General features: G+C 72.3%; 54 protein-coding genes and 1 pseudogene (2 of these 55 running past the window's edge). 27 read left to right on the top strand and 28 right to left on the bottom strand.

Annotated elements, in window-relative coordinates; translation table 11 throughout:
• A protein-coding gene (locus tag AB0G50_RS13120) for a prolyl oligopeptidase family serine peptidase (RefSeq protein WP_360106449.1) crosses the window boundary here: on the top strand, positions 1–930 show its final stretch. It extends 1119 nt beyond the left edge of the window; only the last 930 of its 2049 coding nucleotides appear in the window; the start codon falls outside the window, past its left edge; the stop codon is at positions 928–930.
• A complete protein-coding gene (locus AB0G50_RS13115; RefSeq protein WP_360106446.1) occupies positions 930–1511 on the top strand; it encodes a TetR family transcriptional regulator in 582 nt (193 codons plus the stop codon). The genes AB0G50_RS13120 and AB0G50_RS13115 overlap by 1 nt, the downstream gene beginning before the upstream one ends.
• An 8-nt stretch (positions 1512–1519) precedes the next feature.
• On the opposite strand, the gene AB0G50_RS13110 is transcribed toward AB0G50_RS13115, so the two are convergent.
• The 4 genes from AB0G50_RS13110 to AB0G50_RS13095 all read right to left on the bottom strand — a co-directional run bounded on the left by AB0G50_RS13110 (position 1520) and on the right by AB0G50_RS13095 (position 8450).
• On the bottom strand, positions 1520–2644 hold the full coding sequence (locus AB0G50_RS13110; RefSeq protein ID WP_360106443.1) for an MFS transporter: 1125 nt from the start codon (positions 2642–2644) through the stop codon (positions 1520–1522).
• Positions 2645–4556: 1912 nt separating this feature from the next.
• On the bottom strand, positions 4557–5537 hold the full coding sequence (locus AB0G50_RS13105) for a DUF4192 domain-containing protein (RefSeq protein WP_360106440.1): 981 nt from the start codon (positions 5535–5537) through the stop codon (positions 4557–4559).
• A 230-nt stretch (positions 5538–5767) separates the two neighbouring features.
• On the bottom strand, positions 5768–6520 hold the full coding sequence (locus AB0G50_RS13100) for a peptidoglycan DD-metalloendopeptidase family protein (RefSeq protein WP_360106437.1): 753 nt from the start codon (positions 6518–6520) through the stop codon (positions 5768–5770).
• A 94-nt stretch (positions 6521–6614) separates the two neighbouring features.
• Complete coding sequence (locus AB0G50_RS13095) at positions 6615–8450, bottom strand: Xaa-Pro dipeptidyl-peptidase (protein WP_360106434.1); 1836 nt, start codon at positions 8448–8450, stop codon at positions 6615–6617.
• 303 nt (positions 8451–8753) lie between these two features.
• On the opposite strand from AB0G50_RS13095, the gene AB0G50_RS13090 reads away from it, so the two are divergent.
• Together AB0G50_RS13090 and AB0G50_RS13085 are read left to right on the top strand one after the other, a co-directional pair.
• Complete coding sequence (locus AB0G50_RS13090) at positions 8754–9620, top strand: LysR family transcriptional regulator (RefSeq protein ID WP_360106431.1); 867 nt, start codon at positions 8754–8756, stop codon at positions 9618–9620.
• On the top strand, positions 9617–10846 hold the full coding sequence (locus AB0G50_RS13085; protein ID WP_360106428.1) for a 6-phospho-beta-glucosidase: 1230 nt from the start codon (positions 9617–9619) through the stop codon (positions 10844–10846). The genes AB0G50_RS13090 and AB0G50_RS13085 overlap by 4 nt, the downstream gene beginning before the upstream one ends.
• Here AB0G50_RS13085 and AB0G50_RS13080 read toward each other — a convergent pair.
• Positions 10834–11499 (bottom strand): endonuclease V, encoded by a 666-nt coding sequence (locus AB0G50_RS13080; protein WP_360106425.1) that lies wholly within the window; start codon positions 11497–11499, stop codon positions 10834–10836. The two genes, AB0G50_RS13085 and AB0G50_RS13080, sit on opposite strands and share 13 nt — an antisense overlap.
• Before the next feature lie 110 nt (positions 11500–11609).
• On the opposite strand from AB0G50_RS13080, the gene AB0G50_RS13075 reads away from it, so the two are divergent.
• A complete protein-coding gene (locus AB0G50_RS13075; RefSeq protein ID WP_360106422.1) occupies positions 11610–12380 on the top strand; it encodes an arylamine N-acetyltransferase in 771 nt (256 codons plus the stop codon).
• Here the strand turns inward: AB0G50_RS13075 and AB0G50_RS13070 are convergent.
• Complete coding sequence (locus tag AB0G50_RS13070; RefSeq protein WP_360106419.1) at positions 12364–13017, bottom strand: maleylpyruvate isomerase family mycothiol-dependent enzyme; 654 nt, start codon at positions 13015–13017, stop codon at positions 12364–12366. The genes AB0G50_RS13075 and AB0G50_RS13070 overlap by 17 nt on opposite strands.
• An 86-nt stretch (positions 13018–13103) precedes the next feature.
• On the opposite strand from AB0G50_RS13070, the gene AB0G50_RS13065 reads away from it, so the two are divergent.
• On the top strand, positions 13104–13637 hold the full coding sequence (locus AB0G50_RS13065; protein WP_360106416.1) for an ABATE domain-containing protein: 534 nt from the start codon (positions 13104–13106) through the stop codon (positions 13635–13637).
• A 4-nt stretch (positions 13638–13641) separates the two neighbouring features.
• Here AB0G50_RS13065 and AB0G50_RS13060 read toward each other — a convergent pair whose 3' ends face one another.
• The 11 genes from AB0G50_RS13060 to AB0G50_RS13010 form a co-directional block, all read right to left on the bottom strand.
• Positions 13642–14070, bottom strand: coding sequence for a CBS domain-containing protein (locus AB0G50_RS13060; protein ID WP_360106413.1), 429 nt, complete (start codon positions 14068–14070; stop codon positions 13642–13644).
• A gap of 46 nt (positions 14071–14116) precedes the next feature.
• Positions 14117–15316 carry an MFS transporter gene (locus AB0G50_RS13055; protein ID WP_360106410.1) on the bottom strand — a complete coding sequence of 400 codons (1200 nt, stop codon included), beginning with the start codon at positions 15314–15316 and terminating at the stop codon, positions 14117–14119.
• The gene (locus AB0G50_RS13050) at positions 15313–15849 is read right to left on the bottom strand and encodes an NAD(P)H-dependent oxidoreductase (RefSeq protein ID WP_360106407.1); all 537 of its coding nucleotides are present in this window, start codon (positions 15847–15849) and stop codon (positions 15313–15315) included. Before AB0G50_RS13050 ends, AB0G50_RS13055 begins: the two co-directional genes overlap by 4 nt.
• Positions 15850–15918: 69 nt before the next feature.
• Positions 15919–18564 carry an AAA family ATPase gene (locus AB0G50_RS13045; RefSeq protein WP_360106404.1) on the bottom strand — a complete coding sequence of 882 codons (2646 nt, stop codon included), beginning with the start codon at positions 18562–18564 and terminating at the stop codon, positions 15919–15921.
• Between the two features lie 24 nt (positions 18565–18588).
• Positions 18589–18780 (bottom strand): hypothetical protein, encoded by a 192-nt coding sequence (locus AB0G50_RS13040; RefSeq protein WP_360106401.1) that lies wholly within the window; start codon positions 18778–18780, stop codon positions 18589–18591.
• Between the two features lie 401 nt (positions 18781–19181).
• Positions 19182–19889 (bottom strand): EcsC family protein, encoded by a 708-nt coding sequence (locus AB0G50_RS13035; RefSeq protein WP_360106398.1) that lies wholly within the window; start codon positions 19887–19889, stop codon positions 19182–19184.
• A gap of 29 nt (positions 19890–19918) precedes the next feature.
• Positions 19919–20353, bottom strand: a complete 435-nt coding sequence (locus tag AB0G50_RS13030) for an NUDIX hydrolase (RefSeq protein ID WP_360106395.1) — start codon at positions 20351–20353, stop codon at positions 19919–19921.
• The gene (locus tag AB0G50_RS13025) at positions 20346–21212 is read right to left on the bottom strand and encodes an amino acid ABC transporter permease (RefSeq protein ID WP_360106392.1); all 867 of its coding nucleotides are present in this window, start codon (positions 21210–21212) and stop codon (positions 20346–20348) included. The genes AB0G50_RS13030 and AB0G50_RS13025 overlap by 8 nt, the downstream gene beginning before the upstream one ends.
• Positions 21209–21856 (bottom strand): amino acid ABC transporter permease, encoded by a 648-nt coding sequence (locus tag AB0G50_RS13020; RefSeq protein ID WP_360106389.1) that lies wholly within the window; start codon positions 21854–21856, stop codon positions 21209–21211. Before AB0G50_RS13020 ends, AB0G50_RS13025 begins: the two co-directional genes overlap by 4 nt.
• 81 nt (positions 21857–21937) lie before the next feature.
• A complete protein-coding gene (locus AB0G50_RS13015) occupies positions 21938–22825 on the bottom strand; it encodes a glutamate ABC transporter substrate-binding protein (protein ID WP_360106386.1) in 888 nt (295 codons plus the stop codon).
• 62 nt (positions 22826–22887) lie between these two features.
• Positions 22888–23616, bottom strand: a complete 729-nt coding sequence (locus AB0G50_RS13010; protein WP_360106592.1) for an amino acid ABC transporter ATP-binding protein — start codon at positions 23614–23616, stop codon at positions 22888–22890.
• A 159-nt stretch (positions 23617–23775) separates the two neighbouring features.
• On the opposite strand from AB0G50_RS13010, the gene AB0G50_RS13005 reads away from it, so the two are divergent.
• Positions 23776–24441 carry a response regulator transcription factor gene (locus AB0G50_RS13005; protein WP_360106383.1) on the top strand — a complete coding sequence of 222 codons (666 nt, stop codon included), beginning with the start codon at positions 23776–23778 and terminating at the stop codon, positions 24439–24441.
• Positions 24442–24445: 4 nt separating this feature from the next.
• A complete protein-coding gene (locus tag AB0G50_RS13000) occupies positions 24446–25822 on the top strand; it encodes a HAMP domain-containing sensor histidine kinase (RefSeq protein WP_360106380.1) in 1377 nt (458 codons plus the stop codon).
• 4 nt (positions 25823–25826) lie between these two features.
• Here AB0G50_RS13000 and AB0G50_RS12995 read toward each other — a convergent pair whose 3' ends face one another.
• Positions 25827–26780 carry a TAXI family TRAP transporter solute-binding subunit gene (locus tag AB0G50_RS12995; protein WP_360106377.1) on the bottom strand — a complete coding sequence of 318 codons (954 nt, stop codon included), beginning with the start codon at positions 26778–26780 and terminating at the stop codon, positions 25827–25829.
• Positions 26781–26837: 57 nt separating this feature from the next.
• Between AB0G50_RS12995 and miaB the strand changes: the two genes are divergently transcribed.
• The gene (gene miaB / locus AB0G50_RS12990; protein WP_360106374.1) at positions 26838–28307 is read left to right on the top strand and encodes a tRNA (N6-isopentenyl adenosine(37)-C2)-methylthiotransferase MiaB; all 1470 of its coding nucleotides are present in this window, start codon (positions 26838–26840) and stop codon (positions 28305–28307) included.
• A complete protein-coding gene (locus tag AB0G50_RS12985) occupies positions 28304–28768 on the top strand; it encodes a hypothetical protein (protein ID WP_360106371.1) in 465 nt (154 codons plus the stop codon). The genes miaB and AB0G50_RS12985 overlap by 4 nt, the downstream gene beginning before the upstream one ends.
• 1183 nt (positions 28769–29951) lie before the next feature.
• Here the strand turns inward: AB0G50_RS12985 and AB0G50_RS12980 are convergent.
• Positions 29952–31286: a DUF349 domain-containing protein gene (locus AB0G50_RS12980; protein ID WP_360106368.1), complete on the bottom strand. Its 1335-nt coding sequence runs from the start codon at positions 31284–31286 to the stop codon at positions 29952–29954.
• A 397-nt stretch (positions 31287–31683) separates the two neighbouring features.
• Here AB0G50_RS12980 and AB0G50_RS12975 point away from each other — a divergent pair, with 397 nt between their 5' ends.
• Genes AB0G50_RS12975 through dapF form a run of 3 tightly spaced genes read left to right on the top strand, consistent with a single transcriptional unit; the run spans position 31684 to position 33925 of the window.
• Positions 31684–32154 (top strand): hypothetical protein, encoded by a 471-nt coding sequence (locus tag AB0G50_RS12975; protein WP_360106365.1) that lies wholly within the window; start codon positions 31684–31686, stop codon positions 32152–32154.
• A 4-nt stretch (positions 32155–32158) separates the two neighbouring features.
• Positions 32159–33067 carry a tRNA (adenosine(37)-N6)-dimethylallyltransferase MiaA gene (gene miaA, locus AB0G50_RS12970; RefSeq protein WP_360106362.1) on the top strand — a complete coding sequence of 303 codons (909 nt, stop codon included), beginning with the start codon at positions 32159–32161 and terminating at the stop codon, positions 33065–33067.
• A 42-nt stretch (positions 33068–33109) separates the two neighbouring features.
• Positions 33110–33925: a diaminopimelate epimerase gene (gene dapF / locus AB0G50_RS12965; RefSeq protein WP_360106589.1), complete on the top strand. Its 816-nt coding sequence runs from the start codon at positions 33110–33112 to the stop codon at positions 33923–33925.
• On the opposite strand, the gene AB0G50_RS12960 is transcribed toward dapF, so the two are convergent.
• A complete protein-coding gene (locus AB0G50_RS12960) occupies positions 33922–34770 on the bottom strand; it encodes an SMP-30/gluconolactonase/LRE family protein (RefSeq protein ID WP_360106359.1) in 849 nt (282 codons plus the stop codon). The two genes, dapF and AB0G50_RS12960, sit on opposite strands and share 4 nt — an antisense overlap.
• Before the next feature lie 53 nt (positions 34771–34823).
• Positions 34824–36050, bottom strand: a complete 1227-nt coding sequence (locus AB0G50_RS12955; RefSeq protein ID WP_360106586.1) for an MFS transporter — start codon at positions 36048–36050, stop codon at positions 34824–34826.
• A 59-nt stretch (positions 36051–36109) separates the two neighbouring features.
• On the opposite strand from AB0G50_RS12955, the gene AB0G50_RS12950 reads away from it, so the two are divergent.
• The 3 genes from AB0G50_RS12950 to AB0G50_RS12940 are packed head-to-tail and all read left to right on the top strand — an operon-like array spanning position 36110 to position 39095.
• On the top strand, positions 36110–36598 hold the full coding sequence (locus tag AB0G50_RS12950) for a winged helix-turn-helix domain-containing protein (protein WP_360106356.1): 489 nt from the start codon (positions 36110–36112) through the stop codon (positions 36596–36598).
• A 42-nt stretch (positions 36599–36640) separates the two neighbouring features.
• Positions 36641–38086, top strand: a complete 1446-nt coding sequence (gene hflX / locus AB0G50_RS12945; RefSeq protein WP_360106353.1) for a GTPase HflX — start codon at positions 36641–36643, stop codon at positions 38084–38086.
• Between the two features lie 13 nt (positions 38087–38099).
• Positions 38100–39095 (top strand): hypothetical protein, encoded by a 996-nt coding sequence (locus AB0G50_RS12940; RefSeq protein WP_360106583.1) that lies wholly within the window; start codon positions 38100–38102, stop codon positions 39093–39095.
• Here the strand turns inward: AB0G50_RS12940 and lexA are convergent.
• Positions 39092–39724, bottom strand: coding sequence for a transcriptional repressor LexA (gene lexA / locus AB0G50_RS12935; protein WP_360106580.1), 633 nt, complete (start codon positions 39722–39724; stop codon positions 39092–39094). The genes AB0G50_RS12940 and lexA overlap by 4 nt on opposite strands.
• A gap of 281 nt (positions 39725–40005) precedes the next feature.
• Here lexA and AB0G50_RS12930 point away from each other — a divergent pair, with 281 nt between their 5' ends.
• The 5 genes from AB0G50_RS12930 (at position 40006) to AB0G50_RS12910 (ending at position 45631) form a co-directional block, all read left to right on the top strand.
• Positions 40006–40488 (top strand): LysM peptidoglycan-binding domain-containing protein, encoded by a 483-nt coding sequence (locus AB0G50_RS12930; protein ID WP_360106350.1) that lies wholly within the window; start codon positions 40006–40008, stop codon positions 40486–40488.
• Positions 40489–40821: 333 nt separating this feature from the next.
• On the top strand, positions 40822–41274 hold the full coding sequence (gene nrdR / locus AB0G50_RS12925; protein WP_360106347.1) for a transcriptional regulator NrdR: 453 nt from the start codon (positions 40822–40824) through the stop codon (positions 41272–41274).
• Positions 41275–41323: 49 nt separating this feature from the next.
• Positions 41324–44176 (top strand): vitamin B12-dependent ribonucleotide reductase, encoded by a 2853-nt coding sequence (locus AB0G50_RS12920; protein WP_360106344.1) that lies wholly within the window; start codon positions 41324–41326, stop codon positions 44174–44176.
• A 376-nt stretch (positions 44177–44552) separates the two neighbouring features.
• The gene (locus tag AB0G50_RS12915) at positions 44553–45269 is read left to right on the top strand and encodes an SDR family oxidoreductase (protein ID WP_360106341.1); all 717 of its coding nucleotides are present in this window, start codon (positions 44553–44555) and stop codon (positions 45267–45269) included.
• The gene (locus AB0G50_RS12910; protein ID WP_360106338.1) at positions 45266–45631 is read left to right on the top strand and encodes a MerR family transcriptional regulator; all 366 of its coding nucleotides are present in this window, start codon (positions 45266–45268) and stop codon (positions 45629–45631) included. The genes AB0G50_RS12915 and AB0G50_RS12910 overlap by 4 nt, the downstream gene beginning before the upstream one ends.
• Positions 45632–45683: 52 nt before the next feature.
• Here AB0G50_RS12910 and AB0G50_RS12905 read toward each other — a convergent pair whose 3' ends face one another.
• The 4 genes from AB0G50_RS12905 to AB0G50_RS12890 all read right to left on the bottom strand — a co-directional run bounded on the left by AB0G50_RS12905 (position 45684) and on the right by AB0G50_RS12890 (position 49471).
• Positions 45684–46433 (bottom strand): succinate dehydrogenase/fumarate reductase iron-sulfur subunit, encoded by a 750-nt coding sequence (locus AB0G50_RS12905; protein WP_360106335.1) that lies wholly within the window; start codon positions 46431–46433, stop codon positions 45684–45686.
• Between the two features lies 1 nt (position 46434).
• Positions 46435–48309 carry a fumarate reductase/succinate dehydrogenase flavoprotein subunit gene (locus AB0G50_RS12900; protein WP_360106332.1) on the bottom strand — a complete coding sequence of 625 codons (1875 nt, stop codon included), beginning with the start codon at positions 48307–48309 and terminating at the stop codon, positions 46435–46437.
• A gap of 9 nt (positions 48310–48318) precedes the next feature.
• Positions 48319–49080, bottom strand: a complete 762-nt coding sequence (locus AB0G50_RS12895) for a hypothetical protein (RefSeq protein ID WP_360106329.1) — start codon at positions 49078–49080, stop codon at positions 48319–48321.
• Positions 49081–49180: 100 nt separating this feature from the next.
• Entirely contained in the window at positions 49181–49471 is a 291-nt protein-coding gene (locus AB0G50_RS12890) for a hypothetical protein (RefSeq protein WP_360106326.1), read from the bottom strand.
• A gap of 227 nt (positions 49472–49698) precedes the next feature.
• Between AB0G50_RS12890 and edd the strand changes: the two genes are divergently transcribed.
• Together edd and eda are read left to right on the top strand one after the other, a co-directional pair.
• On the top strand, positions 49699–51564 hold the full coding sequence (gene edd, locus AB0G50_RS12885) for a phosphogluconate dehydratase (protein WP_360106323.1): 1866 nt from the start codon (positions 49699–49701) through the stop codon (positions 51562–51564).
• Positions 51561–52202, top strand: coding sequence for a bifunctional 4-hydroxy-2-oxoglutarate aldolase/2-dehydro-3-deoxy-phosphogluconate aldolase (eda, locus tag AB0G50_RS12880; RefSeq protein ID WP_360106320.1), 642 nt, complete (start codon positions 51561–51563; stop codon positions 52200–52202). The genes edd and eda overlap by 4 nt, the downstream gene beginning before the upstream one ends.
• A 20-nt stretch (positions 52203–52222) precedes the next feature.
• On the opposite strand, the pseudogene AB0G50_RS12875 reads toward eda, so the two are convergent.
• Positions 52223–52801: pseudogene (locus AB0G50_RS12875) on the bottom strand (HAD hydrolase-like protein); the annotation flags it as partial.
• Positions 52802–52925: 124 nt separating this feature from the next.
• On the opposite strand from AB0G50_RS12875, the gene AB0G50_RS12870 reads away from it, so the two are divergent.
• From AB0G50_RS12870 to AB0G50_RS12855, 4 genes are all read left to right on the top strand, one after another.
• Positions 52926–53603 (top strand): hypothetical protein, encoded by a 678-nt coding sequence (locus tag AB0G50_RS12870; protein ID WP_360106317.1) that lies wholly within the window; start codon positions 52926–52928, stop codon positions 53601–53603.
• An 11-nt stretch (positions 53604–53614) separates the two neighbouring features.
• Positions 53615–53809 carry a DUF3046 domain-containing protein gene (locus AB0G50_RS12865; protein ID WP_360106314.1) on the top strand — a complete coding sequence of 65 codons (195 nt, stop codon included), beginning with the start codon at positions 53615–53617 and terminating at the stop codon, positions 53807–53809.
• A gap of 168 nt (positions 53810–53977) precedes the next feature.
• On the top strand, positions 53978–55021 hold the full coding sequence (gene recA, locus AB0G50_RS12860) for a recombinase RecA (protein WP_360106311.1): 1044 nt from the start codon (positions 53978–53980) through the stop codon (positions 55019–55021).
• 133 nt (positions 55022–55154) lie between these two features.
• On the top strand, positions 55155–55619 hold the full coding sequence (locus AB0G50_RS12855) for a regulatory protein RecX (RefSeq protein WP_360106577.1): 465 nt from the start codon (positions 55155–55157) through the stop codon (positions 55617–55619).
• 289 nt (positions 55620–55908) lie between these two features.
• Here AB0G50_RS12855 and AB0G50_RS12850 read toward each other — a convergent pair whose 3' ends face one another.
• Positions 55909–56364 carry the 3' portion of a cupin domain-containing protein gene (locus AB0G50_RS12850; RefSeq protein ID WP_360106308.1) on the bottom strand. It continues 69 nt past the right edge of the window, so only the last 456 of its 525 coding nucleotides appear in the window; the start codon falls outside the window, past its right edge; the stop codon is at positions 55909–55911.

Raw genomic sequence — 56364 nt, 5'->3', positions numbered from 1 at the left:
CCGGACGGTCGCGCGGTGTACGCGGTGCGCGGTGCGTTCGACTCGCCGCCGCGGCCGGTGCGGCTCGACGCCTCGGCGGTCGAGCAGGAGGCCGTCGTGCTGCCGGCGCCCGGCGCGGTGTCGTCGTTGCCGGGCACGCTGACCGAGGTCGACACGGTGGTCGAGGATGGTCGGACGGTGCGGGCGTGGCTCGTGCTGCCCGAGGGCGCCTCGGCGGACCGCCCCGCTCCGCTGCTGCTGTGGGTGCACGGCGGTCCGGTGATGAGCTGGAGCAGTTGGAGCTGGCGCTGGAACCCGTGGCTGATGGCGGCGCGCGGGTACGCGGTGCTGCTGCCGGACCCGGCGCTGTCGACCGGGTACGGGCGCGACTTCGTGCGCGCCGGGTGGGCGTCGTGGGGCGCCAAGCCGTACACCGACCTGATGGCGATCACCGACGTGGCGGCGCGGCGCGCGGACGTGGACGAGTCGCGGACGGCGGCGATGGGCGGGTCGTTCGGCGGGTACATGTCGAACTGGATCGCGACCCGGACCGACCGGTTCTCGGCGATCGTGACGCACGCGTCGTTGTGGCACCTGGACGCGTTCACCGGCACCACGGACGACTCGTACTACTGGATCCGCGAGATGGGCGACCCGCTGAAGCAGTACGAGCGGGTGCGGGCGAACTCGCCGCACCTGCGGGTGGCCGACATCAAGACGCCGATGCTGGTGATCCACGGCGACAAGGACTACCGGGTGCCGGTGACCGAGGGTCAGCGGCTGTACTTCGACCTGGTGCGGCACGGGGTTCCGGCGAAGTTCCTGTACTTCCCGAACGAGAACCACTGGATCCTGACGCCGGGCAACGCGAAGGTCTGGTACGAGACGGTGCTGGCGTTCCTGACGGAGCACGTGCTCGGCGAGCCGTGGCGGCGTCCCGAGTCGCTGTGATGGCGTGGAACACGGAGGAGACCCGCCGGCGCCTGAAGGAGGCCGCGGTCGCGGAGTTCGCCGAGCACGGCTTGGCGGGCACCCGGATGGACCGCGTGGCGGCGCGGGCGGGGATCAACAAGGAGCGGCTGTACAACTACTTCGGCGACAAGGAGCGGTTGTTCACGACCGTGCTCGCCGACGAGTTGGCGAAGATCGCGGCGGCGGTGCCGGTGGGGTCGCTGGAGGACGTGGGCGACTACGCGGGCCGGTGCTTCGACTACCACCGCGAGAACCCGCACCTGGCCCGGCTGCTCCAGTGGGAGGCCCTGGCCCACCGCGACCGCGAGGTCCCGGACCGCGAGCGGCGCGCCGCGCACTACCGCGAGAAGGTGGCGGCGTTCGCGGCGGCGCAGTCGGCGGGTCGGGTGACGACGTCGGTGCCGGCGGCCGACCTGGTGTTCCTGGTGATGTCGCTGAGCGCCTGGTGGTGGTCCGTGCCGCAGGTCGCGGACATGGTGACCGGCGCGGCGGGTCCGGCCGAGGACGACCGCCGCCGGGCCGCGGTCGTGGAGGCCGCCCGGCGGCTCGCCGCGCCCTGAACCCGGTGTCAGACCTTGACCCTGGGCCCGGTGGCCACCACCAGGCCGGCGACGGCGGTCACCGCGGCCAGGGTCAGGCAGACGGGCGCGAACCCGGTGATCGTGGTGACCACGACCGGCCCCGCGCCACCGCCCAGGCCCACCAGGAAGCCGTAGCCGGCCAGGGCGGTGCCCCGGTGGTCGCCGCCCGCCTGGCCGACGATCGCGATGAGGGCGGGGATGGTGACCGCCAGCCCGGCCACGTACACCGCCGAGCCGAGCAGCAGGAGCCACAGCGAGGTCGCGGTGGCCTCCGCGGCCAGTCCGGCGGTGGCGGCGGCGAACGCCAGGCCGGCGACCCGGTGCGCGCCGAACCGGGTGATCATCGGCCCCGCGAACGCGCCCAGCAGGATGCCGGGCAGGCCGGGCAGCCGGAGCAGCAGCAGGTCGGCGGCCTCGGTGATGCCGTAGCGGTGCGCGACCTCGGCGTTGAAGGCGGTGTACATGCCGACGAACGTCAGCAGCAACGTCACCGCCCCCGCGTACCCGACCAGCAATTCGCGCCGCCCGAGCAACTCCCGGAACGCCCCGACCACCGACCCACCGCTCACCGCCCGCCCGGTGGCGGGCAACCGCGACACCGCGAAGGCCACGACCAGCAGCACGGGCGCCATCAACCAGAACACCCAGTGCCACCCGAGCCCGTGGTCGACCAGCAGGGCGAACCCCTGCCCGACCAGCCCGGCCACGAGGAAGCAGCTGGACACCGCCGTCACCGCCACCGCCCGCCGCCTCACCGGCACGGCCTCGGCGACGTGGGCGAGCGCGACGGAGGGGAAGGCGGCCGCCGCGAACCCCTGCACCACCCGCACCACCAACAGCACCTCGAACGAGGGCGCGGCCCCGGCCACCACACACGCGACCGCCCCGGCCACCACCCCACCCACCATCACGTGCCGCCGGTCGAACCGGTCGGAAGCGGTGCCGAACACCAGACTCCCCACCGCGAACGCCAACCCGAACCCCCCACCGACCCAGGAGGCCGCGGCGAGCGACACCCCGTAGCGGTCGGCGACGCCGGGCAGCAGGGGCACGGTGAGGTAGAGCTGCGCCACCACGACCACGGCGCCGAGCATGAGGACGACGACGGGCACCAGCCAACGCTGGGATGCGTGCATCGACTATCTCCAACCTAGTAGTTGGATTTCACCCTAGGCCCGCCTTCACCTCGCCTTCCAACGTTACGGATGGAATGTGACCCGCGTCCCATGCTGAGAGCGGCACTCTCGGCGTGGCCGACGACCCGGGACGGCTTTCCGAAGCCAGCGCCGAACCCTGGGGGCTCGGGGATCGAGCTCGCCGAACGCAGTGGCCGAACCGGCCCAGCGGCGACTCGCGGCTGTCGGCTCGCTCCGCGAGGTCGCGCACCTCACCACGGACGTGGCCATGGCGAAGCGACCGCCGCCCCAGGGGGGAGGCCCAGCGCTGGGGATTGCGGAGAGCAGTGGCCATGGCGCAGCCCGCCGCCCGCAAGCGCGGCGCTTCGGTGCACGGCTCGCTCCGCGAGTCCCGCGCCACACCGACGGACGTGGCCGTGCCGAAGCGAGCCCGGAAGGCCGCCACGACGCCAGTCGGCTTGGCGCTTTTGGCTCCACCACGGCAATCCGAGCCGCAGACCCCACGCCCGTCCAGGACCGCCGCCCCGGGCAACGCCCCAGGACTCGGGATTGCGGAGCGGTGGCCACGGCGGCCACGGCGGAGCTTGAGCCGCCCGCGCCCGCGCCCGCCGCCCGCAAGCTTGCCGGTGTGGCGCACGGCCCGCTCCGCGCGGTCGCGCGCCACACCGATAGGCATGGCCGTGCCGAAGCGAGCCCGGAAGGCCGCCATGACGCGAGTCGGCTTGGCGCTTTTGGCTTCACCACAGCGATCCAAGCCACCCACGCCTCAAGCCCGCCCAGGATGGCCGCCCTGAGGGTGAGACCCCAGGACTCGAGATTGCGGGCAGTGGCCAGGCGGAGCTTGAGCAGCCCGCAGCCCGCAAGCTTGCCGGTTCGGCGCATGGCACGCGCCGCGAGGTCGCGCGCAACACCGACGGGCATGGCTGTGCCGAACCGAGCCACAAGGGCAGCCACGACGCGAGTCGGCTTGACGCTTTTGGCTCCACTACGGCAATCCGAGCCGCAGACCCCACGCCCGTCCGGGACGGCCGGCCCCGGGCGAGGCCCAGGACTCGGGATTGCGGAGCGGTGGCCATGGCGGAGCTTGAGCCGCCCGCCGCTCACAAGCTTGCCGACCGCTGCCCGCAAGCTTGCCGGTTTGGCGCAGGGCTCGCTCCGCGCGGGTGCGCGCCACACCGGCGGGCATGGCCGTGGCGGAGCGAGCTCGGAAGGCTGCCACGACGTGGGCCGGCTTGGGCTTTTGGCTTCACCACGGGGATTCGAGCCGCCCACGCCTCAAGCTCGCCCAGGATGGCCGCCCTGAGCGCGGCCCCAGCGCCTGGGATTGCGGAGCAGAGGCCATGGCGGAGCTTGAGCAGCCCGCGTCCGCTGTCCGGAGGGTGGCGCCCGGCACCCACAAGTTTGCCGCCTGCTGCTCGCAAGCTTGCTGGTTTGGTGCACGGCTCGCTCCGCGCGGGCGCGCGCCACGCCGGCGGGCATGGCCGGGGCGGGGCGAGCCCGGAGGGTGGCGGCGGCGCGAGTCGGCTTGGGCTTTTGGCTTCACCACCGGGATCCGGGCGCGGACGCCACGCCCTTCCGGGACGGGCGCGCTGGGGGAAGCACCAGGCTTGGGGCGCGGAGGGCCGTGGCGGAGGTCGCCACGGGGATGGCTGTGGCGGACTCCGCACGAAGGGCAGCCAGGGTGGGGCCGGCTTGACGCGGTCGGTTCCGGAACGGCGATCCTGGCTCTCGCGGGAGGTGCGCTCGGCGTCGGGAGGGTCGGTGCGGAGGAGGGCTGGTGCTCGGGATTGTCGCGGGTGGCCGGGGGTTGGAGTGCTGCCGGTTGGGCGGAGTGCGATCGGGGTGGTGTGGCTGGCGGTAGAGGTGCGGGTGGGTGAGGGGGTGGGGGTCATGGTGGGGGCCAGGCGGCTTGGGCGGCTTTCAGGGCCAGGTCCCTTACTTTTTCCGGGGGTAGGGCCATGTCCAGGGCTGCTTTCAGGAGGGTCGTCAGGGTGTGGCCCGGGTGGGCTTTTTCGGCTTCCTCCAAGGCGACTCGGGCCAGGGCGCCCTCGCCGCGCAGGTACGCGGTGATCGCCAGGAGGGTGGCCGGTTCCGCTCGTTCCGGGGCCGGGGTGGATCTGGTCAGTTCGGTCCACAGGCGTTCGGCGCCCACGTGGTGCTCGCCCACCGCGTAGGCCAGGCACGAGTCGCGGACCCAGAGGTCGGAGAGGGCGTGGGCGAGGGCGGCCACCTCCTCGTCGGTCAGCGGGCGCTTGCGGGTGGCGGCGCGCAGGACCTCCGCGTGCACCAGGGCTCGGCCGCGTGCCGGGTCGGCCGGGGTGACGACGGCGCGGTCGAGCAGCGCGGCCCGGCGGGACAGGGCCTCCGGGTCCGACGGGGACAGGTGTGAGCGCAGCTCCTCCCGGCTGCGGAACGTCACGTGGCCCGCCATCGCGGACGCGGCGGCGACCGGGGACGTCGCCGGGTTCGCCACGCGGCCCCACTCCCGGACGTCGTGGTAGCTGAACCACCGGGCGTCGTGCGCGGTTTCCGACGTCCACACCGAGAACAGGACCGGCACGCCCTCGACGGCCAGCGCGACCTCCAGGGCCGCCGCCAGCTCCGCCTCCGGCAGCACCTCGGGAGGGTCGCCGCCACCGCCGCCGACCACGACGACCAACACCGCGTCCGCCCGGTCCAGCACCGGCGGGAGCAGCAGCCCGGTCGAGAGCGGCGTGCCGCGCGGCGGTGGCAGGTCGGTGCGCAGGGTCAGGGTGATCGCGCGGCCCTCGAGCACCAGCAGCACGAGCGAGTCGGAGGGGTGGAAGCCGAGCAGGTGGGGCACGGCGGCGAGGAGGTCGGCGGGGGTGGTGACGTGGGTTCGGGGCATGGGTCGAGGGTGGCGCGGGAGGGTGGGGTGGTGCCACGGGGTTCGGTCGAACTGTGGACAGGTCGGGGGGCTGTGGACAAGTCCGGCCCCACGAGGGCCGACGAGGCGGGAGGGCCGTCCGGAAACCCGCGAGTTCGAGGACTCGGCGGCCAGCAAGGCGAGTGGCGGGAAGACGACGCCGGCGGCGGCGAGCGGCGACGGCGGGCCGGAGGTGGTCGGAGCGGAAGGGCTCAGCAGTCCGGCGCCACGCGGCCGTCCGAGCCCGTGTACACGTAGGCGTCGGAGACGTAGCCCGGTCCGATCCGGTCCCACAGGTCGGTCGTGCCGTACTTGCCGGTGACCGTGGACCCCTTGGCCTGGCAGGAGATCGTCACCGTCGCGCCGTCCGCCACCGACCCCACCGCGGCGTACGACGTGCCCGGCCCCGACCGCACCGTCACGGACGCGCCGCTGTCGGTCCCGATCGTCCCCGCGACCCCCGAGCACGAGTTCCGCGACGTGTAGCTGCGGGTGCCCCAGTACAGCGCCTGCGCCCCGTTGAACACCGCCTTCACGTCGACCCCGTTCAGCCGCTCCTCGAAGTGCAGGTGCGGCCCGGTCGACCCGCCGGTGGACCCGACGTTCCCGATCTGCTGCCCCTGCCGCACCGACTGCCCCACCGTCACCCGCTGCGCGGACAGGTGCGCGTACCGGGTCCGGTAACCACCGCCGTGGTCGAGTTCCACCCACCGCCCGTAACTGGTGGCACCCTCGTTCGCCACCCGCGTCACGGTCCCGCCGGCCGCCGCCACGACCGGGTCACCGTCGTCACCCGAACGGTTGAAATCGACCGAGTTGGCCGGGCTGTGCCCGGTCCGGGTCTGCCCCTCCCACACCTGACCGCACGGGAACGGCAGTTGGAAGGCGGGCGCCGCGGTGGCCTCCCCCTGCACGAGGACGAGGCCCACCAACGGCGCCACCAATGCCACCAGCACACGCTTCATCCGCCACCTCCGCGAGACGCACGACCTGGCCCAGGATCGGACCACGACCGGCCGCGGAGGTGGAAGAGTCACCGGGTGATCACTCGGTGAACAACTATCCAACCGCCTTGCGCAACGCCGAGGGACCGCCCACCACGGGCAGCTCGACCGTCGTCGACGCCAGGTCCAGCGACACGCCCGCACCGGGCTTCGGCCGCAGCGTGTAGTCGTAGTCGCTGGACAGCAGCACGAACTCCACCGCGTGCCCGGCCTTGACGACGTAGTCCTTCGGCTCCAGCTCCACGTCGACCTTGTACTGCTTGCCCGGCTTGACCGGCAGCGTCACCGACGGCGACACCCGGTTCTGCGGATCGGTCCACCCGCGGGTGATCACCCGGCTGGTGCCGTCCGGCGCGCGGTCCACGAGCAGCGCGGTCACGTTCGCCGCCGGCTTGTCGAACGACACGCCCAGCGACACCTTGGCCGTGCCGGAGAACCGGAGGTCGGTCGCGAGCGCCCGGGTGCCGTAGGACAACCGGTTCGGCGACGACGGCAGGTTCGCGAGCGACTCCGCCGTCACGGTCGCGTCGTCGGTCAACGACTCCACCACCGGCCGGTGCGGCTGCGCCAACCCCAGACCGCCCTTGGCCGAACCGCCGGCCGACGGGTAGACCCGCGCGGTGGACGTGCCCGGAGCGGGCCAGTCGGCCTCGTCGGTCCACGTCACGCCGTCCTCGCGCTGGATCGTGGCCTTCGGCTCGCGCTGGATCCCGTTGTCGACGCCGTACAGGTAGTGCGAGAACCACCGGTTGAGCGTCCGCCGCCACTCGACCGACCGCAGCACGTCGGGGTCGGTGTGCCCGGACTGGTGCAGCCAGATCTTGTGCTCGACGCCGTTGCGCCGCAACGCCGCGTACCACTGCGACACGTTCTTGAGCTTCACGTTCCAGTCGTTGAGCCCGTGCACGGCGAGCACCGACGCCCGGACCTTCGACGCGTCCTTGACGTAGTTCCGCTCGTCCCAGAACGCGCTGTAGTCACCGGTCACCCGGTCCTGCTTCTTCACCAGGTCCGCGATGACGGGCTTGCAGATCTCCCGGTCCGCGCGCGTGTAGACGTAGTCCGCCAGCACGTCCAGGTCCTCGCCCTGGTACGTGCCGGGCGCGACCACGGCGCCGTCGGCCCGGTAGTAGTCGTACCAGCTGGAGATCGCCGCGATCGGCACGATCGTCTCCAGCCCGCGCACGCCGGTGGACGCGACCGCGTTGGGCAGGGTGCCGTTGTACGACACGCCCATCATGCCGACCTTGCCGGTGGTCCAGGTCGCCTTGACGTTCTTGCCGTCGGCGTCGCGCGCCGACGCGCGGCCGTTGAGCCAGTCGATGACCGAGCGGGAGCCGATGGTCTCGTTGCGACCGCCCGAGGTCGGGCAGCCGGTGGACTGGCCGGTGCCGAGCGACTCCGCGTACACCACGGCGAACCCGCGCGACACGAAGTAGGCCTCGTACCGGGCCGAGGTGATGCGACCGGCGTTCGGACCGACCGCCGCCGCGATCCGCTCGTCGGCGTCCGCCTTCAGCAGCGAGCCGTCCCGCCGGTCGAGACCGCCGTGCCGGTTCGGCACGTACAGCTCGACGTCGACGTTGTGGTTCGTCACCTCGTTGCCGCCGGAGAAGTACGGGCTGTTGAAGAACACCACGGGCACCTTCAGCCCCTGGTCGGTCGCCTTCTGGCGGACCACCTCGGTGTACACCTCGTCGTCGCGGCCGTCGCGGTCGCTGTCGACCGGCGCGCGCACCCACAGGCTCTCCCGCACCACGTCCGTCGAGCTGAAGACGGGTTGCGCCTCGCCGTCGACGAACACCGGCCCCTCGGCCGCCCGGGCGACCGCGGGCACGAAGCCCAGCGTCACCAGCGCCGCGAGCAGCGCGGTTCTCCGTGCACGTTTCACGCCAACCCCCATCATGTGTAGGACAAGGTCGCTGCGCACCCTCCCGCCCGTCCGCGAGACGTGTCAAGACCGTCCCAAGTCCACTGTGGACGGTGGGCGCAGACCCGACGATCGGCCCTTGACCAGGCACTCGGACCTGTGCAGACTCGGCACGCCACGTGCAGTCCCGGCACGGTCGAGGCGACTGGTCCGGGTGGCCCGCGCCCGGTCGGCGGAACCGTCCACAAAGGACTGGACAGGGTCCGGCCGGTTCACCCGGATGAGTCCAGGGCATGCTCCGGCCCGACCGCATAAGCTGAGTTCATGACGTTGCGCCAGTTCGAGTACCTGGTCACGGTCGTGGACGAGGGGTCGTTCACCCGGGCCGCCGAACTGCTGCACGTGACCCAGCCCGCGCTGTCGCACCAGATCAGGGCCCTGGAGCGGACCGTGGGCACGCAGCTGCTCGACCGGCTGCCCCGCGCCGTGCGACTGACGCCGGCCGGCCGCGCCTGGCTGCCGCACGCCCGCGCCGCGCTCGCCGACGCCGAGCGGGCCGCCACCTCCGCCCGCCGCGCCGCGGGCCTGGAGTGCGGCGAACTGCGCGTCGCCACGGTGTACTCGCTGACCCTCGGCGCGCTGGCGCCCGTGCTGCGGCGGTGGCACGCGCTGCACCCCGACGTGCGGGTGACCCTGTTCGAGCACCGGCACGCGGACGAGCTGCGGGTGGCGATGACCGAGGGCCGGGCGGACGTCGCGGTCGGCCCGGCGCCGACGAGCTGGGCCGGCACCACGACGGTGCTGGGCGAGGAGGAGTTCGTGGTGGTGCTGCCGCCGGACTGGCCCGAGGGCGACACGATCGACCTGTGGTCGCTCAAGGACGTGGGGTGGGTGCACTACGCGCCGACCAACGGCCTGGCCGACGTGGTCGACGCGGCCTGCCTGGCCCGGGGTTTCCCCCCGCGCGCGGCCGTGCGCACCGAGCAGACCGCCGCCGCGCCGGTGCTCGCGGCCGCGGGTCTGGGCCCGGCGCTGGTGCCGCGCAACGTGCTGCCCGCCGGGTTCGACGGTCGCGTGCTGCGGCCCGACCCTCCGGTCCGGCGCGCGCTGGTCGCGTACACGCACCGCGACGCGGACCCGTTGACGACCGCGTTCGTCGCGCTGCTGGTCGAGGCGGGGTGGTCGGTGTGAGGCTCGTGGTGCTGGGCGGCGGCGGGTTCCGGGTTCCGCTGGTGCACAACGCGATCCGGTCCGACGAGCGGATCACCGAGCTGGTCCTGCACGACGTCGACGCGCACCGGCTCGCGGCCGTGCGCGCGGTGCTCGCCGGTGGTCCCCCGATCACCGCGACCACGGACCTGGACGAGGCGCTCGCGGGCGCGGACTTCGTGTTCTCCGCGATCCGGGTCGGCGGGTTGCGCGGACGCGCGGTGGACGAGCGGGTCGCGCACGCGCACGGCGTGCTGGGTCAGGAGACCGTCGGCGCGGGCGGTGTCGCCTACGGCCTGCGCACGGTGCCCGTGGCACGCGACCTCGCCCGGCGGATCGCCCGGCTCGCGCCGGAGGCGTGGGTGGTCAACTTCACCAACCCGGCCGGGCTGGTCACCGAGGCGATGGCGGAACACCTGGGCGGCCGGGTGATCGGCATCTGCGACTCGCCGGTCGGCCTGTGCCGCCGGGTCGCGCGCAAGCTGGGGGTGACCGACCCGGTGTTCGACTACGCGGGCCTGAACCACCTGGGGTGGCTCCAGGGCGTGTCGACCGGCGGCCCGAACCTGCTGCCGGGCCTGCTCGCGGACGACTCCCGGCTGGACTTCGAGGAGGGCAGGCTGTTCGGCGGCGAGTGGTTGCGCGCGCTCGGCTCCGTGCCCAACGAGTACCTGCACTACTACTACTCGACGCGCGAGGCGATGGGCGGCGACCGGGGCGCTTTCCTGCTGGCGCAGCAGGAGCGCTTCTACCGGGGCGAGGTCGACTGGGAGACCACGCGGCTGGAGCGCGAGGCCACGTACATGGCGCACGACCGCGAGGGCGACCGGGACTCGCTGGAGGGCGGCGGGTACGAGCACGTCGCGCTGGCGCTCATGCACGCCCTCGCCGGCGGCGACCCGACCACGCTGATCCTCAACGTGCGCAACGGTTCCACACTGTCCACACTGGACGAAGAGGCCATTGTGGAGGTGCCGTGCGCGGTGGACCGGACGGGGGCGCGGCCGCTGCCGGTGAGCCCGCTGCCCGACCACGCCGGCGCGCTGGTCGCGAGCGTCAAGGCGGTCGACCGGCTGGTGCTGGAGGGCACCCGGTCGGCCGCGCTGAAGGCGTTCGCGCTGCACCCGCTGGTCGACTCGGTGTCGGTGGCGCGCGACCTCCTGGAGGCCTACGCGACCGGGCACCCGGAGCTGGCCTACCTGAGGTGACGGCGCCCCAACGAGTCCGCGCGCCGGGTCGTCTCCGGCAGCCGCACGGTGCACAGCCGCAGCACCTCGGCGCACGCCCGGTCCAGGTCGATCCGGTGCCCCACCGACACGAACACCGGTTTGACGCCGACCCGGGTGCGCAGCGCGCGCCCGACCACCTCGCCGTCGTCCAGCAACGGCGAGCCGGACCCGCGCTCGGGACCCGGCGCGTCGAACGGACCCATCGGCGTCTTCGCGACCCCGATGCTCGGCAGGTCGACCAGCACTCCCAGGTGGCACGCCAACCCGAACCGCCGGGGGTGCGCCAACCCCTGGCCGTCGCACACCAGCAGGTCCGGCGCGACGGTCAGCCGGCCCAGCGCCTCGACCAGCGTCGGCAGCTCGCGGAACGCGAACAGGCCTGACACGTAGGGGAAATCGGCCCGGCCGAGCACCACCGCGGAGTCGACGGTCTCCAGGGTCTCCCGGTCCAGCACGACGACGGCGCCCGCCACCCGGTCGTCGTCCGCGTAGGACACGTCCAACCCGGCCACGTGGCGGGGCGCGAAGTCGGGCGCGGTGGTCGTGGACACCAGCGGCCGCAGGCGTTCCTGCTCCGCGACGGCCTCCTCCGGCGTCGCCGGTGGGCGGTGGACGCCCTCGTGCTCGCTCAACGCCGCCCCCCCTGATCCAGTGGTCGCGCGGAACCCTGCCACGCGCGGCGCGGCCGGTCCACGGCGAGGTCGGCGCACGCCCCGTCGGCCGACCCTGACATCCTGGCGCGGTGTGGAACGGTGACCAGCTCGACCTCGACGCCTACCTGAGCCGGGTGGGCGTCACCCCGACCGACGACCGGACGGCGACCCTGCGCGAGCTGCACCGCGCGCACCTGACGGCGATCCCGTTCGAGAACGCGGACGTCCTGGCGGGCACGCCGATCGCGCTCGACGTGCCGGCGCTCCAGGACAAGCTCGTCACCCGGCGGCGTGGCGGCTACTGCTACGAGCACGCGCTGCTGTTCGCGGCGGTGCTGGAGCGGCTGGGCCACGAGGTCACCGGGTTGGCCGCGAAGGTGCTGCTCGGCCGCACCGGCGACATCGCCCGGACGCACGCCGCGCTCTGGGTGGACCGGCAGTGGCTGGTCGACGTCGGGTTCGGCGGCGGCGGGCTGCTGGAGCCGTTGCCGCTGGTGGAGGACTCGTTCCAGGCGCAGGGCGACTGGACGTTCCGGCTGGACCGCGCGGGCGAGGAGTTCACGCTGGCCTCCTACCAGGGCGACCGGTGGGTGGAGCTGTACGCGTTCACCCGCGACCCTCGCACCCCCGCCGACTACGCGGTGCTCCACCACTTCCAGTCGACGCACCCGACCTCGCCGTTCGTCGGGAGGCTGGTCGTGCAGCGGACGGACGACCACGCCCGCCACACGATCGTCGGCTCCGAGCTGACCCGGGCGACGCCCGACGGCCGGTCGGAGAAGCGCTCCCTGACCGCCGACGAGCGGACCGCCGTGCTGCGCGACGACTTCGGCCTGACCCTGCCTACGGCCACTCGCTGAGCTCGGGCACCTCACCGGTCAGCGCGCCGTCGGGTTCGCGGCCGGCGAGCCACAGCGCGAGGTCCTGGGCCGTACCCTCGACCGCGGCGCCACCGCCGCCCAGCTCCCAGATCCGGTCCACGTCCGTCGCCTTCAGCGTCAGCCCGCCCGCGACCCGGACCGCCAGGAAGTCGACGGCGTGGTCGACGAAGTCGAGCGTCCAGACGACCGGCCCGAGCGCCAGGTCGTGCGCGTGGATCTCCGCCTCGCGCCACGTCGCCTCGGCCGTGCCGAGCAGCGACCCGTCGCGGTAGGTGACCGGCGCGGACCAGTCCTCGACCGCCTTCCACGCCGTCTCGAGCCGGCGCACGGCGTCCGCGACCGCGGTCCGGTGCTCGTCGGCCGACCGGCCCGAGTAGGTCTCGATCTCCAGGTTCCGCTGCGGGCGGCCGCCCGAGTAGACCTCGACCTGCTCGCTGCGGACCGCGTACTCGGCCTGCCGCGCGAGCATGTTCGTGGCGCCCGCGAGGTGCGCGAGCACGTGGCCGCGGGTCCAGTCCGGCAGCCGGGACGGCTCACCCACCTGCGCGTCGGTCAGGCCTTCCAGCAGGCTCGCGAGCCTGCGCAGGGCGTCCAGTGCCTGATCGGGTACGGGCACGACTGCTCCTAATGGTTTGGTGCACTATTTCCGTTAGGCAGCGAACCTAGCGGGATCCACGCACCAAGTCCATTAGAATTACCAGGATGACCCTGGCCCTCGAGTTCGCCGCGACCGTGCGCGGCGGCCGGACCGGCCGGTTCACCGACCTCCTGGCCACCCCGGAGGGATTCGCCGCGTGGGCCGGTCGGCCCGCCGACGACGCGCTGCGCCACCGCGTGGTGACCCTGCGCTGGGCGACCCGGTCGCTGTTCGCCCGGGTCGTCGGACAGCCGGCGGGTCGACCCGACAGCGCGCACCTGCCGGACCCGGCCCGCGCGCTGGAGATCGTCAACGAGGCGGCGGCACGGGCACCGCGCGCCGCGCGGCTGGAGTGGGCCGACGAGCCCGTGCTGACCTACGTGGACACCGCCTCGCCCGACGACCGACTGCTGGCCGACCTCGCCACGGCCGTGATCGAGTTCCTGGGCGGCGAGGCCCGCGCCGACCTGCGCGCGTGCCTCGCCCCCGGGTGCGTGCGCTACTTCGTCAAGGCCCACCCGCGCCAGGAGTGGTGCAAACCCTCGTGCGGCAACCGCGCCCGGGTCAGCCGGCACTACCGGCGCGCGCACGAGGCCTGACGGGCTAGCCCTGGGCGATGTAGGCGGCCAGCTGGTCCTGCCCCGCCTCCAGCTGGCTGATGCGGCTCTTGACGACGTCGCCGATGCTGACGATCCCGACCAGCCTGCCACCGTCCACGACGGGCACGTGGCGGAAGCGGCGCTCGGTCATCACCACGGTCAGGTCGTCCACGGCGTCCTTGGGCGAGCAGGTGAACACCTCGGCGGTCATGATGTCCGCGACGCTCGACCGCAGCAGGTCCGCGCCCGTCTCGTGCAGCCGGCGCACCACGTCCCGTTCGGACACGATGCCCGCGATGCCGTCGTCGCCGACGACCACCAGCGCACCCACGTTGTGCTCGGCCAGCACGGCCACCAGGTGCGCCACGGAGGCTCCCGGTTCGACCGTGGCGACCGCCGTGCCCTTGCTCCGCAACACGTCCGCGATCCTCATGTGGCGCCTCCCTGATCTGCTTAGGCCAGGTGGTACCCCTTGCAGGCTACGGCTTTCCGCCGCGTTGCGGGAGACCGTCTCCCCGGACGGACCACCACTGGGCGGCGCAACCCAGCGCGGTGACCAGCAGCAACGCCACCACCGTCGACCGCAGGTCCACCAGGACGGCCGCCAGCGGCGGCCCGACCGCGAAGCCGAGCGTGCGCAGCAGGTTCGTCACGCCGCCGGAGGTGCCCATCAGCTCGGGCGGCGTGTGGTCCAGGATCGCGGCCGCGTTGGGTCCGGCGAACAACCCGTGCCCCACGCCCAGCAGCCCCATCCGCCAGGCCACGTCCCACGGTCCCGGCTCGCCGTCGAGCAGCAGCAGCGACGCGGTCGCGACCACCGCGACCACCGCGCCGGCCGTCGCCACCCGGGCCGAGCCGAACCGGTCCGCGAGCACGCCCGCCAGTGGCGAGAACACCGCCATCCCGACCGACAGGGACAGCAGCACCAGCCCGACCACGCTCGCGGACCGCTGCGCCAGCAGGTAGGGCACCACGAAGTTCAACGCGCCCACGCCCACGACGATCAACGGCAGCGCGAGCACCGGCGGCGTCAACCGCGGCGCGCGGAACAGCGTCCGCACGGGACGGAGGTCGAACAGCAAGCGCTTGCCCCGCCACGGCAACCCGCCCGGCGTCGGCACGATCGACCGCACCCCCACCCACGCCGCCGCGGCCACCACCGGCAGGTTGATCAGGAACACCGACCGCCAGCCGAACGCGTCGGTCAGCACGCCGCCGAGCGCCGGACCCGCCACCCCGCTCAGCGGGATCAGCGTCAGCACCACGCTCATCGCCCGCGCCCGGTGCTCGGGCCGCACCGAGGAGGCGACGATCGGCATCGTCGTCGCGCCCACCAGGCAGCTGAACACGCCCTGGAGCGCCCGTGCCGCGAGCAGCGCGCCCATCCCGGGCGCGAGCGCGATCAGCAGGCTCGTGACGCCGAACCCGCCGACCGCCAGCAGGAACGCGGGCAGGTGCCCGGCCCGGTCCATCCACCGCCCGGACGGCAGCGCCAGCAGGACCAGCGGGATGTTGTAGGCGAGCAGCACCCACTGCGTCACCGACGGTCCGGCGCCCAGGTCCGCGCCGAGCACCGGCAGCGCGACGGCCACCACGGTCATGTCCAGCGCGGCCAGCACCACCGCCAGCGCGACCGCGACCACCGCGCCCCAGCGGGTGCGCTCGACCGTCGTGGTCACCGGCCCGCCAAACCGGCCAGCAGCGCGCCCAGCACCTGCCGCGACCCGTGGTCCAGCAGGCGGTCGTGCTCGTCGAAGCGGCGGAAGGCCTCGCCCACCACCAGTTCGCCCGCGCGCACGTCCGCGCCGGCCACCGCGAGCACCCGGCGCAGGTCCGCCTGCGCCCACTCCGCGCCGCGCTCGCTCGGCGACGCGCCGATCACCGCCACCGGCTTGCCGGTCAGCACCGCCGCGCCGTACGGGCGCGACGCCCAGTCCAGCGCGTTCTTCAGCTGGCCCGGGATCGAGCCGTTGTACTCGGGTGTCGCGATGAGCAGGGCGTCGGCGTCGGTGATCGCGGCACGCAGGTCCGCGATCGGTTCGGGTTCCGGGCCGTCCTCGGCGTCCTCGTCGAAAGGTGGCACGTGCGCGAGGCCGTCCCACGGCGCGAGTCGCACGCCGGCGGGCAGTTCGTGGCTCGCGGCGACCAGCAGGCGGCGGTTGAACGACTGCTTCCGCAGGCTGCCCGCGATGCCCAGGATCGTGTTCGTCATGGGACAACGGTCGGTCTAAGGCGGGTGCCGGCACATCGGGCGACCGCCCTAGTCGGGCGACCCGGGTGCCTAGTCGAACAGCCTGAGCCGGTGGGCCGCGGCCGCCGCCTCGACCCGGTTCGCCACGCCGAGCTTGCCGAGGATGTTCGACACGTGCACGCTCGCGGTCTTGGCGCTGATGAACAGCTTCTCGCCGATCTCCCGGTTGCCCAGCCCGTCCGCGACCAACCGCAGGATCTGGGTTTCCCGCGCGGTGAGGCCGAGTTTGGCCTGTTCGGCCGGTCCCTCGCCGGTGAGCGGGACGCGGGCGCGGCGGGCCAGGTCGGCGATCTCGGCGCGCAACGGCACGGCGCGCAGCCCGTCCGCGAGCGCGGCGGCGGTCCGCAGCGCCTCGGCCCTGGTCGCGCCGGAGGTGGTGGTGGCGAGGCCGAGCAGGTTCCGCGCGAGCCGGTACGGCTGACCGAGCGCCGCCCACGCCTCGACGGCCTCCGGCCACCGCTCGTGGAACGTGTGCGCCCACGCCTCCTGGACCGGTCCGACGACCCGGATCGGCGCGGGGTGAAGGCCCGCGCGGCGGCCGAGCACGAGCAGTGGCCAGGCGAAGCGGGACAGGTGGTCGAGGTCGGTCCGCTCCAGCGCCTCGCGCACCGGCGTCGCGGCGTCACCGCCGGTCGCCAGGCGGAACTCGACGTCGAGGCGGACGAGTGCGAGCGGGTCCTGGCCGAAGGTGACCCGTTCGGCGAGCGCCTTCGCCTGGCCCAGCGCGTGACCGGCCCGCCCGACGTCGCCCCGGCGCAGGTCCACGACGGCGCACAGGCACAGCAGTTGCGCGTGCTGCGCGGCCGGCGGCGCGTGGTCCAGGGCGTGGTCGACGGTTTCCTTCGCCTCGTCCCAGCGGCCCGCGGCGACCAGCGCGGCGGCGAGGTCGATGGCGTGCACCGCGCCGGAGGCCCGGACGAGGCCGATCTCCCGCGCGGCGCGAAGTCCGCGGCGCGCCAGGGTTTCCGCCCGGTCCAGCCGGCCGTACGCGTGCGCCAGCGAGGACTCGCAGTGCAGCGAGCGGAGGTGCACGCGGTGCGCGGCGACGCGTTCGGCGATGTCCCTGGCCTTCGCGAGCCGGGGCAGCTGGGCGTCGAGGTCGCCCCGGCGCGCGGCGAGCACGGCCAGCGTGATCAGCGCGGCGGCCTCGGACGGGTCGTCTCCCGCGTGGTGCGCCGCGCCCAGCGCCTCGGTCGCGACCCGCTCGGCCTCGTCCGGCAGCGGCACCTCCATCAGCCGGGCGGCCAGCGAGTTGAGCAGGAAACCCCGGATCGGGTGGTTCTCGGGCGCGAGCGCGACGGCGGCCCGGTGGTCGTCCAGGGCGTGCGGCAGCGGGCGCGCGCGGGCCCGTTGCTCCAGCACGGCGGCGAACCGGACGACCTCGCGGTCCCGGTCCAGCAGCGCCAGCAGCTCGGAGGTCAGCGCGACGCCCCGTTCGGGCTCCCCCGCCCGGCACGCGGCCTCGCCCGCGGTCTCCAGCACGGTGGCGCGGTCGACGCCGAGGTGCTCCGCGTGCGACCACAGGTCGAGCACCCGGTCCAGCATGGCGAGCTGCTCGGCGAACGCGAGCGAGTCGCGGGCCTGGCGGGCGGCGCGCCACGCGGCGGTGACGGCGCTTCCCGGGTCGCCCGCGGCGAAGTGGTGGTGCGCGAGTTCGGCGGCCCGGTCCACCGGGAGCGCCTTCGCGTACGCGGCGTGCAGGTCGACGCGTTCGCCCGGCAGCAGTCGCCGGTACACGACGTCGCGGATGAGGGCGTGCCGGAACGCGTAGCCGTCGTCGGTCGGCACCAGCACCCCACCGTCCACAGTGGACCTGACGGCGGTGGTGTCCACGACGGCGCTCAGCACCGCGTGCGACACCCTCGTGCCGGCGACGGCCGCGGCGCGCACGACGGCGGCGGCGTCCGGGTCGAGCCGGTCGACGCGGCTGGCCAGCAACTCCTCCAGCGACGCCTCGGCCGCGCCGTCGAGCAGCGCCTCCACGAACAACGGGTTGCCCTCGCTGCGCGCGAACACCGCCCGCGCCGTCGCGGGATCCGGCTCGTGGCCGAGGATTCCGGCCATCTGGGCGCGGACCTCCTTGGCGGACAGGCGTTCCAGCTCGAACCGGCGGACCCGCGGCACGCGGGACAGCTCGGCGAGCAGCGGGCGCACCGGGTGCGCGCGGAGGAGCTCGTCGGACCGGTAGGTGACGATCACCACCAGCCCGGGAACGGCCTTCTGGTTGCGCACCAGGAAGTCCAGCAGGTCGCGGCTGGAGCGGTCGGCCCAGTGCGCGTCCTCGACGACGAGCAGCACCGGGCGGCGCGCGGACAGCCTGCCGAGCCACGACAGGACGCCCTCGAACAACCTCGGCCGCGCCTCGTCGGTGGTCGCGGTCGGTTCCGCGAGCCCGGGGAGCAGCGGCGCGAGGGCGATTTTCTCCTGCGGCAGCAGGGGGTGGCCGCGCAGGGCGGCGACGAACGGCGCGAACGGCAGGCCGTCGAGCTCCACGCAGCCGCCGCGCAGCACGTGCGCGTCGACGGTCGCGATGAACTCCTCGACCAGCCGCGACTTGCCGACGCCGGCCTCGCCGCCGAGCAGCACCGTCGCGGGCGCGTTGTGGAACGCGCCCGCGAGGTGCCTGGTCTCCTCGGCGCGACCGACGAGGTCGGGACTGGTCAGCTGCGGGCTCATGGCGAGCCCGAGACTAGTCCGTGCTCAGCCGGCGTTGCGCCGGAACAGCCGTCGTCCCACGAAGTCGGCCTGGTGCGGCCGGCCCTGGGTCTGCGCGAGGGACTTGGCCTTGCGGCCGCGACCCCGTCGCTCGGCCCGGTTGGGCACGACCTCGGGCACGGCCTCGGGCTCGCCCGCGGGCTCTTCGGGCTGTTCGGTGCTCTCGTGATCGATCATCGGTCCCTCCAGGGGTGTTCGCGCGCCCCGTTCCCGGGGTGCGCGCTCTACGGGTTCGCGCCGGTCAGCGACGCCGCATGGCGTACTGACGCGGGTTCACGACCACCTGCCGGCCGCGGTCGGGCACCGGGGTGCGGACCGGGCGGGGCTTGGGCGGTTCGTTGCGCATGGTGGGCATGCGTCGCCTCCTCGTCGTTGTCGAGGCGGGCAAGGGCGTCACGGGACCAGGTCCCGTTCACAAGCCGCTAAGGCCACCGGAGAAGGGCGCACGGCGGGCAGAGGCCTCGGCCGGCGCGGAGGGAGAACCCTCAGCTGTAGATCTGGAAGAACATGGGAGGGACGCTACCCCGCCCCGCGCGTCCGGCCAACCGATTAAAGTCCCGGTCCTCCCCGGGCCGGGTTCAGGGCGCGGGCGTCGGCGGGAGTTCGGCGATCTCCACGACCTCGCCGTCGATCACCAGCGGGTCCGCCTCCGCAGGCGTGCGGTCGCCGAAGAAGCGGTGCGCGAACGCGCCGACGGCCCGGGTGGTGAGCGCGTCGAAGCTGCCGCCGATCACGCCGCCGACGAACGGGACGCCCTTGGCCAGGGTGATGCCCGCCCGGGTGGTCGTGTACTTCGCCAGGAGCGTGAAGCCGACCCGCTTGTTGATCTCGGTGATGACCTTCGCCGGGATGCGCTCGATCAGGCTCATGGTCAGCTTGGCGCCGAACCGGATGCCGGCCTTCTTCAGCACCTCGGTGCCCGCGTTGCCCAGCAGGCACACCAGGATCGCGGTCTGCACCTCGTCGCTGTCCAGGTCGTGCCCGTGCACGGCGGCGATCGACGCGATCAGGTGCGTCTGCACGAGGTAGGACGCCGCCACGTTGGCGGGCAGCGTGATCGGGAGCGTGATGAGCCCGCCGACGTTCGTCGCGAAGCCCTGCAACCCGGCCGCGGTGACGTGCGTGCGCACGAGGTGCCGTACCGCCTCGTCGCGATCCCGCGTCGCCAACTCCTCGGCCGCGGTGTCCGCCGCGCCCTTGAACGGCCCGAACCCGTTGATCCCCACCCGCAGCAGGTGGTCCACCGCGCCCTGCTGCGCCCTGGTCAACGCACCCGAAGACTCCATGCACCGAGGTTAGCGCGCCACGACCGCGGCTAAACCGGAACGCCGTGCTCCAGGTACCGGGTGCCGCCCGCGTCCAACGCCGCCAGCGCGCCCGCGAGCCGCCGCGCCAACCGCGGGATCAGCCGCCCGGCCAGCCCGTCCACCGGCACGAACTCGCACGAGCGCAGCTCCGCCTCCTGGAGCACGATCGGGGTCGAGGGCTCCAGCACGCCGCCGTCGAACACGAACAGCACCCGCTCCTGCGGCCCCGCCGGCGCCCAGTCCACCACCAGCAGCGGACCGGGCGTCACGACCAGGCCCAGCTCCTCCCGGACCTCCCGCGCACACGCCTCGCTCGGAGTCTCCCCCGCCTCGACCACGCCGCCGGGGATGTCCCAGTGGTCCTTGTAGGTCGGCTCGACGACGAGCACCCGCCCCGAGGGGTCCCGGAACAGCGCGCCCGCCGCCGCCAGCACCTCAGACACCCGACGTCAGCACGAGGTCGTCCACCTTGCCGTCCGGCTCCGCGACGACCTTCTTGTTCCGCCGGTTGCGCTTCTCCAGGTACGTCGCGAGCCACGTGAGCAGCAGGCACATCGTGATGTACATGGCCGCCACGGCGATCGTCAGCGGCACCAGCGGCCGACCGAACTGGCCCTGCGTGCCGAGGAAGCGCGCGTAGTAGAGCAGCTCCTCGTAGGTGATGATGAACCCGAGGGCGGTGTCCTTGAGCAGCACCACGAGCTGGCTGACGATGGTCGGCAGCATCGCGCGCAGCGCCTGCGGCAGCAGCACCAGGACCATGACCTGCGTCTTGCGCATGCCCAGCGCGTACGCGGCCTCGGTCTGGCCGCGCGGCAGGGACAGCACGCCGGCCCGGAAGATCTCCGCCAGCACCGAGCCGTTGTACAGCATCAGCGACAGCACCACGGCGGTGAACGGCGAGAACTTGATCCCCGCCGTCGGCAGGCCGTAGTAGAAGAAGAACATCATGATCAGCAGCGGGATCGCGCGGAAGAACTCCACCACGACCGTCGCCGGCACCCGCCAGAACGCGTGGTCGGACAGCCGGCCGGCCGCGAACACCGCGCCGAACACCAGGGCGAGGACCGCGCCCAGCGCGAACGCCTTGAGCGTGTTGCCGAGCTTGTCCAGCAGTTCGAGCTGGATCGTCTCGTACTGGATCCACTCCCACATGCGCGGCTCGAACTGGCCGCTGTCGTAGAGGCGGTAGACCACGTAGCCGACCAGCGCGCCGACCACCGCGACGCCGACCACGGCGAGCAGGCGGTGCCGCAGCCGCGCGCGCGGACCCGGCACGTCGAACAGGACGGAGGCGCTCATCGGGCCACGCTCCAGCGCTTCTCGAGGCTGCGCTGCACCAGCGTCAGCGGGATCACCAGCACGATGAAGAACAACGCCACCCAGGACAGCGTGACCAGCATGTCCGCGCCCTGCTCGCTCAGCGAGTCGCGGATCGAGCCCGCCTCGGTCACCGAGAAGCCGGCCGCGACGGTGGTGTTCTTCAGCAGCGCGATCAGGGTGCTGACCAGCGGCGGCACCACCGAGCGCAGGGCCTGCGGGAGCACCACGCTGCCGATCATCTGGCCGAAGGTCAGCCCGAGCGCGCGAGAGGCCTCGGCCTGGCCCACCGGCACCGTGTTGATGCCCGAGCGGACCACCTCGCAGATGAACGCCGAGGTGTAGAGGGTGAGCGCGACGACCGCACCGACGAACGGGTTCAGCTGGAGGATCTTCAGCAGCGGGTAGGCGAACGCGAAGAAGAAGAACACCAGCGTGAGCGGGGTGTTGCGGAGCAGCGTCACGTAGGTGGTGGCCGCGATCCGGAACACCGGCACCGGGCTCACCCGCAGCATGGCGAGGATCGTGCCCAGCACCAGCGACCCGACCGCGGACAGCAGGAACAGCTGGATCGTCGTGAGGAACCCGTGGAAGAACAGGGGCAGGTGGTCGGTCAGGACGCTCATGGGACTACCTCGCCGGTGGATGTCGTGCGAGTGGCCGGTGTCCCGCCCCGGTCGAGCGGGTCACCGGCCACGGTCGCGCTTTCAGTAGCGGTCGATGACCGGCTTGGTGGCCGGGCTGCCGGACTTGCCCAGCGTCGCGTCGTAGATGTTCTGCCAGTCCGAGCCGGAGATGGCCGCTTCCAGGATGTCGTTCACCTTGTCGCGCAGCGGCTTGTCGTCCTTGGCCAGGCCCACGCCGTACGGCTCGGTCGAGAACGGCTTGCCGACGACCTTGAACTTGTCCTTCTCCTGCGCGGCGTAGCCCTTGAGGATCGCGTCGTCGGTGGTCACCGCGTCGACCGCGCTCTCGGCCAGCTTGGCCACGCACTGCGAGTAGTTCTGGTACTCGGTGATGTTCTCGGGCTCGGTGAGGTTCTCGTCCTTGACCCGCTTGATCGGCGTCGAGCCGGTCACCGAGCAGACCTTCTTGCCCTTGAGGGTCTCCTTGCCGGTGATCGAGTTGTCGTCCTTGCGGACGAGCAGGTCCTGGCCGGCGGTGAAGTACGGACCCGCGAAGGCGACCTTCTCCTTGCGCGCGGCGTTGATCGTGTACGTGCCGACGTAGTAGTCCACGTCGCCGTTGATCAGGGCCTGCTCGCGACCGGCGGAGGCGATCGCCTTGTACTCGATCTTCGACTCGTCGAAGCCGAGCTTGGCCGCGATCAGCTTCGCGATCTCGATGTCGAAGCCGCTGTACTTGTTGGTCGTCGCGTCCTTGAACCCGAGGCCCGGCTGGTCCTCCTTGACGCCGATGACGACCTTGCCGCGCGACTTCATCCGGTCGAACGTGGCCGAGCCCTGGACCGTGACGTTGTTCTCCACGGCCTGCGTGGGCGCCGGGGTGGAGCTGCCGGGGGTGCCCTCCTTGCCGCACGCGGTCAGGGCGAGGCCGCCTGCCAGCAGAACCACCGCAAGGGTGCGAACCCTCATCGTCCTTCTCCTGCTCTTCGTCGGGTCGTGCGACGCCACGCTGCGCGCCGCGTCGTGGGACTTCAGTGCGTCAGGATCTTGCCAAGGAAGTCCTTCGCGCGGTTGGACTTCGGCGCGGAGAAGAAATCCTCCGGCGTGGAGTCCTCGACGATCTCGCCGTCGGCCATGAAGACGACCCGGTCCGCGGCCTTTCGGGCGAACCCCATCTCGTGGGTGACCACGAGCATGGTCATGCCCTCCTTGGCCAGCGTGGTCATCACGTCCAGCACCTCCTGGACCATCTCCGGGTCCAGCGCGGAGGTCGGTTCGTCGAAAAGCATGACCTTGGGACGCATCGCGAGCGCGCGGGCGATCGCCGCGCGCTGCTGCTGACCGCCGGAGAGCTGGGCCGGGAACTTGTCGGCCTGGTTCGCGATGCCCACGCGCTCCAGCAGCTCCATGGCCGTCCGGCGCGCCTCGGCGGCGGGCGTCTTGCGGACCTTCACCGGCGCGAGGGTCACGTTCTCGACAATGCTCTTGTGCGCGAACAGGTTGAACGACTGGAAGACCATGCCGACGTCGGCGCGCAGCCGGGCGAGCTCCCGGCCCTCGGCGGGCAGCGGCTGGCCGTCGACCTCGATGGTGCCGGAGTCGATCGGCTCCAACCGGTTGATCGTGCGGCACAGCGTCGACTTGCCGGACCCCGACGGCCCCAGCACCACGACGACCTGGCCTTTCGGCACCTCCAGCTGCACGCTCTTGAGCACGTGCAGAGGGCCGAAGAACTTGTCCACGCCCGCCATCCGGATCATCGGCGGGGCAGGGGTGGCGGGAGTCATCGAATCCTCCAGGAGGGTTCTCGAGGGATGGCGGAAACCTAGGTGCGCGCCACCACACCAGTCCAGGCGGTTGGGCAAGACTTAGGGTCTCAACTCTGTCACAGGCCGTCGACGTTCCAGGGGAGGGCGCAGGTGCGTGTGTTGTTGGTCGAGGACGACGACCGGGTCGCGGACGCACTGGTGCCGGCCCTGACGCGAAGAGGTTTCACAGTAGACCGGCAGGCCACCGGGCGCGGGACGCTCGACCGGTTGACGGGTGTCGACGTGGTCCTGCTCGACCTGGGCCTGCCCGATGTGGACGGTGTCACGCTGTGCCGCAACATCCGGGCCGCGAGCGACGTGGCGATCATCGTGGTGTCGGCGCGCGGCGAGATCGACGACCGGATCCTCGGCCTGCACGCGGGCGCCGACGACTACCTGGTCAAACCCTACGACGTCGGCGAGCTGGTGGCGCGGGTGCACGCGGTGCGCAGGCGGCGCGGCGACCCGCTCGACCCGCGCGGCGGCGAGGTGATCGAGGTCGCGGACGTGCGGGTGGACCTGGCCCGGCACGAGGTCACCGTGGCGGGCGAGGTGGTCACCCTGGCGCGCAAGGAGTTCCAGGTGTTCGCGCTGATCGCCGCCGCCGGTGGCGCGGTGTGCACCCGGGAGCGCATCCTGCACGAGGTGTGGGGCCGCACCTGGCCGGGCGCGAACCGGACCCTGGATGTGCACGTGGCCACGCTGCGGACCAAGCTCGGCCGCCCGTCGCTGGTGGAGACGGTGCGCGGTGTCGGGTACCGGCTGAACGGGGGCTGACCGGGTGCGGACGCGACTGCTGGGCACCGTCGTCGCGCTGGTCGTGCTGCTGCTCGTCGGCCTCGGGTTCCCGCTGGGGCGCGGGCTGGCCGCGGCGGACCAGCAGGAGGTGTTCCTCGACCGGCTGACCGACACGAGCCGGTTCGCCTCGGTGGCGCAGCGGCCGTTCATCGACGACCAGCCCGACGTGGTGACGAGCGAGCTGAAGCGCTACGAGGAGCTGTACGGCATCAAGGTGGCGCTGCTGAGCCGGGAGAGCGTGGTGGTCGCCTCCTCCTCGCCGGTCGACCTGTCCGCGCCCGCCGTGTCGGACATGGTCGGCGGCGCGCTGGCCGGGCGGCAGCCGAGCGCGCCCGAGCTGTTCATGCCGTGGGACACCGACGACCTGGTGCTGGCCGAGCCGGTGCTGGTGGACGGCGAGGTGCGCGGCGCGGTGGTGACCTTCTCGCCGACCGCGAAGACCCGGACCCGGGTGCTGGTGGCGTGGGGCGTGCTGGTCGGCATCGGGCTGCTGGCGCTGGCGCTCGCGGTGCTCGCCGCGCTGCCGCTGGTGGAGTGGATGCTGCGCCCGGTGCGCCGGCTGGACGAGGCGACCGGCGAGCTGCTGGGCGCCGTGGTGTCCGGCCGGCCGGTGCCGCCGGTGGGCTCGTCGTCGGGACCGCCGGAGCTGCGCCGGCTGTCCCGGTCGTTCGACCAGATGGCCGCCAACGTCACCGACGTGCTGGCCGCGCAACGCGCGTTCGTCGCCGACGCGTCACACCAACTCCGCAACCCGTTGACCGCGCTGAAACTCCGACTGTCCAACCTGGAGGGTCACGTGCTGCCGGACGCGGTCGAGCACCAGACGGCCGCGCTGGAGGAGGCGGACCGGCTCAACCGGATCCTGGACGAACTGCTCGTGCTGGCCCGCGAGGAGTCCGCGTCGGTCGCGCCGGTCGCGGTGGACCTGGACCGGACCGTCGCGGGCAGGCTCACCGCGTGGCAGCCGGCCGCCGCCGCGAAGGGCGTGCACCTGGTGCTGGACGGCGAACCCGGCGGCGCGGTGCTCGCGACCGTGCGCGGCGCGGAGTCGGTGCTGGACGCGTTGTTGGACAACGCGCTCAAGTTCACCGGCGAGGACACCCTGGTGCACGTCGACGTCCGGCGGGGCGACACGGCCGTCACCCTGACCGTGCGCGACGAGGGTCCGGGGTTGCCCGAGGCCGACCTGGAGCGCGCGTTCGACCGGTTCTGGCGCTCGCCCGCGCACCAGAACGTCCAGGGCTCGGGCCTCGGCCTCGCGCTGGTGCGGCAGATCGTGGAACGGGTCGGCGGCTCGGTGCGGCTGAAGGCGCCGGCGGGCGGCGGGCTGACCGTCGTGGTGGTCTACCCGGCCGCGTGAGGACCTACACCTTGGCGTCGCGGTAATAGCGGATCGCGCCGGGGTGCAGCGGCACCGGCGTGGTCTCGATCGCCGAGCGCACCTCGATCGACCGCGCGACCTTGCTGGCCGTCAGCAGGTCGGCCTGCGCCTGGAACAGCCCGCCGGTCAGCGCCTGCGCCACGTCGTCCGACACCTCGTCGTTGACCAGCAGGAAGTTGCGCACCACCAGCGTGATGATCGGGCCGGTGGACAGCTGGTAGGTGGACGCGGGCAGGGTCGCCGACCCGTAGACGGGGAACTTCGCGCGCAGCTTCGGCAGCACGTCGGACAGGTCCAGGATGCGCAACTGCACCTTCGCCGACAGGTCGGTGATCTGCCTGGTCGGGATGCCGCCCGACCAGAAGAACGCGTCCAGCGCGCCCGCCTCCATCGCGGCGACGCTGGCGTTGATGTCGAGCAGTTGCGCGGCGATGTCGGTGACCGGGTCGACGCCGGCCGACGCCAGCACCCGCTCGGCGATCACCTTCGTGCCCGAGGTCTTCGCCCCGACCGACACCCGCAGCCCGCGCAACTCCGCCACCGTGCGCGCCGACAGGTCGGCGCGCACCACGACCTGGGTGTAGTCGTCGTGCATCCGGGCCAGGGCGTACACCCGGTGACCGGTGCCCTCGGCGGCGTCCAGCGTCGTCGCGGCCACGTCGGCCTGCGCGAACCCGACCTGGGCCCGCCCGTCGCGCAGCCGGTCGAGGTTGTCGACCGCGCCCGCGGTCTCCTGCACGTCCACCGCGCCCACGCCGACGTCGCGCACCCACGCCGTGGCCAGCGCCTGGGACAGCGAGTTGTAGACGCCGCCCGCGCTGCCGGCCGCGATCGCCAGTCTGACCTGGCCGAAGTCGGTCGAGCACGCCGTCAGGGCCAGGGCGACGAGGGCCAGCACGACACCCGTCGCGCGCACCCGCAGCAGCGTTACCGACACCCGGGCATCGTCGCACGTCGACGCTCTACCCTGGAGCCGACGGAAGGACAAGGTGCAGTGACCCGCAAATACCAGATCCGCACTTTCGGGTGCCAGATGAACGTGCACGACTCCGAACGCCTCGCCGGGATGCTGGAGGAGGCCGGTTACGCGCCCGCCGGCGCCGACCACGCCCCCGACCTGGTGGTGTTCAACACGTGCGCGGTGCGGGAGAACGCCGACAACAAGCTCTACGGCACGCTGGGGCACCTCGCGCCGGCCAAGACCGCGAACCCGGACATGCAGATCGCGGTCGGCGGCTGCCTCGCGCAGAAGGACCAGGGCGAGATCGTCCGGCGCGCGCCGTGGGTCGACGTGGTGTTCGGCACGCACAACATCGGGTCGCTGCCCGTCCTGCTCGAACGCGCCCGGCACAACCGGGAGGCGCAGGTCGAGATCCTGGACTCCCTGGAGACCTTCCCGTCCACGCTGCCCGCGCGCCGCGACTCGGCCTACTCGGGCTGGGTGTCGGTGTCCGTCGGGTGCAACAACACCTGCACGTTCTGCATCGTCCCGGCGTTGCGCGGCAAGGAGAAGGACCGCCGGCCGGGCGAGGTGCTCGCCGAGGTGCAGGCGCTGGTGGCCGAGGGCGTGCTGGAGGTGACGCTGCTGGGCCAGAACGTCAACTCCTACGGGGTGGAGTTCGGCGACCGGTACGCGTTCGGCAAGCTGCTGCGGGCGTGCGGCGACGTCGACGGGCTGGAGCGCGTGCGGTTCACCTCGCCGCACCCCAAGGACTTCACCGACGACGTGATCACGGCCATGGCCGAGACGCCGAACGTGTGCCACCAGCTGCACATGCCGTTGCAGTCGGGCTCGGACCGGCTGCTCAAGGAGATGCGGCGGTCCTACCGGTCGGCGAAGTACCTGTCGATCCTGGAGAAGGTGCGCGCGGCGATGCCCGACGCGGCGATCACCACCGACATCATCGTGGGCTTCCCCGGCGAGACCGAGGAGGACTTCCAGGCCACCCTCGACGTGGTCCGCGAGTCCCGGTTCAGCAGCGCGTTCACCTTCCAGTACTCCAAGCGCCCCGGCACGCCCGCCGCGTCGCTGCCCGACCAGCTGCCCAAGCAGGTCGTGCAGGAGCGCTACGACCGGTTGGTGGCGCTGGTCAACGACCTGGCGTTCGCGGGGAACCGGGAACAGGTCGGCCGGCGGGTCGAGGTGCTGGTGGCCCGGGGCGAGGGTCGCAAGGACGCGGAGACGCACCGGTTGTCCGGCCGCGCCCGCGACGGGCGCCTGGTGCACTTCACCCCCGGCCCGGCCGCGATCCGACCGGGTGACGTGGTGGAAACCGTGATCACCTACGCCGCGCCGCACAACCTGATCGCGGACGGCGAGGTGCTGTCGCACCGGCGGACCCTCGCGGGCGACCGCTCCGAGGCAGGTGTCACGCCGAAGACGCCCGGTGTGACGCTGGGGCTGCCCTCGTTCGGCCGGCCCGCGCCGCTGCCCGCCGTGACCGGCGGGTGCGCCGTCGGATGAGCGACGAGTTCTCCGGACTGCGCCGCGAGATCGACGAGGTGGCCCGGTCCGCGGCCAGGCGCTTCGACCCCGGTGCCGGCGCGTTGCTGATCGCGGTGGCGGTGCTGGTGGTGCTGGTGTCGTACCTGCTGCCGTGGGTCGGGCCGGACAACGGCCTGAACGTCCTGCTGGGCACCGCGCCCCTGATGCCGAAGGTCTTCTCGTGCGCGGCGCTGGTGTCGGGGGTGCTGCTGCCCGCCCTGACCCTGGCCCTGCGCCGGTGGGCGCTGGCGTGGACGTGCGCCCTGACGGCGTTCGCGACGGCCTTCACCGGCGTCCTGTCGATCTGGACCACCCAAACCACCACCAGCCACCACCCGGGCCCAGGCCCGGGCGCGGGCCTGATCGTGGCGGTCCTGGCGATAGCCGTCCTCCTGGTGAAGTGGCTGAAAATAGCCGCCTCCCGCCCCCACCTGCCCTGACCACCACCGTGCCCGCCTGACGCCCCACGAACGCCCGCATCCGTACTCGGACGCGATCCGAACGCCACGCCACCGCACCGCACCGCACCGCACCGCACCGCACCGGTGAGGATTGTTGAACAATAGAGCCAACCCATCGTTCAACAATCCCCATCGACCGACCTGCCTCCCACCGACGCGCTGACGTATCGTTGAATCATTGAATTGTCCGATCGTTGAACGATCGGACAATTTCCGGACTAACGCGCGAGGGCGTGCCGTCGGGCGGTTCGGCAAGGACGTGCGGAACCAGGTGTCGGCGGGGCGCCAATGCCTGCGGTGCGCTGTCCGGGCGAGGGGCGCTCGGGGTGACTCGGCAGGCGGAGCCGGGCGCGCGGCAGGCCGCCGGGCGTGGAGGAACAGCGCTGAGCAGCCGAAGGCCGCCGAGCGGCGAGAAGAACACCTGGCCCACGATCGCCGCCGGCCAGCCGGAACGCACCGGTGGCGAGAGGCGTTCGCGGTCACTTGGCAGAGGAAGCCAGCGCGCGGCAGGCCGCCGGGCATGGAGGAACAGCGCTGAGCAGCCGAAAGCCGCCGGGCGGCGAGAAGAACACCTGGCCCACGACCGCCCCCCGGGCGGCCGAAATGCACCGGTGGCGATAGGCGTTCGGGGCCACTTGGCAGAGGAAACCGACGCGTGCCAGGCCCGCGCGCGGCAGGCCACCCGGCACGGTGAAAGCCCGCTGGGCAGCCGAAAGCTGCCGGGCGGCGAGAAGGACACCTGGCCCACGACCGCCGCCGGCCAGCCGGAACGCACCGGTAGCGAGAGGCGTTCGCGGTCACTTGGCAGAGGAAACCGACGCGTGGCAGGCCCGCGCTTGGCAGGCCACCCGACACGGGGAAAGCCCGCCGGGCAGCCGAGAGCCGCCGGGAGGTGAGGACTACTGGCCGATGGCGGCCGGCGGGCAGCCGAAGGCCATCGGGCCGTTGAAAGGGCGCCGGGCAGTTGCAAGCCGCCGGCCAGTTGCAGGCCGTCGGGCAGTTGCAGGCCGCCGGGCAGCCGAAAGCACCGGGCGGTGAACGCCAGGCCGTTGAAGGCACCGGGCCGTTGCGAGGTCTCCGCGGCCGGAGTTCGAGCCGGCGGAACCCGGATACGGCGAAGGGCGGGACGCTGGGAGCGCCCCGCCCTTCGACCGGTCACGCACTAGCGGGACGCTACCGCCTGTTCGGCGGCGGCCAGCCATTCGCGCCACTGCTTGGCCTGGGCCTCGGCCTGCTCGGCCCGGCGCTTGTCGCCCGACGCGCGGGCCTTCTCGGCCTGCGCCTCGAACTGCTCCACGCGCTCGCGGAACTGGGCCACGCGGGCCTCGGCCTCCGGGTCGGACCGGCGCCACTGGGCGTCGACCGCGCCGCGCACCTTCTCCTCGATGGAGCGCAGCTTGCCCTCCAGGTCGCGGACCCGCTCGCGCGGCACCTTGCCGATCGCGTCCCAGCGCTCCTGGATCTTGTACAGCTGCGCGCGCGCGGCTTCCAGGTCGTGCGACGGGTCGATGTGCTCGGCCTCGGCGAGCAACTCCTCCTTCAGCTTCGCGTTCGTGGAGAACTCCGCGTCACGCTCGCTGAACGCGTCCGACCGACGCGCGAAGAAGGCGTCCTGCGCCGCCCGGAACCGCTGCCACAGGGCGTCGTCGGCCTCCTTGGGCGCACGCCCGGCGGCCTTCCACTCGACCATGAGGTCCTTGTACCGACCGGCCGTGGGACCCCAGTCGTCGGAGGTGATCAGCCGCTCGGCCTCGTCCACCAACTCCTGCTTGCGGTTCTTCGCCACGCCGCGCTGCCGGTCGAGGTCGGCGAAGTGCGAGCCGCGCCGCCGGTTGAACGCGTCGCGCGCCTTGGAGAACCGCCGCCACAGCTGCTCGTCGGTCTTGCGGTCGACGCCCCGGATGGTCTTCCACTCGTCCAGGATCGTCCGCAGCCGATCGCCGGCCGCCTTCCACTGGGTGGACTCGTTGGCCAGCACCTCGGCCTCTTCGACCAGCTCCAGCTTCCGCGCGCCCGCCGCCGCCCGCGCCTCGTCCTTGGCCGCCTTGGCGGCCTCCAGGCCCTCCTCGGCCTTGACCAGGACGAACTCGACCCGTGCCGCCAACGCCGCCAGGTCGCCGACCACGGCCGCCTCGGCCAGGGACTCCTGGACGTGCTTCGCGCTGGTCAGCGCGTGCTTCGGGTCACCCGCCCCGGACGACAGCCGCGTCACCAGCAGCTCGACCTCGGTGCGGATGTCGTCGAACCGGCGGGCGAAGTGCGCCAGGCCCTCGGCCGGCTCACCCGCCTGCCAGGAGCCGACGGCCCGCTCCCCCTCGGCGGTCTTGACGTAGACGGTGCCGTCCTCGTCCACTCGCCCCCAGCGGTCAGGGTGGTCCGACGCCACGGGGACCGGTGGCGGCGCCGTCACCGGCGTGCTCTCCACCTTGGTCTCCTCGACCACCGCCCCCGCCCCACTGTCGCCAGTGGTTCCCGGTGTCGCCTCGTGCTCCGTCATCGCCGGCTTCCTCCTCGCCTGCCCACTTCGTGGTGCCCGTGCCGACCACGGGCGCCCCGCCTGAAGGCGGGGCCCAGCACCCGGGTACCGCGCGACCTCGTCAGTCCCCAGTACCCCGCGCGCATTCAAACAGGTCAGGGCCGACCTCGGTACTGGTGGTGGCCGATGAGTAGCGTGGATTCCCATGATCTCGCGTGTCGCCGTCGTGCCGCACCCGCCACTTCTCGTTCCCGAACTTGTCACCGGGGCGGTGCCGGAGACCTCGCCCGTCCGGTCGGCCTGCCTTGCCGCAGCACGGGATTTGGCCGCGCACGCGGACGACTGGGTGGCCGTGGCGGCGGACCCCGCCGGGCCGAGCCTCATTCGAGATGTAACAGGTACGTTTCGGGGCTTCGGCGTGGACGTGCCCGTGACGCTGTCCGACACGTCGTCCTCTGTGGAACCCGGGTTGCCGCTCCCGGTTCTCCTCGCCGGGTGGTTGCGGGCGCAGGTCGGCGCGCGCAGCGTGCGCGTCCACCTCGTGCCGCCGGACCTTCCGCTCGCGGACTGCCTGGCGCTGGGCGCGGAACTCGGTCCGGAACGCGCCCTGCTGGTGCTGGGCGACGGGTCGCACCGGCACGGCGAGCAGGCCGTCGGCCGGCCGGACGACCGGGCGGGCGCGTTCGACGAGGGCGTCCGCGCGGCGCTGGCCGCCGCCGATCGGGACGCGCTGGCCGCGCTGGACCCGGTGCTCGCCGCCGAGTTGGGCGCGCGGGGCCGGGCGGCGTGGCAGGTGCTGGCGGGCGTGCCGGGCGACTGGCGGTGCGCGCGGTCGGAGTTCCTGGCCCCCTTCGGGGTCGGGTACCACGTCGCGGTCTGGGAGGCTTGAGCCCGTGAACTCCCCCGTACCCGTCGCCGTCGTCGGACCCACCGCGACCGGCAAGTCCGACCTCGCCGTGCGGCTCGCGCGGGAGCTGGGCGGCGAGGTGGTCAACGCGGACGCCATGCAGCTCTACCGCGGCATGGACATCGGCACCGCCAAGATCACCCCGGACGAGCGCCGCGGCGTGCCGCACCACCTGCTCGACGTGCTGGACGTGACCGAGACAGCGTCGGTGGCGGGCTACCAGCGGGAGGCGCGGGCGGTGCTGGAGAAGCTCCTCGACGCCGGCCGCCCGCCGGTGCTGGTCGGCGGCTCCGGCCTCTACGTGCAGTCGGTGCTGGACGACCTGGTGTTCCCCGGCACCGACGACCGGATCCGGGCGCAGCTGGAGAACGAGCTGACCGTGTTCGGCGCGGAGGTGCTGCACGGCAGGCTGGCCCAGCTGGACCCGGCGGCGGCGCTGGCGATCCTGCCCAGCAACGGCCGGCGGGTGGTGCGCGCGCTGGAGGTCATCGAGCTGACCGGGCGGCCGTTCTCCGCGACCCTGCCGAAACCGGGCCCCGCGCGCTACGGCACGGTGCTCGTCGGCCTGGACCGCGAGGTGTCCGAACTGGACTCCCGGGTCGACGCCAGGGTGACCCGGATGTTCGACGCGGGCCTGGTCGAGGAGGTTGAAAGGCTCGTCGCCGACGGCCTGCGCGAGGGCCGCACCGCCTCCACCGCGCTCGGCTACCAGCAGGTGCTCGCCGCGCTGGAGGGCCGGACGAGCCTCGCCGACGCCGCGACCCTGACCGCGCAGGGCACCCGCCGCTTCGTCCGCCGCCAGCGCTCCTGGTTCCGCCGCGACCGCCGGATCACCTGGTTCGACGCCGGCTCGCCGACCCTGTTCGAGGACGTCCTGGCCCACGTCCGCCGGTAGTCGCACACGTGCAACCGGTCCTGCGTGCGTGCACGTACGCTGGTGGGCGTGGGGATCGAGTTTCTGAAGGGCCACGGCACCGAGAACGACTTCGTGCTGCTGCCCGACCCGGAGGGCCTGCTGGACCTGACCGAGGAGCGCGTGCGCGCGCTCTGCGACCGGCAGCGGGGTCTGGGCGCGGACGGCGTGCTGCGGGTCGTGCGGCCCGACCTGGGCCCGTGGTTCATGGACTACCGCAACGCCGACGGCTCGATCGCCGAGATGTGCGGCAACGGCGCGCGGGTGTTCGCGCACTACCTGGTCGAGGAGGGCCTGGCGCCGGCGGGCGAGTTCGTCATCGGCACCCGGGGAGGCCAGCGCGAGGTGACCGCGCACGGCGACGGCACCGTCACCCTCGACATGGGCCCGGCCCGGGTCACCGGCACGTCGACCGCGTCGGTCGGCGGCGTGGTGTTCCCCGGTGTCGCGGTGGACGTCGGCAACCCGCACCTGGCCTGCGTGACGACCACCCCGGTCGCCGGCCTGGATCTCAGCGCGCAGCCCGGCTACGACCCGGCCGTGTTCCCCCACGGGGTGAACGTGGAACTCGTGAACGTGCTGGGCGACGGCGCGCTGCGGATGCGCGTCCACGAACGCGGAGTGGGTGAAACCCGGTCGTGCGGCACCGGCACCGTCGCCGCGGTCGCCTCCTGGCTGCACGGCGAGGGCCGGCACACCGGCAAGGCCACTGTGGACGTCCTCGGTGGACAGGTGACCGTGGTGGTCGAGGAGCAGACCAGCACACTGACCGGTCCGGCCGTGCTCGTCGCGCGCGGCGAGCTCGACCAGGCGTGGTGGGACGCGATCAAGCCCGACTAGAGCCCGTAGGCCTCCAGCTTCCCCAGTCGATCCACCGACACCACCTCGGGCTGCGACGTCGGCGCGGTGCAGCACACGAGCGTGTCCCGGACCACGGCCACGGCGAAGCACGGCTGGCTGGTCTCCACCCGGCGCGCCACGCGCCCGTCCACGACCAGGAACGCCGCGGCCTGGAGTGCCGGCGCGACCCACACGCCGTCCTCGTGCACCGCGATGCCGTCCGGCGCGACGCCGTGCCCGCGCAGGTCGGCCCACACCCGCCGGCCGGACAGCGACCCGTCGGCGGCCACGTCGAACGCGGTCAGCCCGAACGCCAACGTCTCGGCCACCACCAGGGTGTCGCCGAGGAAGCCCATGCCGTTGGGGAACGCCAGGTCCTCGCACACCACCGACACCGCGCCGGTGGGCGACACCAGCGCGAGCGCGGCGGTGGGCGGCCGGTAGTCGGGCGCGAGCAGTGCCGCCTCACCCCGCGCGGCGATCACGCCGTGCAGGTCGAAGCCGAAGTTGCCCACGTACGCCCGGCCGGCCGCGTCGACCAGCATGTCGTTGGCGTGGAACGTCGCGACGCCGCCCAGGTCGGCGTGCTCGACCAGGCCGCCGGGTTCCAGCCGCAGCACGCGCCGGTCCCGCATCGACACCACGAGCAGGCGGCCGTCGGGCAGCCAGCCCAGCCCCGAGGGTTGGCCCGGCACCGTGCAGACGACCTCCTCCACTCCCGTGGAGAGGTCGAACGCGCGCACCTCGTGGTCGTAGAAGTCGGAGTAGTACAGCCGCCCGTCGGGGCCCTGGCGCGGTCCGTCGCCGAACCGGATCCCGGTGTGCAGCACGGTGGTGTCGACCATGGCGGTCGACGCTAGCGACCGCCGGGCGGTCCCGCTCACCGCGGCGGCGAGGCTCACACCGGCAGGGCCTCGGGCCGGCGCAGCGGCGAGAAGACCACCCAGAGCACCGCGAGCACCTGGCCGACCGAGCCGATCCACAGCGTCGGCACCACGCCCGCCTGCCCGCCCAGGAGTCCGCCGACCAGGCCGCCCAGCGGCAGCGCGCCCCAGACCACGAAGCGGATGCTCGCGTTCATCCGGCCGAGCAGGTGGTCCGGGCAGATCTCCTGGCGGTAGCTGACCTGGGCGATGTTGTAGACCACCGCGCCGTAGGAGCTCGCGCCCATCGCGACCACCACGAACGCGAGCCGCCAGTCCCGCTCGGCGAGCGGGAGCAGCAGCAGGAACGGCTGGGTCACCAGCATCGACAGCCAGACCACGCGCAGCCGGCCGAACCGGGTGTTCCACCAGGTCGCGGTCAGCGCCGCGAGCACGCCGCCGACGCCCGCCGCGCTGAGCAGCAGGCCCACCACGCCCTCCGCCAGGTCGAGCACCCGGATCAGGAACACCACCTCGACGGCCGCGACCACGCCGTTGAAGAAGTTGGACGTGCCGGTGCACCCGACGATCGCGCGCAACCCGGCGTTGCCGAACACGAACCGCAACCCCTCGCGGATCTCGGCGACCAGCCCGGTGCGCCCGGCGGCGCTCGGCGCGGTCTCCTCGGTGCGGATGCGCAGCAGGAACAGCGCCGAGCACAGGTAACCGACGCCGGTGGCCAGCACGCCGTTCGCCGCGCCGACCAGCTGGGCGATCCCGCCCGCCGCGGCCGGTCCGGACACCGACGCCACCGACTGGCTGGCGGTGAGCTTGGAGTTGCCCTCGACCAGCTGGTCCCGGCCGACCAGCGCGGGCAGGTAGGACTGGTAGGCGATGTCGAACAGCACCGTCGCCGCGCCGACCAGCAGCGCGACCACCAGCAGGTGGCCCAGGGTCAGCACGCCGAGCCACCACGCGACCGGCACGGACAGCAGCAGCGCGGCGCGGGTGAGGTCGGCGGCGAGCATCACCGGGCGGCGGCGCAGCCGGTCGACCCACACGCCCGCGGGCAGCCCGATGAGCAGGAACGCGGCCGTGCTCGCGGCGGAGAGCAACCCCATCTGGAACGGCGTGGCGGCGAGCGTGCCGACCGCGAGCAGGGGCAGCACCGTGGTCCCGATGGTGGCGCCGAACTGGCTGACGGTGTCGCCTGCCCACAGCAGGCGGAAGTCTCGATGCGACCAGAGTGACACGCCGGGCAGTGTCGCCCAAGTGATTGGAAAGTGTCAATCACTCAGGTGGCACGGCCTAGGATGGGCGGGTGCCACGACGGAGCGCGACCGAGGTCGAAGCCGCCGCCCTGGGCTCGGCGGTCCGGTTGCGGATCATCCGGCTCACCTACGACCGCGCGCTGACCAACAAGGAGCTGGCGCGGCGGCTGGGCCGGGACCCGGCGACGACGTTGCACCACGTCCGCAAGCTCGTCGCCGCGGGCTTCCTGGAGCCGCAGGAGCCGCGCGCGGGCAACCGGGGCGCGAAGGAGATCCCGTACCGGTCGACGGGCCTGTCCTGGCAGCTGGACCAGGACGCCGACGGGCCAGAGCTGCGGGAGGCGATGCTCCAGGCGTTCCTGGCCGAGGTCGCCGAGGTCGACCAGGCGGAGCTGCACCAGACCCGGTTGGTGACCCGGGTCGACCCCGAGGAACTGAAACGGCGCCTCCAAGCGTTGTTCGATGAGCTGGCCGCCGAACCGGACGACCCCCAGGGGAAGCGTGTGGCGATGTACCTCGCGGTCTACCCGCAGGATTAACCACTCGGCCGCACCGGCGGGACGTGGGACGATGAAGGGCAAATGACGGAAAACGCGTACAACGGAAACGAGCGGCTCGACGTCGACGACGAGCTGTCCACCGGCGAGCTGGCTCTCGCCGACCGCGCCGCGCTGCGCCGCGTCGCCGGGTTGTCCACCGAGCTCGAGGACGTCACCGAGGTCGAGTACCGGCAGCTCCGCCTGGAGCGGGTCGTGCTCGTCGGCGTGTGGACCGAGGGCACGGCGGCCGACTCGGACGCCTCGCTCGCGGAGCTGGCGCTGCTCGCCGAGACGGCGGGCTCCGAGGTGCTCGAGGGCCTCGTGCAGCGCCGCGACCGGCCGGATCCGGCGACCTACATCGGCTCGGGCAAGGTGACCGAGCTGCGCGACGTGGTGATCGCCACGGGCGCGGACACGGTGGTCTGCGACGGTGAGCTGTCACCCGGCCAGCTGCGGCAGCTGGAGGAGAAGCTCAAGGTCAAGGTGGTCGACCGGACCGCGCTGATCCTGGACATCTTCGCCCAGCACGCGTCCTCCAAGGAGGGCAAGGCGCAGGTCGAGCTGGCCCAGTTGCAGTACCTGCTCCCCCGCCTGCGCGGCTGGGGCGAGTCGCTGTCCCGGCAGGCCGGTGGTCGCGCGGGCGGCGGCAACGGCGGCGTGGGTCTGCGCGGTCCCGGTGAGACGAAGCTCGAGACCGACCGCCGGCGGATCCGCGCGCGGATCTCCAAGCTGCGCCGCGAGATCGCCGCGATGAGCGTGATCCGGGACACCAAGCGCAGCCGGCGGATCGAGAACGCGGTGCCGAACGTGGCGATCGCGGGCTACACGAACGCGGGCAAGTCCAGCCTGCTCAACGCGCTGACCGGCGCGGGGGTGCTGGTGGAGGACGCGCTGTTCGCCACCCTCGACCCGACCACCCGGCGCACGCAGACGCCCGAGGGCCTGCCCTACACGCTGACCGACACCGTCGGCTTCGTGCGGCACCTGCCGCACCAGCTGGTCGAGGCGTTCCGGTCGACGCTGGAGGAGGTCGCGGACGCCGACCTGCTGCTGCACGTCGTGGACGGCTCGGACGGCATGCCGGAGAAGCAGGTCACGGCGGTGCGCGAGGTGATCTCGGAGATCTCCTCCCGGCGCGACGACCCGATGCCGCTCGAGCTGCTCGTGGTGAACAAGATCGACGCGGTGGGCGAGCTGGGCCTGGCCCGGCTGCGGCACCTGTTCCCGACGGCGGTGTTCGTGTCCGCGCACACCGGCGAGGGCATCGAGGAGCTGCGCGAGCGGGTGGCGACGATGACGCCGCGGCCGGAGGTCGTGGTCGAGGCGCTGGTGCCGTACGCGCGCGGCGAGGTCGTGGCCCGCGTGCACCGGGAGGGCGAGGTGCTCAAGGAGCGGCACACCGAGGAGGGCACCGAGTTGTCCGCCCGGGTGCGCCGCGACCTGGCGAGCGTGCTGGAGCAGTTCGCCGTGAACGGAAGCCACGCCTGAGTTGTTGCCACTGGTGATGGCCGTCGTGGTGGCGGCCGGTTCCGCGGTGGCGGGCCCGGTCGTCACGACGGTGTGCCAGGTGTCCGACCCGGTGCTGGAGGAGCTGTCCGGGCTCGCCTCCGACGGCACGTCGTGGTTCGCGGTGAACGACAGCGACGACGGCGCGGTGCGGGTCCAGGTGCTCGACCGGTCGTGCGCGGTGACGCGGACGATCACCGGTGGGGCCGACCCGTACGACGTGGAGGACCTGGCGCTCGCGCCCGACGGCACGCTGTGGCTGGCCGACATCGGCGACAACCAGCGCCGGCGGCCGACCGTGGCGCTGCACGCGCTCGCGCCCGACGGCGGCTCGCGGTTGTACCGGTTCACCTACCCGGACGGCGCGCACGACGCCGAGGCGCTGCTGCTCGACGCGGCCGGCACGCCGTACGTGGTGACCAAGGAGGCCATCGGGTCGCCGCTGGTCTACCGGCCCGTGTCGGCGCCGGTGGAGGACGGCACGGTGGCGCTGGAGCAGGTGGCGAAGCTGTCCGTCGGCGGCACGGACACCCCCGGCGGGCCGATCAAGAGCGCCGTGGTGACGAGGGTGGTCACCGGTGGCGCGATGTCCCGCGACGGGCGGGTCGCGGCCGTGCGCACCTACACGGACGCCTACCTGTACCCGGTGCCCGACGGCGACCTGGTGAAGGCGCTGAAGGGCGACCCGGTGCGGATCCCGCTCGCGGACGAGAAGCAGGGCGAGGCGCTGGCGTTCGAGCCGGACGGCTCGCTGCTCTCGGCGGGCGAGTTCGGCGACGGCGGCACGAGCTCACCGGTCCGGTCGGTGTCCGGCGCGGAGGCGCTGGCACTGCCCGCGCCGCCCACGACCACGACCACCCCGCCACCCGCCGCCGCGCCGACGTCGACCACCCCGGAGGGCGGTTCCGCGCCGATCTGGCCGGTGCTCGCGGGTGGCGTCGCGGTGCTCGGGCTGGTCGCGCTGCTGGTGCGCCGGACCCGTCGCCGCTAGAGGCGGCGCAGGACCGCCACGACCTTGCCCAGGATGGACGCCTCGTCGCCCAGGATGGGCTCGTAGGCGGCGTTGTGCGGCATCAGCCACACGTGGTCGTCGCGGCGCTTGAACGTCTTGACGGTCGCCTCGCCGTCGATCATGGCGGCCACCACGTCGCCGTTGTCGGCGGTGGGCTGCTGGCGCACCACGACCCAGTCCCCGTCGGTGATCGCGGCGTCGACCATCGAGTCGCCGACCACCTTGAGCAGGAACACCTCGCCCTCGCCGACCAGGTCGCGCGGCAGCGGGAAGACGTCCTCGATGGACTCCTCGGCCAGGATCGGGCCGCCGGCCGCGATCCGGCCCAGCATCGGCACGTACGCGGGCGTCGGCTTGGACGCCGGGTCGAGGCCGGTCACGATCTCCGTCGGCAGCACGCCCACCGCGCGCGGGCGGTTCGGGTCGCGGCGCAGGAAACCCTTGCGCTCCAGGGCGCGCAGCTGGTGCGCGACCGACGACGTGGAGGTCAGGCCGACCGCCTCGCCGATCTCGCGCACGCTGGGCGGGTAGCCGAACCGGTCCAGCCAGTCCCGGATCACGTCGAGCACCTTGCGCTGGCGCAGCGTCAGGCCCGCGTTGCCCGCGATGTCCGCCGGTTCGGGGGCGGAGGGCGCATCGGTGCGCGGGTTCTCGTCGGTCTTGCGTGCCACGGTGCTTCCTCCTCACCGGTCCCGATCGCCCAGGCCGGCTCTCCGTCGATCTTCGAATGACGACGGTAGTCGCACTCCGTGTCCAGATCAAACACCTGTTCGAAGTAAACCTCGGCGTGTCCTTCCGGATCGGCCGACCGAAGTGGTAGACATTCGCACGGGCGTTCGATCGAACGCCTGTTCGAAAATGATCTTCTGACCTGCGCGTGGAGGACGTCATGGCGGTGGTGATAGGCACCCGGAACAGCTTCGAACTGGTGGACGGCGCGGGCGTCGAGGACGTCGCCCTCGGAGGCGCGTTGCGCCCGGGTCCCCGCGTGCTGCGCCGTTTCGAGGTCAGGGACCGCCGCCCGGCGACGCGCCTGCCCGCGGCGACCGCGCCCGCCTCCCTGGAGTCCACCACGTGCGAGGCCCGCCCGCGCGTCCACCCGGTGGTCCGCTTCGCGGTCCAGGCACTGCTCTCCGCGGCCGTCTGCGCGGCGCTCGCGCTGGTCTACCTGTTCGGTTCGGGCGCCCTGACGGTCCCCGAACGCACCAACGTCACCTACGTCCAGGTGGGCGAAACGCTCGAGGACGTCGCGGTCCGCAGCGCGCCCGGTCACGACCCCGACGCGGTGGCCGACCGGATCAGGTCCCTCAACCACCTCCGGAGCGACGCGATCGTCCCCGGCCAGGCGCTGACCGTCCCCGACGGCCGCTGACCCGCCGCCCGCGTAGCGCACGACGCGCGCGCCGGCCGCACCCCCTCCCCCGCACGCCGGTGGTCGCACGACGGCACACTGTGCACCCGACGGCACCCGGACGACGTCCGACGGCCCGTCGCCGACCCCCACGCGTGACCGCACTGTTGCGGACAGTTTTTCTTGACCCGATCGGGTCCCGGACGGCGCGTCCGAGTTGCGAGCCGTAGTGCCGAAGGCATAGGTTCACCCCTACATCTAGTGGTTACACCGTTGTAGTTAGTCCACAGGTTGGGGTATTCCCCACCGGTGCGGCTGACGCGATGGGTGCCGCGCCGGGGAGGGGTGGGCTGCGTGCGATGTCCGTTCTGTCGGAATTCCGACTCACGCGTCGTGGACTCCCGCGAGGTGGACGAGGGTCAGGCCATCCGCCGCCGGCGATCCTGCTCGGGCTGCGGCCGCCGGTTCACCACGGTCGAGGAGGCGGTGCTCGCGGTGGTGAAGCGCTCCGGCGTCACGGAGCCGTTCAGCCGCGACAAGGTCGTCACCGGCGTCCGGCGCGCCTGCCAGGGCCGCCCGGTCGACGAGGACGCGTTCCACCTGCTCGCCCAGCGCGTCGAGGAGTCCATCCGCTCGACCGGCTGCGCCGAGATACCGAGCCACGAGGTCGGCCTCGCGATCCTCGGACCGCTGCGCGACCTGGACGAGGTGGCCTACCTGCGGTTCGCCAGCGTCTACCGGTCCTACTCGTCCGTCGAGGACTTCGAGAAGGAGATCGCGGACCTGCGCGACGCGCGGCGCGACTAGATCCACAGCTGTCGAAGACGAAGCATTTTCTGCGAAAGAGGAACTCGGGATGACGGAGACCGTCGGTGGCTCCAGCAAGAAGACGGCCACCCGCAACGGCGCGGGGGACAAGCGGGCAGGCCTGAAGGTGGAGCGGGTCCACACCACCGAGGGCAAGCACCCCTACGACGAGGTGACCTGGGAGCGCCGCGACGTCGTGATGACGAACTGGCGCGACGGCTCGGTCAACTTCGAGCAGCGCGGCGTCGAGTTCCCCGACTTCTGGTCGGTCAACGCGACCAACATCGTCACCAGCAAGTACTTCCGTGGCGCGGTCGGCACCCCGCAGCGCGAGCACAGCCTGCGCCAGCTGATCGACCGCGTGGTGAAGACCTACGTCGAGGCGGGCGTGAAGCACGCGTACTTCGCCACCGAGGCCGACTCGGTCACCTTCGAGCACGAGCTGACCTGGATGCTGCTGCACCAGGTGTTCAGCTTCAACTCGCCGGTGTGGTTCAACGTCGGCACCAGCTCGCCGCAGCAGGTCAGCGCGTGCTTCATCCTCGCGGTGGACGACACGATGGAGTCGATCCTGAACTGGTACCGCGAGGAGGGCCTGATCTTCAAGGGCGGCTCCGGCGCGGGCCTGAACCTCTCGCGCATCCGCTCCTCCAAGGAGCTGCTGTCCTCCGGCGGCACGGCGTCCGGCCCGGTGTCCTTCATGCGCGGCGCGGACGCGTCCGCGGGCACCATCAAGTCGGGCGGCGCCACGCGTCGCGCGGCCAAGATGGTCGTGCTCGACGTGGACCACCCCGACGTCGAGGAGTTCATCACCACCAAGGCCCGGGAAGAGGACAAGGTCCGCGCGCTGCGCGACGCCGGGTTCGACATGGACCTGGGCGGCGCGGACATCGTGTCGGTGCAGTACCAGAACGCGAACAACTCCGTCCGGGTGTCGGACGAGTTCATGCACGCGTTCGAGAACGGCGGCCAGTTCGGGCTGCGCGCCCGGCAAACCGGCGAGGTCATCGAGCAGGTCGACGCCAAGGGTCTGTTCCGCAAGCTCGCCGAGGCCGCGTGGGCGTGCGCCGACCCGGGCATCCAGTACGACGGCACGATCAACGACTGGCACACCACGCCGGAGTCGGGTCGGATCACCGCCTCGAACCCGTGCTCGGAGTACATGCACCTGGACAACTCCAGCTGCAACCTCGCGTCGCTGAACCTGATGAAGTTCCTGGCCGACGACGGCACGTTCAAGGCGGAGCTGTTCGCCAAGTCGGTCGAGCTGGTCATCACCGCGATGGAGATCTCGATCAGCTTCGCGGACTTCCCGACCCCCGCGATCGGCGAGACCACCCGCAAGTTCCGCCAGCTGGGCATCGGCTACGCCAACCTGGGCGCGCTGCTGATGGCGACCGGCCACGCGTACGACTCGGAGGGCGGCCGCGCGCTGGCCGCCACCATCACGTCGCTGATGCAGGCCGTGGCGTACCGGCGGTCCGCCGAGCTCGCGGGCGTCGTCGGCCCGTACGAGGGCTACGCCCGCAACGCCGAGGGCCACCAGCGGGTGATCCGCAAGCACGCCGCGGCCAACGACCTGATCCGCACCCACGGCTCGGACGACGCCGCGGTGCTCAAGGTCGCGACCCGCGAGTGGCAGGAGTGCCAGCGCGTCGGCGCGCTCAACGGCTGGCGCAACGCGCAGGCCAGCGTGCTGGCGCCCACCGGCACCATCGGCCTGATGATGGACTGCGACACCACCGGCATCGAGCCCGACCTGGCGCTGGTCAAGTTCAAGAAGCTGGTCGGCGGCGGGTCGATGCAGATCGTGAACCAGACCGTGCCGCGCGCGCTGCGCTCCCTGGGTTACCAGGAGGAGCAGATCGAGGCCATCGTCGAGTACATCGGCGAGCACGGCCACGTGGTGGACGCGCCGGGGCTGCGCACCGAGCACTACGAGGTGTTCGACTGCGCGATGGGCGACCGGTCGATCGCGCCGATGGGTCACGTCCGGATGATGGCCGCGGTGCAGCCGTTCATCTCGGGCGCGATCTCCAAGACGGTGAACATGCCGGAGGCGGCGACCGTCGAGGACGTCCAGGAGATCTACCACCAGGGCTGGAAGCTGGGCCTCAAGGCGCTCGCGATCTACCGCGACAACTGCAAGGTCGGCCAGCCGCTGTCCGCCGGCAAGTCGGCGAAGGCGTCCGCGACCTCGTCCGCCTCGTCGGAGACCAAGACCGAGACGGTCGTGGAGTACCGCCCGGTCCGCAAGCGCCTGCCCAAGAAGCGCCCGTCGCAGACGGTGTCGTTCACGGTCGGCGGCGCGGAGGGCTACCTGCACGCCGGGTCGTACCCGGACGACGGCCTCGGCGAGATCTTCGTGAAGCTGGGCAAGCAGGGCTCGACCCTGGCGGGCGTGATGGACGCCTTCTCGATGTCCATCTCGGTCGGCCTCCAGTACGGCATCCCGCTGGAGTTCTACGTCTCGAAGTTCCAGAACCTGCGCTTCGAGCCGGCCGGCATGACCGACGACCCGGACGTGCGCATCGCGACCTCGGTCCTGGACTACCTGTTCCGCAGGCTGGCCCTGGACTACCTGCCCTACGAGAAGCGCGCGCAACTCGGCATCTTCACCGCCGACGAGCGCACCGCGCAGGTGGCGTCGGACTACGGCACCACGTCGTCCGACGTGGACCTGGAGGGCCTGCGCACGTCGGTGGACAACACGCCGACCACGGAGGTGGTCGAGAAGCCGAAGCCGGCGGACGTGCGCGTGGGCAGCTCCACGGAACTGCTGGAACTCCACCTGGGCAAGGCCGCCGACGCGCCGCTGTGCATGACCTGCGGCACGAAGATGCGCCCGGCGGGCTCCTGCTACCTGTGCGAGGGCTGCGGCTCGACGTCCGGTTGCAGCTGATCCGTCGATCGACCGGGGCCGGTGTCGCGAACGTCGCGACACCGGCCCCCGGCCGTTCTGGCACCGGTACGTCCAGCACCCTGCCTGTCGGGAAGCAGGGGTATCCCGGCAGAACCGCACAGGAGGTCGCCAGGTCCGACACCTCGGCCAGTGCACACCCGGAAGTCCCGCACGCCGGGCGGTCGCGCCGGTGGCGACCGGCCGACCCGCCGAACCACCGCGACGGCCGGGGGCTCGTCCAGTCGATCGGCTTCAGCGACGACGAGCAGTTGCGCCACTGGCTGGTGGGTGCCGGGAGGTGACGCCCCACGAGTTCCACCGGGCAGGCCTGACCGCTTGACCTTGCCGTTGGCGGCAGGGTTCCAGGATCGGTGCTGTGCAACGAGTTGTGGTGGTGACCGGTGGTGGGACCGGGATCGGGGCGGCGGCCGCGCGGGGGTTTCTGGCCGAAGGGGCGACCGTCGTCGCGGTCGGGCGGCGGGCCGGGGTGGTGGGCGCGGTGGACGGGGTGCACCCGCTCGTCGCGGACGTGACCGCAGACGCCGAGCGGGTGGTGGGTGAGGTCCTGGAGCGGTTCGGGCGGGTGGACGTGCTGGTCAACAACGCCGGGATCGTGCGGGACGGTGCCTTGGGGGCGGTGCGGCGGGAGGACGTCGAGGACCAGGTGGCCACCAACCTCGTCGCGCCCCTGTTGTTGACGCAGGCCGCGTTGCCCTCCCTGCGGGACGGCGGGGTGGTGGTGAACGTGAGCACGGCCGTCGGGCAGCGCGGGTGGCCGACGAACTCCGCCTACGCCGCCACGAAGGCGGGGCTGGACGCGCTCACCCGGAGTTGGGCGGTGGAGCTCGCGCCGTTCGGGGTGCGGGTCAACGCGGTGGCTCCCGGCGCGATCGACACGCCCATCGCCGACCACCAGGGGCTGTCGCCGGAACGGAAGGCAGCGTTGCGGGCCTGGCAACTCGCGCACACGCCCGCCGGGCGGATCGGGCGGGCCGAGGAGGTGGCGCGGGCGGTCGTGTTCCTGGCCTCGCCGGACTCCGCGTTCATCACCGGGGTGGTGCTGCCCGTGGACGGGGGCGCGGTCGTGGCGTGATAGCACGTGACGTCATGCGGATCGGGGAGTTGGCGCGGGTCACCGGGACGACGGCGCGGGCGTTGCGGCACTACGAGGCGGAAGGGCTGATCTCGTCCGGTCGGGCCGCCAACGGCTACCGCGACTACGCACCCGACACCGCCACCAGGGTGCGCAACATCCGGTACCTGCTGGAGGCCGGGTTGACCCTGGACGACGTGCGCGCGTTCGGCCCGTGCCTGGACGGCGACGTCGCGACCGCGCCGCCCTCGCCGGTCGGGTTGCGCGTCGCGCGCGACCGGTTGGCCGTGCTGGACGCCCGGATCCGCGCTCAGGTCGAGGCACGCGACCGACTGGCGGACTCGCTGCGCCGCTTCACCTGACGGCCGACGCCCGGCGGCGGCCCGGGGCGCGAACCCCGGGCCGCCGGCGGGCTCACGTGCGCTTGAACAACTTGTTGCCCAGCCAGACGATCGGGTCGTAGCGGCGGTCCGCGACGCGTTCCTTCATCGGGATCAGGGCGTTGTCGGTGATCTTGATGTGCTCCGGGCACACCTCGGTGCAGCACTTGGTGATGTTGCACAGGCCGAGCCCGTGCGCGGACTGGGCCGCGTCCACCCGGTCGGCCTCGTCCAGCGGGTGCATCTCCAACTCCGCCACGCGCATCAGGAACCGCGGGCCGGCGAAGGACTCCTTGTTCTCCTCGTGGTCGCGCACGACGTGGCAGGTGTTCTGGCACAGGAAGCACTCGATGCACTTGCGGAACTCCTGCGAGCGCTCGACGTCCACCTGGGACATCCGGTAGTCGCCCGGCGCCAGGTCCTTCGGCGGCCGGAACGCCGGGATCTCGCGCGCCTTCACGTAGTTGAACGACACGTCCGTCACCAGGTCCCGGATCACCGGGAACGTGCGCATCGGGGTGACCGTGACGACCTCGTCCTCCGTGAACACCGACATCCGGGTCATGCACAGCAGCCGCGGCACGCCGTTGATCTCCGCCGAGCACGAGCCGCACTTGCCCGCCTTGCAGTTCCACCGCACCGCCAGGTCCGCGGTCTGGGTGGCCTGCAACCGGTGGATGACGTCGAGGACCACCTCGCCCTCGTTCACCTCCACGGTGAAGTCCTCCAACCCGCCGCCGGACGCGTCGCCCCGCCACACGCGGAAGCGCCCCTGGTAGCCCATGTCAGCCCTCCAACTCGTCGGCGGTCAGGTACTTCTCCAGCTCGCCGCGCTCGAACAGCGCCAGCAGGTCCGCCCGGATCGGGATCTGCGGCTGTTCGACCACCGCCACCCCGGCCGCGGAAGTGGTGCACACCAACAACTTCCGCCGCCACTCGGCGTCCATGCCCGGGTAGTCGTCGCGGGTGTGGCCGCCCCGGCTCTCGGTGCGCAGCAGCGCCGCCCGCGCCACGCACTCGCTGACCACCAGCATGTTGCGCAGGTCGAGCGCGAGGTGCCAGCCCGGGTTGAACTGCCGGTGCCCCTCCACGGTGAGCGACGCCGCCCGGCGCTTGAGCTCGTCCAGCCGCTCCAGCGCCCGGCCCATCTCCTCGGACCGCCGGATGATGCCGACCAGGTCGTTCATCGACTGCTGCAACTCCAGGTGCAGCGTGTACGGGTTCTCGCCGCCCTCGGGACCGGCGAACGGCGCGAGCGCCACCCGCTGCGCCTCCACGACCGCGTCCTCCGAGCACACCGGACGGGCGGAAAGCCCCGCCACGTAGGTGGAAGCGCCCGCGCCCGCGCGCCGGCCGAACACCAGCAGGTCGGACAGCGAGTTGCCGCCCAGCCGGTTCGAGCCGTGCATGCCGCCGGACACCTCGCCCGCCGCGAACAGCCCCGGCACCGACGACGCGCCCGTGTCCGGGTCGACCTGCACGCCGCCCATCACGTAGTGGCACGTCGGCCCGACCTCCATCGGCTGGGCGGTGATGTCGACGTCGGCGAGTTCCTTGAACTGGTGGTGCATCGACGGCAGCCGCCGGACGATCTCCTCGGCGGGCAGCCGGGTCGACACGTCCAGGAACACGCCGCCGTGCTCGGAACCCCGGCCCGCCTTGACCTCCGAGTTGATCGCCCGCGCCACCTCGTCGCGCGGCAGCAGTTCCGGCGGCCTCCGGTTGTGCTCGGGATCGGTGTACCAGCGGTCGGCCTCGGCCTCGTTGTCGGCGTACTTCTCCTTGAACACCTCGGGGATGTAGTCGAACATGAACCGCCGGTCGTCGGAGTTGCGCAGCACGCCTCCGTCGCCGCGCACCGACTCGGTGACGAGGATCCCCTTCACCGACGGCGGCCAGACCATCCCCGTGGGGTGGAACTGGACGAACTCCATGTTGATCAGCGACGCGCCGGCGCGCAGGGCCAGCGCGTGGCCGTCGCCGGTGTACTCCCACGAGTTCGACGTGACCTTGAACGACTTGCCGATGCCGCCGGTGGCCAGCACCACGGCCGGCGCCTCGAACAGCACGAAGCGGCCCGACTCGCGCCAGTAGCCGAACGCGCCCGCCACCGCGTCGCCGTCCTGCACCAGGTCGGTGACGGTGAACTCCTGGAACACCTTCAGCCGGGACTCGTAGTCGCCCGTCTCGGCGAAGTCGTCCTGTTGCAGCGACACGACCTTCTGCTGCAACGACCGGATCAGCTCGAGCCCGGTCCGGTCGCCGACGTGCGCCAGCCGCGGGTACTCGTGGCCGCCGAAGTTGCGCTGGCTGATCCTCCCGTCCTTGGTCCGGTCGAACAGCGCGCCGTAGGTCTCGAGCTCCCACACCCGGTCCGGCGCCTCCTGCGCGTGCAGCTCGGCCATCCGCCAGTTGTTGAGGAACTTGCCGCCGCGCATGGTGTCGCGGAAGTGCACCTGCCAGCTGTCGTGGGAGTTGGCGTTGCCCATCGCCGCCGCGATACCGCCCTCGGCCATCACGGTGTGCGCCTTGCCGAACAACGACTTGCACAGCACCGCCGTGCGCATCCCGTGTTCCCGGGCCTCGATCGCGGCGCGCAGGCCCGCGCCGCCGGCTCCGATCACGAGGACGTCGAACGAATGCCGTTCCACCTCGGGCAAAGCTGCTCCTTAGTTGATGATCCGGAGGTCGTCGATCGTCCCGGAGGCGACCAGCGCGACGTAGAGGTCGGTGACGCACACGAAGATCAGCGACGCCCACGCCAACTGCATGTGGCGGGCGTTCAGCTTGGAGATCCGCGTCCACATCCAGTAGCGCACCGGGTGCTTCGAGAAGTGCTTGAGCCGCCCGCCCGCGATGTGCCGGCACGAGTGGCAGGACAGCGTGTACGCGCCCAGCAGGCCCACGTTGACCAGCAGCACGAGGTTGCCCAGCCCGAGCCCGGTGCCCAGCGCGTAGATCGCGTCGTAGACGTTGATCAGCAGCAGGAGCGACGCCGCGTAGAAGAAGTACCGGTGCAGGTTCTGCGCGATCAGCGGGAACTTCGTCTCACCGCTGTACTTCGCGTGCGGCTCAGCCACCGCGCACGCGGGCGGCGACATCCACGCCGCGCGGTAGTAGGCCTTGCGGTAGTAGTAGCAGGTCACCCGGAATCCGAGCAGGAACGGGAGAATCACCACCGGCGGCGTCAGGAACCCGGGCAGCGCGGGCAGCGGCCGACCCAGGTGGGCGGCGGCCGGCAGGCACTCCTGGCTCAGGCACGGCGAGTACATCGGGGTCAGGTAGTGGTAGTCGTCGACCCAGTAGTAGTCGCCCATGAACGTCCGCACGGCCGCGTAGATCGAGATCAGCAGCAGACCCGCGAACGTCGTCAACGGCGGTATCCACCACCGGTCCGTCCGCAACGTGCGCTGGGCGATCTGCGCCCTCATACCTCACCTCGGTTCCACGTCGTTGTGGTGCGCAGTGGTTCGGGAGCAAAGCGGAACCGGCCCCCGCGCGGTGTGCGCGCGGGGGCCGGCTCGTCGTCGGTCAGGTTCGGCGGTAGCCGCCGAGCCCCTCGTCGTCGGCGTCGTGCCACAGCTTCGGGTCGTAGGGGCCTTCCGGCACGACCACGACCTCGCGTTCCACCCTGGGCGCCTCGCGCTGTCTGGGCGTGCCGTCCAGGTCCGTCAACTCGGTCGCGTCGATGTCGAGCCGCTCGACGTCGTTGGCGAGTCGCTGCACGGCGGCCACGTCGCCGTACCGGTTGCGCAGGCCGCCGACGCACTGACGCAGTCGGCCGAGCGCGCGACGCAGCTCCACGATCTCGGAGGAAGTCATGGTCAGCACCTCCCTAGGTGGTCCGGGTGCCGACTCTGCACCTTCCGGCCCGCTGTGACAAGCACCACAACCCGGACCGGGGTGTCTCATTCACTGAATCGTTTTTGTGACGATCATGTGTCGTGACATAGTGTGCGGGCTGTCACGTCCATTCGTGCGACGCCAGCGCTGTCCTCGCACCGGGCCACCCACCAGGCCCGTGATTCACCCCACGGAGACAGCGAGCCATGACCCTGCACCCGATCGTCGCCGAAGTGACGGCGCGGATCGCCGCCCGCAGTGCCGCCAGCCGCTCCGCCTACCTCGACCGGGTGGCGCAGGCCGCCCAGGACGGTCCCGCCCGCCGCGACATGGCGTGCAGCAACCTCGCGCACGGCTTCGCCGGGATCACCGGCGGTGACAAGGACCTGCTGCGCGCGGTGCGCCGGCCGAACGTCGCCATCGTGTCCGCGTACAACGACATGCTCTCGGCGCACCAGCCGATGGACGAGTACCCGGCGTGGATCAAGGACGCCGCGCGGCTCGGCGGAGGTGTCGCCCAGTTCGCGGGCGGCGTGCCCGCCATGTGCGACGGGATCACCCAGGGCCGCGCCGGGATGGAGCTGTCCCTGTTCAGCCGGGACGTCATCGCGATGGCCACCGGCGTCGCCCTGTCGCACGAGATGTTCGACTCCGCGCTGCTGCTCGGCGTGTGCGACAAGATCGTCCCCGGGCTGCTGATCGGCGCGCTGTCGTTCGGGCACCTGCCCGCGATCCTGGTGCCCGCCGGCCCGATGAACTCCGGCCTGCCCAACTCGGAGAAGGCCCGCGTCCGGCAGCTGTTCGCGGAGGGCAAGGCCACCCGCGAGGACCTGCTGGAGGCCGAGTCCGCGTCCTACCACAGCCCCGGCACCTGCACGTTCTACGGCACGGCCAACTCCAACCAGCTGGTGGTCGAGGTGATGGGCCTGCACCTGCCGGGCGCGAGCTTCGTTCCGCCGGGCACGAAGCTGCGCCGCGCGCTGACCGAGGAGGCCGCGCGCCGCGCCGTGGAGATCAGCCGGGGCGAGGAGTACACCCCGATCTCCCGGGTGGTCGACGTGAAGTCCGTGGTCAACGGCGTGATCGCGCTGCTGGCCACCGGCGGGTCGACCAACCACACCATGCACCTGGTCGCGATCGCCTCGGCCGCGGGCGTCGAGCTGGGCTGGGACGACTTCGCCGAGCTGTCCGCGGTGGTGCCCCTGCTGACCCGCGTGTACCCCAACGGCACCGCGGACATCAACCACTTCCAGGCCGCGGGCGGCGTGCAGTTCCTGGTGCACACGCTGCTGGAGGCCGGGCTGCTGCACGAGGACGTGCACACGGTCGCCGGTCCGGGCCTGGCCCGCTACCGCCGCGAGCCGGTGCTCGTCGAGGGCGCGCTGACCTGGCGGGACGGTCCCGGTCGCACGCTGGACCCGGACGTGCTGCGGCCGGCGGCCGAGCCGTTCGCGCCCGACGGCGGGCTGCGGATGCTCGCGGGCAACCTGGGCCGCGCGGTGATCAAGGTGTCGGCGGTCGCCGCCGCGCAGCGGGTCGTGCAGGCGCCCGCGCGCGTGTTCACCTCGCAGGAGGGGTTCAGCGCCGCGTTCAAGGCGGGCGAGCTGGAGCGGGACGTCGTGGTCGTGGTGCGGCAGCAGGGCCCGCAGGCCAACGGGATGCCCGAGCTGCACAAGCTGACCCCCGCGCTGGGCGTGCTGATGGACCGGGGTTTCCGGGTCGCGCTGGTCACCGACGGCCGGATGTCCGGCGCGTCGGGCAAGATCCCGGCGGCGATCCAGGTGACGCCCGAGGCGGCCGTCGGCGGTCCGCTGGCCCGGGTGCGCGACGGCGACGTGCTGCGGGTGGACGCCGAGACCGGCACGCTCGAGGCGCTCGTGGACCCGGCCGAGCTCGCCGCGCGCGACCTGGTGGACTTCCCGCCGGACGCGCAGGCGTGGACCGGCACCGGCCGCGAGCTGTTCGCCGCGCTGCGCCGCGCGGTCGGCCCGGCGGACCGGGGCGCCAGCGTGTTCGGACCCATCGCGGCCTCGCACTTCGCGGGCCGGATCAACCAGGAGGTGACCCGGTGACCACCAGCGCGCAGCTGCTGGAGCTGTCCCCCGTCGTGCCCGTCGTCGTGGTGGACGACGCCGCCGACGCCGTGCCGCTGGCGAGGGCGTTGCTGCGGGGCGGTGTCGGCGTGATCGAGCTGACCCTGCGCACGCCCGCCGCGCTCGCCGCGATCGAGCGGGTCGCGGCCGAGGTGCCGGGCATCGTGGTCGGCGCGGGCACCGTGACGACGCCGGAGCAGGCCGGGCAGGCGCTCAAGGCCGGCGCGTCGTTCCTGGTCACCCCCGGCGCCACCACCCGGCTGCTGGACGCGGTGGAGGACACCGGGCTGCCGTTCCTGCCGGGCGCGGCGACCGTGTCCGAGGCGCTCGTGCTGGCCGAACGCGGCCTGACGGCGCTGAAGTTCTTCCCGGCCGAGGCCTCGGGCGGCGTCGACTTCCTCAGGTCGGTCGCCGGACCGCTGCCCGGGCTGCGGTTCTGCCCGACCGGCGGCATCTCGGTGACGTCCGCGCCGTCCTACCTGGCGCTGCCCAACGTCGGGTGCGTCGGCGGTTCCTGGTTGACCCCGAAGGACGCCGTCGCGTCGGGCGACTGGGAGCGGATCGCGGAGTTGGCCGCGGCCGCCGCCGCGCTGTCGTCCGCGCCGCCGTCCAGGTAGGCGACCACCTCGGGGATCGAGTCAAACACGGGCGCGCCGGTCGCCTCCAGCCGACCGCGACCGGTGACGCCCGTGGTCACCAGCACCGCCCGCGCGCCGACCCGGTGCGCGGCCACGGCGTCGTCCACCACGTCGCCGACCACCACCACGTCCGCCGGGTCGAGCCCCTGCGCGGCCAGGTGCGCGACGAGGTGCTCCTCCTTCGACCCGCCGCTGCCGACCCTCAGCCCGTCGACCCTGGTGAACAGCGGGTCCAGGCCGTGCCGGGCGACCAGCGGCACCAGTTCGTCGTGGTACCACATGGACAGCAGCGACTGGGTGCGCCCGTGCAGCAGGTCGGGCACGCCCGGCGCGAGCGGGCAGGTGTCCAGCAGCGACCGGTACTCGTCGTGGAAGAGCACGTCGACCAGCGCCCAGTCGTCGACGGACAGCTCCCGCCGCAGCAGCGTCTCGTAGCAGCGCTGGAGCGGCCTGCCGAACGCCTCCCGCCACCCGTCGATCGTGATGGGCTCGCGCCCGAAGTGCCGGCACACCGCGTTGACCGCCGCCACCGTGGCCGTGTTGTCGGCCAACAACGTCCCGTTCCAGTCCCAGACCACGTGCACCGGGCCACTTTATGCGCCGGTGAGCACCACACCGCGTGCACCAGCACGGGTTCCCGGCCGTCCGGCACACCCGCGTCCCGAACGCCCCTTATGCTCCCCGTGGGGGTGTTTTCGGATCATGAGGACGACTTCGGTCGCCGAACCCGGCTGGCAGGTCGGGTTGGTGTGGACCGCTTTCCCGGTGCTCGGCGCGGCCCTGGTGTACGGCGTGAAGGCCGCGGCCGGGTGGGTCGCGGGCCTGGCGTGGGCGCCCGCGCAGGGCCTGTTCCGGCTGATCTCCACGATCCCGGAGCCGGCGGCGACACTCGGCGCGGTGGGCCTCGGCCTGGCCGGCGGCCTGGTGATCTCGTTCATCGCCGCGGCCGAGCGGCTGCGGGTCGAGGTGGCCGACGAGCAGGTGGTGCTCGACCGGGGCGGCCAGGAGACCGGGTACGACCGGACCGCGATCTCCGGCGTGTTCCTGGACGGCAAGAAGCTGGTGCTGCTCGGGCTGGACTCCGCGGAACTGGCGCGCGAGGGCTCCGACCTGGACGCCGGTGCCCTGTCCGACGCCTTCCAGTCGCACGGCTACCCGTGGCTGCCCGAGGACCCGCACCGCGACGAGTACCGGCGGTGGGTGCGCGGGATCCCCGAGCTGCCGGCGGGCGCGGACGCGCTGCTCCACGCGCGGGCCGAGGCGCTGCGCAAGGGCGAGGAGGAGGACGTGGCGCTGCTCCGCGCCGAGCTGGCCAGGCTCGGCGTCGTGGTCCGCGAGGAGAAGAAGCGGCAGTTCTGGCGGCTCGCCCGTCGGGGGTAGCCTGACCGGCGATGCGCAACACGGTGTTCCGCAAGTTGATGGCGAACGAGTTCGGCCGGATCCGGTCGGAGATGGTGGCCCGCGACCACGTGATGTCCGCGCTGGGCGGCCGCACCGCCGACCAGGCGCTGGACGACGGGTTCCCGGCCAAGGAGGTCTGGACCGCGGTGTGCGACGCCTTCGAGGTGCCCGAACACCGCCGCTGACCGGGCGTGTCGCCCCTCCGGTCGAACACCTGTTCGGCTACACTGCCGGACACGACCGAGTGACCACACCCGCAGGTGACCCGGTCCTCGCCGAAAAATGTCGGACCCCACCCGTACCGTCGGCCCCGACATCGCACAGCGACCCAAGACAACCGAGGTGGATTCCAGATGGCACCCCAGGCACCCGACCGGGACAAGGCACTCGAGCTGGCCCTCGCCCAGATCGACAAGCAGTTCGGCAAGGGCTCCGTGATGAGGCTCGGCGAGGACGGCCGCGCCCCGATCGAGGTGATCCCGACGGGCGCGATCGCGCTCGACGTGGCCCTCGGCATCGGCGGCCTGCCGCGCGGCCGCGTGGTCGAGATCTACGGCCCGGAGTCGTCCGGTAAGACGACGGTGGCCCTGCACGCGGTGGCCAACGCGCAGCGCAACGGCGGCATCGCGGCGTTCATCGACGCCGAGCACGCGCTGGACCCGGATTACGCGAAGAAGCTGGGCGTCGACACCGACGCGCTGCTGGTGTCGCAGCCGGACACCGGCGAGCAGGCGCTGGAGATCGCGGACATGCTGGTCCGCTCGGGCGCGCTGGACATCCTGGTGATCGACTCGGTGGCCGCCCTGGTGCCGCGCGCCGAGATCGAGGGCGAGATGGGCGACAACCACGTGGGCCTCCAGGCCCGGTTGATGAGCCAGGCGCTGCGCAAGATCACCGGCGCGCTGAACACCTCCGGCACCACCGCGATCTTCATCAACCAGCTGCGCGAGAAGATCGGCGTGATGTTCGGCTCGCCGGAGACCACGACGGGCGGCAAGGCGCTGAAGTTCTACGCCTCCGTGCGCCTGGACGTGCGCCGCATCGAAACCCTGAAGGACGGCGGCGAGCCGGTCGGCAACCGCACCCGCGTCAAGGTCGTGAAGAACAAGGTCGCCCCGCCGTTCAAGCAGGCGGAGTTCGACATCCTCTACGGCCACGGCATCAGCCGCGAGGGCTCGCTGATCGACATGGGCGTCGACCAGGGCATCCTGCGCAAGTCGGGCGCCTGGTACACCTACGAGGGCGACCAGCTGGGCCAGGGCAAGGAGAACGCGCGCAAGTTCCTGCGCGAGAACCCCGACGTGGCCAACGAGATCGAGAAGCGCATCAAGGACAAGCTCGGCATCGGCGCAACGCTGGACGCGGACGAGACCGCACCCGCGCCGGTCGACTTCTGATCCCGTGGCAGTAGGCCGAGGAGGTCGCGGCCGACACCGCGACCCCACGCCCACCGACGGCGAGGACGAAACCCCACCCTCCCCACCCGACCCGGCCAGGGAGCAGCGCAAGGCGACAGACCTCTGCTACGCGCTGCTCACCGCCAGGCCGAGAACCCGCCAGGAACTCCACGAAGCGCTGCTGCGCAAGGGAATCACCCCGGAAACAGCAACCACGGTCCTGGCGAAGTTCGACCGAGCGGGCCTGATAGACGACACGGCCTTCGCCGAACTCTGGGTCCGCTCCCGCCACACCCACCAGGGCCTGAGCAGAAGAGCCCTGACCAGAGAACTGAAGCAAAAGGGCGTCCCGGACGAGGTGGCCGAAGAGGCACTGTCCACAGTGGACGAAGAAGCAGAACGCACCAGAGCGGCAGCCCTGGTGCGAAAAAAGCTGAAAACAATGTCCACCCTGGACACCCAGACAAAAACCCGCCGCCTGGTAGCCACCCTGGCCCGCAAGGGCTACCCGGAGGGCCTGTCCTACCGAGTGGTGAAAGAAGAACTCAAGGCCCAGGCAGAAGACACCACCCCCCTGGACCTCCCACCACAGGACTGACCCACGCACCAACCCCAGCCACGCGCGCAGCGCACACAGCCCAAGCCAGGCGTGCTCTCCCCGTATGGCCTGGGCGAAGCCCAACCGCATGTGTCAAGGGGGCACACGACGCACAACGCACGCGTCATTCGGAACGGCCCCCTTGACGCATGTGGTTGCCTCAGGCAGGCCATACGGGGAGAGCATGCAACCGCCCTACCTCCCCGGAGGCGCTGCCCGTCCGGCGAGGACGCCCTTAAATCCCTAAACCCGGCCCACCACGGGAACGCACATCCCGGCAAGCCACACACTACCGACCCCGACCAGTCCACACAGGACTGTCCACGTAGTAGTTGTCGAACCGCTCCCCAGAGCGAGCGATCTCCCCGACACCCGCCTCCCCCACCCGAACCCGCTCCAACAACCGGTAGTACTCAAACCGCCCGACCCCGGGCGTGAACACGCACAACACATCCGCCTCCTCCCCCTCCGCAGCCCCGAAGGCATGCGGCACCCCAGGCGGAACCGACAAGAAATCCCCACCTCTCAGGGAGACGACCTCCTCCCCCACCAAAACCTCCAACACCCCACCGACCACGAAGAACATCTCCGAAGCCAGCCGGTGGAAGTGCGGAGGAGCCCCACCCTCGCGCCCCACGAACCGGGACCGGTTCACCGAAGCCGCCCCGGAGTCGGCCAGCAGCGAGATCACCGCCTCAGGCGCCCCGACCCGCTCGGCCTGACCCTCACGAACCAACACCACACC

It is taken from the genome of Actinosynnema sp. NPDC020468, from assembly GCF_040642015.1.
In the GTDB taxonomy this organism is placed as follows: domain Bacteria; phylum Actinomycetota; class Actinomycetes; order Mycobacteriales; family Pseudonocardiaceae; genus Actinosynnema.
The sequence above is the reverse complement of the archived record's forward strand: the minus strand, read 5'-3'. Positions and strand labels throughout refer to the sequence as shown.

Bases quoted from the DNA above. Each gene is read 5' to 3' on its own strand.
- AB0G50_RS13115 (WP_360106446.1), top strand. From the start codon at position 930: ATGGCGTGGAACACGGAGGAGACCCGCCGGCGCCTGAAGGAGGCCGCG.
- AB0G50_RS13105 (WP_360106440.1), bottom strand. From the start codon at position 5,537: ATGCCCCGAACCCACGTCACCACCCCCGCCGACCTCCTCGCCGCCGTG.
- AB0G50_RS13100 (WP_360106437.1), bottom strand. From the start codon at position 6,520: ATGAAGCGTGTGCTGGTGGCATTGGTGGCGCCGTTGGTGGGCCTCGTC.
- AB0G50_RS13090 (WP_360106431.1), top strand. From the start codon at position 8,754: ATGACGTTGCGCCAGTTCGAGTACCTGGTCACGGTCGTGGACGAGGGG.
- AB0G50_RS13065 (WP_360106416.1), top strand. From the start codon at position 13,104: ATGACCCTGGCCCTCGAGTTCGCCGCGACCGTGCGCGGCGGCCGGACC.
- AB0G50_RS13060 (WP_360106413.1), bottom strand. From the start codon at position 14,070: ATGAGGATCGCGGACGTGTTGCGGAGCAAGGGCACGGCGGTCGCCACG.
- AB0G50_RS13050 (WP_360106407.1), bottom strand. From the start codon at position 15,849: ATGACGAACACGATCCTGGGCATCGCGGGCAGCCTGCGGAAGCAGTCG.
- AB0G50_RS13045 (WP_360106404.1), bottom strand. From the start codon at position 18,564: ATGAGCCCGCAGCTGACCAGTCCCGACCTCGTCGGTCGCGCCGAGGAG.
- AB0G50_RS13040 (WP_360106401.1), bottom strand. From the start codon at position 18,780: ATGATCGATCACGAGAGCACCGAACAGCCCGAAGAGCCCGCGGGCGAG.
- AB0G50_RS13035 (WP_360106398.1), bottom strand. From the start codon at position 19,889: ATGGAGTCTTCGGGTGCGTTGACCAGGGCGCAGCAGGGCGCGGTGGAC.
- AB0G50_RS13025 (WP_360106392.1), bottom strand. From the start codon at position 21,212: ATGAGCGCCTCCGTCCTGTTCGACGTGCCGGGTCCGCGCGCGCGGCTG.
- AB0G50_RS13020 (WP_360106389.1), bottom strand. From the start codon at position 21,856: ATGAGCGTCCTGACCGACCACCTGCCCCTGTTCTTCCACGGGTTCCTC.
- AB0G50_RS13015 (WP_360106386.1), bottom strand. From the start codon at position 22,825: ATGAGGGTTCGCACCCTTGCGGTGGTTCTGCTGGCAGGCGGCCTCGCC.
- AB0G50_RS13010 (WP_360106592.1), bottom strand. From the start codon at position 23,616: ATGATCCGGATGGCGGGCGTGGACAAGTTCTTCGGCCCTCTGCACGTG.
- AB0G50_RS12985 (WP_360106371.1), top strand. From the start codon at position 28,304: ATGAGCGACGAGTTCTCCGGACTGCGCCGCGAGATCGACGAGGTGGCC.
- AB0G50_RS12980 (WP_360106368.1), bottom strand. From the start codon at position 31,286: ATGACGGAGCACGAGGCGACACCGGGAACCACTGGCGACAGTGGGGCG.
- AB0G50_RS12960 (WP_360106359.1), bottom strand. From the start codon at position 34,770: ATGGTCGACACCACCGTGCTGCACACCGGGATCCGGTTCGGCGACGGA.
- hflX (WP_360106353.1), top strand. From the start codon at position 36,641: ATGACGGAAAACGCGTACAACGGAAACGAGCGGCTCGACGTCGACGAC.
- AB0G50_RS12930 (WP_360106350.1), top strand. From the start codon at position 40,006: ATGGCGGTGGTGATAGGCACCCGGAACAGCTTCGAACTGGTGGACGGC.
- AB0G50_RS12920 (WP_360106344.1), top strand. From the start codon at position 41,324: ATGACGGAGACCGTCGGTGGCTCCAGCAAGAAGACGGCCACCCGCAAC.
- AB0G50_RS12905 (WP_360106335.1), bottom strand. From the start codon at position 46,433: ATGGGCTACCAGGGGCGCTTCCGCGTGTGGCGGGGCGACGCGTCCGGC.
- AB0G50_RS12895 (WP_360106329.1), bottom strand. From the start codon at position 49,080: ATGAGGGCGCAGATCGCCCAGCGCACGTTGCGGACGGACCGGTGGTGG.
- AB0G50_RS12890 (WP_360106326.1), bottom strand. From the start codon at position 49,471: ATGACTTCCTCCGAGATCGTGGAGCTGCGTCGCGCGCTCGGCCGACTG.
- edd (WP_360106323.1), top strand. From the start codon at position 49,699: ATGACCCTGCACCCGATCGTCGCCGAAGTGACGGCGCGGATCGCCGCC.
- AB0G50_RS12870 (WP_360106317.1), top strand. From the start codon at position 52,926: ATGAGGACGACTTCGGTCGCCGAACCCGGCTGGCAGGTCGGGTTGGTG.
- AB0G50_RS12865 (WP_360106314.1), top strand. From the start codon at position 53,615: ATGCGCAACACGGTGTTCCGCAAGTTGATGGCGAACGAGTTCGGCCGG.
- recA (WP_360106311.1), top strand. From the start codon at position 53,978: ATGGCACCCCAGGCACCCGACCGGGACAAGGCACTCGAGCTGGCCCTC.